48 protein-coding genes and 1 rRNA gene (1 of these 49 only partly in view) are annotated in these 45,535 nt (G+C 57.3%); 13 read left to right on the plus strand and 36 right to left on the minus strand.

Going from position 1 to position 45,535, the window contains the following annotated elements; genetic code table 11:
- From ACQGQ5_RS08160 to ACQGQ5_RS08170, 3 genes are all read left to right on the plus strand, one after another.
- A protein-coding gene (locus tag ACQGQ5_RS08160; protein WP_455736031.1) for a fructose-1,6-bisphosphatase crosses the window boundary here: on the plus strand, positions 1-1,867 show its 3' portion. The gene continues 65 nt to the left of window position 1, outside the view; 1,867 of the gene's 1,932 nt are visible here — the last part of the coding sequence; its start codon lies beyond the left edge, outside the window; its stop codon occupies positions 1,865-1,867.
- Positions 1,868-1,893: 26 nt separating this feature from the next.
- A complete protein-coding gene (gene mutY, locus ACQGQ5_RS08165) occupies positions 1,894-2,979 on the plus strand; it encodes an A/G-specific adenine glycosylase (protein ID WP_455736032.1) in 1,086 nt (361 codons plus the stop codon).
- Positions 2,980-3,268: 289 nt separating this feature from the next.
- Entirely contained in the window at positions 3,269-4,027 is a 759-nt protein-coding gene (locus ACQGQ5_RS08170) for an SDR family NAD(P)-dependent oxidoreductase (protein WP_455736033.1), read from the plus strand.
- 52 nt (positions 4,028-4,079) lie between these two features.
- Here ACQGQ5_RS08170 and ACQGQ5_RS08175 read toward each other — a convergent pair whose 3' ends face one another.
- A complete protein-coding gene (locus ACQGQ5_RS08175; protein WP_455736034.1) occupies positions 4,080-4,910 on the minus strand; it encodes a Cof-type HAD-IIB family hydrolase in 831 nt (276 codons plus the stop codon).
- 264 nt (positions 4,911-5,174) lie between these two features.
- Between ACQGQ5_RS08175 and ACQGQ5_RS08180 the strand changes: the two genes are divergently transcribed.
- The 4 genes from ACQGQ5_RS08180 (at position 5,175) to ACQGQ5_RS08195 (ending at position 9,722) form a co-directional block, all read left to right on the plus strand.
- Positions 5,175-6,683: a sensor histidine kinase gene (locus ACQGQ5_RS08180; RefSeq protein ID WP_455736035.1), complete on the plus strand. Its 1,509-nt coding sequence runs from the start codon at positions 5,175-5,177 to the stop codon at positions 6,681-6,683.
- Positions 6,684-6,688: 5 nt separating this feature from the next.
- On the plus strand, positions 6,689-7,393 hold the full coding sequence (locus ACQGQ5_RS08185) for a response regulator (protein ID WP_455736036.1): 705 nt from the start codon (positions 6,689-6,691) through the stop codon (positions 7,391-7,393).
- Between the two features lie 183 nt (positions 7,394-7,576).
- Positions 7,577-8,530 carry an L-lactate dehydrogenase gene (locus tag ACQGQ5_RS08190; protein WP_455736037.1) on the plus strand — a complete coding sequence of 318 codons (954 nt, stop codon included), beginning with the start codon at positions 7,577-7,579 and terminating at the stop codon, positions 8,528-8,530.
- 19 nt (positions 8,531-8,549) lie between these two features.
- The gene (locus tag ACQGQ5_RS08195) at positions 8,550-9,722 is read left to right on the plus strand and encodes an NAD(P)-dependent malic enzyme (RefSeq protein WP_455736038.1); all 1,173 of its coding nucleotides are present in this window, start codon (positions 8,550-8,552) and stop codon (positions 9,720-9,722) included.
- 875 nt (positions 9,723-10,597) lie between these two features.
- Here ACQGQ5_RS08195 and ACQGQ5_RS08200 read toward each other — a convergent pair.
- Both ACQGQ5_RS08200 and ACQGQ5_RS08205 read right to left on the minus strand, forming a co-directional pair.
- Positions 10,598-12,295: a phospho-sugar mutase gene (locus ACQGQ5_RS08200; RefSeq protein WP_455736039.1), complete on the minus strand. Its 1,698-nt coding sequence runs from the start codon at positions 12,293-12,295 to the stop codon at positions 10,598-10,600.
- A 153-nt stretch (positions 12,296-12,448) separates the two neighbouring features.
- Positions 12,449-12,913 (minus strand): metallophosphoesterase family protein, encoded by a 465-nt coding sequence (locus ACQGQ5_RS08205; protein ID WP_455736040.1) that lies wholly within the window; start codon positions 12,911-12,913, stop codon positions 12,449-12,451.
- 82 nt (positions 12,914-12,995) lie between these two features.
- Here ACQGQ5_RS08205 and ACQGQ5_RS08210 point away from each other — a divergent pair, with 82 nt between their 5' ends.
- The 3 genes from ACQGQ5_RS08210 to ACQGQ5_RS08220 are packed head-to-tail and all read left to right on the plus strand — an operon-like array spanning position 12,996 to position 13,929.
- Complete coding sequence (locus ACQGQ5_RS08210; protein ID WP_455736041.1) at positions 12,996-13,166, plus strand: hypothetical protein; 171 nt, start codon at positions 12,996-12,998, stop codon at positions 13,164-13,166.
- On the plus strand, positions 13,167-13,532 hold the full coding sequence (locus tag ACQGQ5_RS08215; protein ID WP_455736042.1) for a hypothetical protein: 366 nt from the start codon (positions 13,167-13,169) through the stop codon (positions 13,530-13,532).
- A 10-nt stretch (positions 13,533-13,542) separates the two neighbouring features.
- Positions 13,543-13,929, plus strand: a complete 387-nt coding sequence (locus ACQGQ5_RS08220; RefSeq protein ID WP_455736043.1) for a hypothetical protein — start codon at positions 13,543-13,545, stop codon at positions 13,927-13,929.
- Between the two features lie 3 nt (positions 13,930-13,932).
- Here ACQGQ5_RS08220 and ACQGQ5_RS08225 read toward each other — a convergent pair whose 3' ends face one another.
- From ACQGQ5_RS08225 to ACQGQ5_RS08295, 15 genes are all read right to left on the minus strand, one after another.
- Complete coding sequence (locus ACQGQ5_RS08225; protein WP_455736044.1) at positions 13,933-14,826, minus strand: hypothetical protein; 894 nt, start codon at positions 14,824-14,826, stop codon at positions 13,933-13,935.
- 18 nt (positions 14,827-14,844) lie between these two features.
- Positions 14,845-16,089: a glutamate-5-semialdehyde dehydrogenase gene (locus ACQGQ5_RS08230; RefSeq protein ID WP_455736045.1), complete on the minus strand. Its 1,245-nt coding sequence runs from the start codon at positions 16,087-16,089 to the stop codon at positions 14,845-14,847.
- A 19-nt stretch (positions 16,090-16,108) separates the two neighbouring features.
- Positions 16,109-16,909, minus strand: coding sequence for a glutamate 5-kinase (gene proB / locus ACQGQ5_RS08235; protein ID WP_455736046.1), 801 nt, complete (start codon positions 16,907-16,909; stop codon positions 16,109-16,111).
- Between the two features lie 1,474 nt (positions 16,910-18,383).
- Positions 18,384-20,630, minus strand: coding sequence for a polyribonucleotide nucleotidyltransferase (locus ACQGQ5_RS08240; RefSeq protein ID WP_455736047.1), 2,247 nt, complete (start codon positions 20,628-20,630; stop codon positions 18,384-18,386).
- A gap of 175 nt (positions 20,631-20,805) precedes the next feature.
- Entirely contained in the window at positions 20,806-21,069 is a 264-nt protein-coding gene (gene rpsO / locus ACQGQ5_RS08245; RefSeq protein ID WP_455736048.1) for a 30S ribosomal protein S15, read from the minus strand.
- A gap of 140 nt (positions 21,070-21,209) precedes the next feature.
- Positions 21,210-22,151 (minus strand): riboflavin biosynthesis protein RibF, encoded by a 942-nt coding sequence (gene ribF / locus ACQGQ5_RS08250; RefSeq protein WP_455736049.1) that lies wholly within the window; start codon positions 22,149-22,151, stop codon positions 21,210-21,212.
- Positions 22,152-22,204: 53 nt separating this feature from the next.
- Complete coding sequence (gene truB, locus ACQGQ5_RS08255) at positions 22,205-23,119, minus strand: tRNA pseudouridine(55) synthase TruB (protein WP_455736050.1); 915 nt, start codon at positions 23,117-23,119, stop codon at positions 22,205-22,207.
- 27 nt (positions 23,120-23,146) lie between these two features.
- Positions 23,147-24,091 carry a DHH family phosphoesterase gene (locus ACQGQ5_RS08260; RefSeq protein ID WP_455736051.1) on the minus strand — a complete coding sequence of 315 codons (945 nt, stop codon included), beginning with the start codon at positions 24,089-24,091 and terminating at the stop codon, positions 23,147-23,149.
- Positions 24,088-24,438 carry a 30S ribosome-binding factor RbfA gene (gene rbfA, locus ACQGQ5_RS08265; RefSeq protein WP_455736052.1) on the minus strand — a complete coding sequence of 117 codons (351 nt, stop codon included), beginning with the start codon at positions 24,436-24,438 and terminating at the stop codon, positions 24,088-24,090. Before rbfA ends, ACQGQ5_RS08260 begins: the two co-directional genes overlap by 4 nt.
- Before the next feature lie 30 nt (positions 24,439-24,468).
- Positions 24,469-26,973, minus strand: a complete 2,505-nt coding sequence (infB, locus tag ACQGQ5_RS08270; protein ID WP_455736053.1) for a translation initiation factor IF-2 — start codon at positions 26,971-26,973, stop codon at positions 24,469-24,471.
- 18 nt (positions 26,974-26,991) lie between these two features.
- Entirely contained in the window at positions 26,992-27,312 is a 321-nt protein-coding gene (locus ACQGQ5_RS08275) for a L7Ae/L30e/S12e/Gadd45 family ribosomal protein (RefSeq protein ID WP_455736054.1), read from the minus strand.
- Positions 27,305-27,574, minus strand: coding sequence for an RNase P modulator RnpM (gene rnpM, locus ACQGQ5_RS08280; protein ID WP_455736055.1), 270 nt, complete (start codon positions 27,572-27,574; stop codon positions 27,305-27,307). The genes ACQGQ5_RS08275 and rnpM overlap by 8 nt, the downstream gene beginning before the upstream one ends.
- Positions 27,575-27,601: 27 nt before the next feature.
- A complete protein-coding gene (nusA, locus tag ACQGQ5_RS08285; RefSeq protein WP_455736056.1) occupies positions 27,602-28,660 on the minus strand; it encodes a transcription termination factor NusA in 1,059 nt (352 codons plus the stop codon).
- A complete protein-coding gene (locus ACQGQ5_RS08290) occupies positions 28,657-29,157 on the minus strand; it encodes a ribosome maturation factor RimP (protein ID WP_455736057.1) in 501 nt (166 codons plus the stop codon). Before ACQGQ5_RS08290 ends, nusA begins: the two co-directional genes overlap by 4 nt.
- A 123-nt stretch (positions 29,158-29,280) precedes the next feature.
- A complete protein-coding gene (locus ACQGQ5_RS08295) occupies positions 29,281-29,817 on the minus strand; it encodes a stage V sporulation T C-terminal domain-containing protein (RefSeq protein WP_275714623.1) in 537 nt (178 codons plus the stop codon).
- A gap of 225 nt (positions 29,818-30,042) precedes the next feature.
- Here ACQGQ5_RS08295 and ACQGQ5_RS08300 point away from each other — a divergent pair, with 225 nt between their 5' ends.
- Positions 30,043-30,495: a hypothetical protein gene (locus tag ACQGQ5_RS08300; RefSeq protein ID WP_455736058.1), complete on the plus strand. Its 453-nt coding sequence runs from the start codon at positions 30,043-30,045 to the stop codon at positions 30,493-30,495.
- A gap of 84 nt (positions 30,496-30,579) precedes the next feature.
- On the opposite strand, the gene ACQGQ5_RS08305 is transcribed toward ACQGQ5_RS08300, so the two are convergent.
- The 11 genes from ACQGQ5_RS08305 to rplM all read right to left on the minus strand — a co-directional run bounded on the left by ACQGQ5_RS08305 (position 30,580) and on the right by rplM (position 39,051).
- Positions 30,580-31,170 (minus strand): Rnf-Nqr domain containing protein, encoded by a 591-nt coding sequence (locus ACQGQ5_RS08305; RefSeq protein ID WP_455736059.1) that lies wholly within the window; start codon positions 31,168-31,170, stop codon positions 30,580-30,582.
- Entirely contained in the window at positions 31,167-31,814 is a 648-nt protein-coding gene (locus ACQGQ5_RS08310; RefSeq protein ID WP_455736060.1) for an Rnf-Nqr domain containing protein, read from the minus strand. The genes ACQGQ5_RS08305 and ACQGQ5_RS08310 overlap by 4 nt, the downstream gene beginning before the upstream one ends.
- Entirely contained in the window at positions 31,804-32,781 is a 978-nt protein-coding gene (locus ACQGQ5_RS08315) for an RnfABCDGE type electron transport complex subunit D (RefSeq protein WP_455736061.1), read from the minus strand. The genes ACQGQ5_RS08310 and ACQGQ5_RS08315 overlap by 11 nt, the downstream gene beginning before the upstream one ends.
- A complete protein-coding gene (locus tag ACQGQ5_RS08320; protein ID WP_455736062.1) occupies positions 32,778-33,806 on the minus strand; it encodes a 4Fe-4S dicluster domain-containing protein in 1,029 nt (342 codons plus the stop codon). The genes ACQGQ5_RS08315 and ACQGQ5_RS08320 overlap by 4 nt, the downstream gene beginning before the upstream one ends.
- A 16-nt stretch (positions 33,807-33,822) precedes the next feature.
- A complete protein-coding gene (gene rpe, locus ACQGQ5_RS08325; RefSeq protein WP_455736063.1) occupies positions 33,823-34,467 on the minus strand; it encodes a ribulose-phosphate 3-epimerase in 645 nt (214 codons plus the stop codon).
- A gap of 219 nt (positions 34,468-34,686) precedes the next feature.
- Positions 34,687-34,980, minus strand: coding sequence for a hypothetical protein (locus tag ACQGQ5_RS08330; RefSeq protein WP_455736064.1), 294 nt, complete (start codon positions 34,978-34,980; stop codon positions 34,687-34,689).
- Between the two features lie 62 nt (positions 34,981-35,042).
- Complete coding sequence (locus ACQGQ5_RS08335) at positions 35,043-35,345, minus strand: hypothetical protein (RefSeq protein WP_455736065.1); 303 nt, start codon at positions 35,343-35,345, stop codon at positions 35,043-35,045.
- A gap of 158 nt (positions 35,346-35,503) precedes the next feature.
- Positions 35,504-36,724, minus strand: coding sequence for a ubiquitin-like domain-containing protein (locus tag ACQGQ5_RS08340; protein ID WP_455736066.1), 1,221 nt, complete (start codon positions 36,722-36,724; stop codon positions 35,504-35,506).
- Between the two features lie 626 nt (positions 36,725-37,350).
- Entirely contained in the window at positions 37,351-37,998 is a 648-nt protein-coding gene (locus ACQGQ5_RS08345; protein WP_455736067.1) for a pentapeptide repeat-containing protein, read from the minus strand.
- A 207-nt stretch (positions 37,999-38,205) separates the two neighbouring features.
- Positions 38,206-38,607, minus strand: coding sequence for a 30S ribosomal protein S9 (rpsI, locus tag ACQGQ5_RS08350; RefSeq protein WP_455736068.1), 402 nt, complete (start codon positions 38,605-38,607; stop codon positions 38,206-38,208).
- Positions 38,608-38,622: 15 nt separating this feature from the next.
- Positions 38,623-39,051, minus strand: a complete 429-nt coding sequence (rplM, locus tag ACQGQ5_RS08355) for a 50S ribosomal protein L13 (protein ID WP_455736069.1) — start codon at positions 39,049-39,051, stop codon at positions 38,623-38,625.
- 349 nt (positions 39,052-39,400) lie between these two features.
- Between rplM and ACQGQ5_RS08360 the strand changes: the two genes are divergently transcribed.
- Positions 39,401-39,949, plus strand: coding sequence for a biotin transporter BioY (locus ACQGQ5_RS08360; protein ID WP_455736070.1), 549 nt, complete (start codon positions 39,401-39,403; stop codon positions 39,947-39,949).
- 146 nt (positions 39,950-40,095) lie between these two features.
- Here the strand turns inward: ACQGQ5_RS08360 and ACQGQ5_RS08365 are convergent, their stop codons facing one another.
- Together ACQGQ5_RS08365 and ACQGQ5_RS08370 are read right to left on the minus strand one after the other, a co-directional pair.
- Positions 40,096-40,323 (minus strand): helix-turn-helix domain-containing protein, encoded by a 228-nt coding sequence (locus ACQGQ5_RS08365; RefSeq protein WP_455736071.1) that lies wholly within the window; start codon positions 40,321-40,323, stop codon positions 40,096-40,098.
- Positions 40,324-40,332: 9 nt separating this feature from the next.
- Positions 40,333-40,560: a helix-turn-helix transcriptional regulator gene (locus tag ACQGQ5_RS08370; RefSeq protein WP_455736072.1), complete on the minus strand. Its 228-nt coding sequence runs from the start codon at positions 40,558-40,560 to the stop codon at positions 40,333-40,335.
- A 90-nt stretch (positions 40,561-40,650) separates the two neighbouring features.
- Here ACQGQ5_RS08370 and ACQGQ5_RS08375 point away from each other — a divergent pair, with 90 nt between their 5' ends.
- The gene (locus tag ACQGQ5_RS08375) at positions 40,651-40,812 is read left to right on the plus strand and encodes a hypothetical protein (protein ID WP_455736073.1); all 162 of its coding nucleotides are present in this window, start codon (positions 40,651-40,653) and stop codon (positions 40,810-40,812) included.
- Between the two features lie 44 nt (positions 40,813-40,856).
- Here ACQGQ5_RS08375 and aroF read toward each other — a convergent pair whose 3' ends face one another.
- The 5 genes from aroF to ACQGQ5_RS08400 form a co-directional block, all read right to left on the minus strand.
- Entirely contained in the window at positions 40,857-41,873 is a 1,017-nt protein-coding gene (aroF, locus tag ACQGQ5_RS08380) for a 3-deoxy-7-phosphoheptulonate synthase (protein WP_455736074.1), read from the minus strand.
- Positions 41,874-42,038: 165 nt separating this feature from the next.
- Positions 42,039-42,155 (minus strand): 5S ribosomal RNA (rrf, locus tag ACQGQ5_RS08385).
- A gap of 170 nt (positions 42,156-42,325) precedes the next feature.
- Positions 42,326-43,942, minus strand: coding sequence for a putative ABC exporter domain-containing protein (locus ACQGQ5_RS08390; RefSeq protein WP_455736075.1), 1,617 nt, complete (start codon positions 43,940-43,942; stop codon positions 42,326-42,328).
- Positions 43,939-44,658, minus strand: coding sequence for an ABC transporter ATP-binding protein (locus tag ACQGQ5_RS08395; RefSeq protein WP_455736076.1), 720 nt, complete (start codon positions 44,656-44,658; stop codon positions 43,939-43,941). The genes ACQGQ5_RS08390 and ACQGQ5_RS08395 overlap by 4 nt, the downstream gene beginning before the upstream one ends.
- A gap of 40 nt (positions 44,659-44,698) precedes the next feature.
- Positions 44,699-45,118 (minus strand): hypothetical protein, encoded by a 420-nt coding sequence (locus ACQGQ5_RS08400; protein WP_455736077.1) that lies wholly within the window; start codon positions 45,116-45,118, stop codon positions 44,699-44,701.
- Positions 45,119-45,535 lie beyond the last annotated feature (417 nt).

Raw genomic sequence — 45,535 nt, forward strand, 5'->3', positions numbered from 1 at the left:
CGAAATTATCAACCTCAGAGCGATTCTAAGCCTGCCGAAAGGCACCGAATATTTTTTCAGCGATCTTCATGGAGAGCATGAAGCTTTCCTGTACCAGTTAAAAAGCGCTTCCGGCGTCGTGCGGAAAAAAGTCGACGAGCTGTTTGAGCAGTCCCTGTCCGAGGGAGAGCGCACGGCGCTCGCCCGGCTGATCTATTACCCGGAAACGGAGTACTGCGCCGCAAAGCAGCGGGAACCGGCGTTTGACGACTGGTGCCGCATCACCATTTACCGTCTGGTAGAGGTCTGCAAGGAGGCGTCTTCAAAATACACCCGTTCCAAGGTCCGCAAAAAGCTGCCTGAAAGCTTCGCCTATATCATCGACGAGCTCCTGCACGCGGACGGCGGCAGCAACAAGCCGCATTACCACAGCGAAATCATCCGCTCCATTGTGTCGACCCGCATGAGCGAGGAATTTATTACCGCGCTGTGCAACCTGATCCAGCAGCTTCTGATCGACAAATTACATATCATCGGCGATATTTTCGACCGCGGCCCGCGCGCCGACGCGATTATGGACGCGCTGATCGACTGCCACGACGTAGACATCCAGTGGGGCAACCACGATATTTCCTGGATGGGCGCCGCCGCCGGGAACTGGGCGTGCATTGCCAACGTAGTGCGGCTGGGCATCAGCTACAACAATTTCGACCTGCTGGAGGACGGCTACGGCATCAACCTGCGCGCGCTGTCCATCTTTGCGGAGCAGACCTACCACGACGACCCGTGCGAGGCCTTCATCCCCCATATCCTGGACGAAAACCAGTACGACCCCGTGGATATCCCGCTGGCGGCGAAAATGCACAAGGCCATGGCGGTCATCCAGTTCAAGGTGGAGGCTCAGCTCATTAAAAAGCATCCGGAATATCATATGGACGGCCGGATCCTTCTGGATAAAATCGACTTCGAGAAAGGGACGGTCACGCTCGGCGGCAAAGAATACCCCCTGCGCGACAAGCTCTTCCCCACGGTCGACCCCAAACATCCGCTGGAGCTGACCCACGCGGAAACCGAACTGATGAAGACCATCGCGTCCTCGTTCAGCCACAGCGAGCGGCTGGAAAAGCACATCCGTTTCCTGTATTCCCACGGCAGCATGTACCTGCGCATCAATTCCAACCTGCTGTACCACGGGTGCATCCCGCTCCGGGAGGACGGCAGCCTTGACTGCGTCCCCCTTTACGGCCGCGACCATTCCGGACGCGAATATCTGGAATTCCTCGACGGTATGGTGCGCACCGCCTATTTCGCTCCGTCCGGTTCCCCGGAGCGCGAAAACGCGCGCGACCTGATGTGGTACCTGTGGAGCGGGGCAAGGTCCCCCCTGTTCGGAAAATCGAAGATGGCCACGTTCGAGCGGTATTTTATCGACGCCCCCGAAACGCACCGGGAGAAAATGAATCCCTACTATACGCATATCGAGCACCGCTCCACCTGTGAAATGCTGTTAAGGGAATTCGGCCTCGACCCGTCCTCGTCGCACATCATCAACGGCCACGTCCCCGTAAAAGCGGGAGAAGAGCCGGTCAAGGGCGAAGGCCTTCTGTTTATGATCGACGGCGGCATCTCCAAGTCCTATCAGTCCCAGACCGGGATCGGGGGCTACACCTTCATTGCGAATTCCCGCTATCTGGCGCTGGCGGAGCACAAGCCGCTGAAATCCGGCTGCAGCGTGTGCGAGACCTCCCCGAAGGTCATGGTGGTGGAGGCGATCAAGCGGCGCGTCACCGTGGCGGACACCGACAACGGCGCCGAGCTCCGCCGCCAGGTCGAAGAGCTGACCGCGCTGCTGCAGGCTTACCGCAGCGGCACCATCAAGGAAAAATAAAACGATAAGGAAATTGAAAACGATTCATGGATCATCAACTGCAGAAAATCGTACAGCCGCTGCTCTCGTGGTACGACGCGAACGCGCGCGTTCTGCCGTGGCGCGACAACCCCACGCCCTACCGGGTCTGGGTTTCGGAAATCATGCTCCAGCAGACGCGGGTGGAGGCGGTAAAGCCCTACTTTGAACACTTTACTTCGGAGCTTCCCACCGTCGCCGCGCTTGCCGCCGCCCCGGAAGGGCAGCTTATGAAGCTGTGGGAGGGCCTGGGCTACTACAGCCGCGCCCGCAACCTGCAAAAGGCGGCGCGCGCCGTTGTGGAGCGGTACGGCGGCGTTTTGCCCGAGCAGCCGGAGGAGCTTCTGCTCCTGCCCGGAATCGGGGAGTACACCGCGGGCGCCGTCGCGTCCATTGCCTACGGCAAACCGGCCCCGGCGGTGGACGGCAACGTTTTGCGCGTTCTGTCGCGCGTGACCGCCAGCAGGGAACCCGTCGGCGACCTTTCCGTCAAGCGGGGGTTCGCCGAACGGCTGCGGGAAATTTATCCCGCCGGGCGCGCCGGCGCTTTTACCCAGTCGCTGATGGAGCTGGGCGCGATCGTCTGCGTGCCCAACGCCGCGCCGAAATGCGGGGAATGCCCCCTGTCCGCCCTCTGCGCGGCGCACGCGCGGGGCATTGAGCAGGAGCTTCCGGTGAAGGCGGAAAAAAAGAAGCGGACCGTTGAGGAAAAAACCGTCTTTCTGATTCTCTGCGGGGAAAAAGCCGCGCTGCGCAGGCGGCCGGAAAAGGGCCTTCTGGCAGGGCTCTGGGAATTCCCCAACACCCCCGGCAGACTTTCTCCGCGGCAGGCGGCGGATTGGCTGAAAGCTTTGGGCGTTTCTCCCGTAAAAACAGAACGCCTCCCCCCGTCGAAGCATATTTTCACGCACAGGGAGTGGCACATGGCAAATTACCTCGTTACCGTAGAAAGCACCGCCGTGGGCGGTGCCGCGCCGGAAAGCGCCGCGCCGGGCGGCGGCCTCGTCTGGGCGGACCGCGAAGAACTGGCCCAAACCTATGCGCTGCCCACCGCCTTTCAGGGCTGCCTGCGGCAGTTTCTTTCCCGAAGCTGAAAAGCCCCGGAAAACGGAAAAGGCCGTCAATCCGGACGGCTCCGGTCTGACGGTCTTCCTATTCGTAAGTTGTACTGCGTAAAAAATATCCGATAACGGTTGTAGTATAGCACAATTATTTTGAATTAACAATGAATAAATTGTGAACATTTCGACTTTTTCTTCGTATTTTGCAAATTACAGCAATTTTACACGTTCTTTCCCCTTCGGCGGGGGAAGAACGCAGTTCTGCTGCAGGGATCAACTGGGAATGCCGTAATCGTATTTGGTGTTAAAAAAGGAGAATCAAATGAAAGCTTTGATCACCGGGGCCAGTTCCGGCATGGGCCGGGACATGGCAAAAATTCTGAGCGACAGGGGCTGCGGCCTGATTCTGGCCGCCCGCCGGAGGGACCGGCTGGAACAGCTCGCATCCTCACTGAAAACCCCCGTGCGGATTATCTGCGCGGACCTTTCCGTGGAGTCGGAGTGCCTGGCGCTTTACGAACAGGTCAGGAGCGAAAACATCGATATCCTGATCAACAACGCCGGGCTGGGCGTTTTCGGCGCGTTCGACGAAACCGACCTGAAAAAGGAGCTGCGGATGATCGACACCAATATCCGAGCGGTGCATATCCTGACCAAGCTCTTCCTCAGGGATTTCAAGGCGAAAGACGCGGGCTACATCATGAACGTCGCCTCTTCCGCCGCGTTTCAGCCGGGCCCGCTGCTTTCCTCCTATTACGCCTCCAAGGCGTATGTCCTGCGCCTGACGGAGGCCGTTTACGAGGAGCTGCGCCGCAGCGGCAGCCGCGTGCATATCTGCGCGCTCTGCCCCGGGCCGGTCCGCACGGAATTCGATTCGGTGGCCGACGTGAAATTCAGCGTAAACGGGCTGGAAAGCCGGTATGTCGCGGAATACGCCATCCGGAAGATGTTTGCGGGAAAGCTCGTGATCGTCCCCGGCACGCTGATGAAATGCACCCGTTTCTTCGGCAGATTCCTTCCCGAAAAACCGATGCTCAGAATCGCCTACCATATGCAGAAGCGGAAAACCGGCGAAAAATAAACGGCACCCCCGGCGCCTTCGTACAAAACGGAGCGCCGGGGGCTTTTTTCGTTCAGTGGATATCCAGCAGCTTTTCAATCGCGTGCGCCACGCCGTCCTCTTCATTGGTCAGCGTCACGTAATCGGCGATTTGGCGGACGGATGCGTGGCCGTTGCCCATCGCCACGCCGCAGCCGGCGAACTCCAGCATCTGCAGGTCGTTGCGCTCGTCGCCGAAGGCCATGACCTGCTCCGGGGAAACCGCAAGCAGCGCGCACAGGTGGCTCAGCGCGTCGCCCTTGCTGGTGGAGGCGGCGTTGATTTCCAGATTGCTCCCGAAGGAAGCCGTAATGGCGTATTCCTCCTTCTGCGTCAGCTTTTCCACCAGCTCCCGGCGGACGTCCTCCTCCATGTAGGGAATATTGATCTTTTCAAGGAGCCAGCCGTTTTTCTTTAAGAACCCGGGAAGGTCTTCCACAAAAGTCTGATATTTCAGGATCATGTCCCGCATGGCCGGCGGGTAATCGCGAAAGGTGGAAAGAAGCTCGTAGTGCTTTTGATCGATGTAGGAACCCCCTTCCGCGTAAGCTTCCACCATCACGTGATAGGGCATCAGAAAATCAATGATCCATTCGCTTTCCTCCGCCGTCATCCGGTTCGTGTAAATCACGCTGTCCTTTTCCAGATCCACCGCGGAGGCGCCGTTGGACGTAATGGCGTACCGAATGGAGCCGACATCAAGCATTTCCTTCGGAATCATCTGACGCATGCGGCCCGTAGCCGGCACAAGCTCGATTCCCCGCGCGGCGGCGGCCCTCAGTATCCGAACGGTTTTGGGTGACATGGTCTTATCCGTTTTCAGAACGGTTCCGTCCATGTCGAGTGCGATCAGTTTGATGTCCAAATTGATTTCCTCCTCAGGTTTTTGTGTTTGGTTCTATTATAACATGCTTAACCGCTCCGGGGGAAGCTCCCGCCGTTTTATTCCTGAAAAGTCCAATTTTTGTGCCAATACACCAATTAAATCCGGTTTTATTGCGAAAATTTTTATTTATTTAGTCTTTTATTTTCACGATAGTGTATGTTATAATGTACTTGTATACCGTAATTTTTTAATAAATTTATTAAAATCGGGAAGTGATTTATAATTAGAAATAAGAGTAGGAGTTTGGTCCGTTCCTCCCCAGTTTCCTCCGTCAGCTTTTTGAAGGACGCTTTAAAAAGCATCTTCATTCTGGGTGCCGCCACTTCTGTTTCTTTTCTGATTGTAAAGTTATCCGGCAGTTACGACCATTTGGCAGTTGTGTATGTTCTTGCGGTTGTGCTGGTTTCAAGATTCACCGCGGGCTATCTGTGGGGAATCCTTGCGGCAATCACCGGTGTGATCGGCACAAACTACTATTTCACCTATCCTTACCACGCATTTAACTTTACCATCTCCGGCTATCCTGTCACCTTTATCAGCATGCTTGCCGTTTCCATTGTCACAAGCGCGATGACGGTCCGGATCAAGGAGCAGGCGCGGCTTTCCGAACAGCGGGAAAAACGGACGGAAAACCTTTATGAATTCAGCAAAAAACTGGTTGCGGCGGGCGATTCCGGCCAGGTCGTGGCCCTCACGCTGGAATATCTGTGCAGATATACCCGTCAAAGCGTGATTTTCTACCTGACGGACCCGCTTTCCTCGCAGGGGACCGTGAAAAGCACCTGCGACCGCCACCGGATTCTGCTGGATTCCAAGGAAGAAAGGTCCGCGGCGCATCAGGCTTTTGCGGCCAATGTGAAAACGTCCACGAGGGACTGCCTGTATCTGCCCCTGTCCTCTCAGGAAAAAATCCTGGGGGTGGCCGGCCTTGTTTATGAAAACAAAGAAAAACCGGAACCCGGTGTGCTTACCTTCTTCGACCTTCTGCTTTCCCAGGCCGCGCTGGCGCTGGAACACCGGCAGCTGGCCGAAAAGCAGCAGCGCATCATGATGGAAGCGGAAAAAGAAACCATGCGCACCAACCTTTTGCGCGCGGTGTCGCACGATCTAAGAACGCCGCTCACCAGCATCCTCGGCGCCAGCGCGGCCATTGCCGAAAACAGGGACCTCATCGATCCGGCCGCCCACGACAAGCTGATTTCCGACATTCACGAGGAGGCCGAATGGCTGATCCGGATTGTGGAAAATCTGCTGACAGTCACGCGCATCAGCCAGAAGCCGGCGACCCTGAAGAAATACCCGGAGGCTGCGGAGGAAATCGTAGCTGAAGCCGTAGGGCGCATCCGGCGCCGGTACCCCGGGGCGGAGATCCATGTTTCCGTCCCCTCTGAATTCCTGATGGTTCCCATGGACGCCACCCTGATTGAACAGGTCATTATCAACCTGCTTGAAAATTCCATCCGGCACGCGGGAAAAGCGCTCCCCATCAGGCTGGAAGTGTTCGTCGAGGGGGACCAGGCTGTTTTCCGTGTCAGCGACAGGGGAAAGGGAATCCCCGCGGAAGAGCTTTCCCGCCTTTTTACGGGAACTTCTCCCGCAAAAAACAAAAGCAGCGATTCCTCAAGGGGAAACGGCATCGGTCTGACGATATGCATGTCCATTGTGAAAGCGCACGGGGGAAAAATGACCGCCGAAAACCGGAAAGACGGCGGAGCGGCGTTTACCTTTCTGCTGCCGTTGGGGGGGAGCTGAGTCCGATGATTAACAAAGCGACCGTTCTGATTGTGGAGGACGAAGCGCCAATCTGCAATTTTATCTCCACGATCCTGACCGCAAACGATTACCGTACCCTGAAAGCGGAAACCGGCGCCTGCGCCATTTCCATGATCTCTTCCCACTGCCCCGACGTGGTCCTTCTGGACCTGGGGCTGCCGGACATAGACGGCCTTGAGGTTTTGAAAGCGGTCAGAAACTGGTCGGGTATTCCGATCATCGTTGTCTCCGCCCGCGGAAACGAAACGGAAAAGGTCGAAGCGCTTGACCTTGGCGCGGACGACTATATTACCAAACCCTTTGGCACATCCGAACTGCTGGCGCGCATCCGCACCGCTATCCGACACAGCATCAAAATGGAAACCGGCGAAGATTTCCCCGGCGGCCTGTTCACGAAAGGCGGCCTGACCATTGACTTTGACAAGCATATGGTCACCGTGGACGAAACGGACGTCCACCTGACGCAGATCGAGTTCAAAATCGTCGCTCTGCTGGCCAAGCATGCGGGCAGCGTGCTGACCTACGCTTTCATCATCAACCAGGTCTGGGGGCATTTCGCGCAGAGCGACCGGCAGATCCTGCGCGTAAACATGGCAAACATCCGCCGCAAAATCGAACAGAATCCCGCCGAGCCCAAGTACATACTGACGGAAGTCGGCGTCGGCTACCGCATGAGCGACGAGCCATAGCACAGCAAAAACGGTTCTTTCCCATTTTTCCAGGGGGTTTTATAAACTTTATCGTTATTTTTTTAACACTCGGCTTGAATTTTCGTCTCTAAGAGAAATTAGCAATGATTTCCTGCCTGTTTGAAGTCGTGAGTATAAACGCCCCATTTTGTAAATTCTAATATTATATTTGGAGGGATTGTCATGAAAAAAGGGAATAAGATCAGCATCCTCGGCGCAGGAAACGTAGGCGCCACAATCGCATATACGCTCACTCTGGACGGAATGGCGTCCGAGATCGTTCTGGTGGACATCAACCAGAACAAAGCGAAGGGCGAGGCCATGGACATTATCCAGGGGACCGCGCTGTGCCCGCCGGTAAACATCTACGCCGGCGATTACCCGGAAATCAGGGATTCCGACATCGTCATCGTGACCCTGGGCTGCGCGCGCAAACCCGGACAGTCCAGAATCGACCTTGCGCAGGGCAACGTCAACATCATCAAGAGCGTCATGCCACAGGCCGTGCGTTATGCGCCGGACGCGATTTATGTCGTTGTCAGCAACCCGGTGGACATCATCACCTACACGATCCTGAAAACAACGGGCCTTCCGGAATCGCACGTTTTCGGCTCCGGTACGCTGCTTGATTCCAGCCGTCTGCGCGAGAGCCTTGCGCGTACGCTCGGAATCAGCCCGAAAAATATCCATGCCTATATGTTCGGCGAGCACGGCGATTCTTCCATGGTGCCGTGGTCCCTCACCAGCGTCGGCGGCATCCCGCTGAAAACCTATCTCAACAGCATGAGCGACAAGAACCCCGATTTCAAGGAGCTGGACCTTGCGGCGATTGAAACCGATGTCCACACCTCCGGCGCGCAGGTCATCAGCCTGAAGGGCGCGACCTACTACGCGATCGCCCTTTCCGCGCGCCGTATCTGCGAGTGCATCCTCCGCGACACGAACACCGTCACCACTCTTTCCGGCATGATCCACGGCGCCTACGGCATTGACGACGTCTGCCTCAGCCTTCCGTTTGTCCTTGACTGCCACGGCATCAGCAGCATGAAGGCGCCCGAGCTGACCGCCGAGGAGCAGGAAAAACTGCTTGCCAGCGCCAATGTTCTGAAGAGTACCATCGCTTCTCTCGATATCTAATTTGAAAGGATGTATATAAATGGATTACGCAAAGGAATCGCTCAGACTTCACCGCGAATGGAAAGGCAAGATTGAGGTCGTCTGCCGCGCGCCGCTGAACACGCGCGACGATCTGTCGCTCGCTTACACCCCCGGCGTTGCCCAGCCCTGCCTTGAAATTCAAAAGGATGTCAACCAAAGTTACGAACTGACCCGCCGCTCCAACCTTGTGGCGGTTGTCACCGACGGCACCGCGGTGCTCGGGCTCGGCGACATCGGCCCGGAAGCGGGCATGCCGGTCATGGAGGGCAAATGCGCCCTGTTTAAGGCTTTCGGCGACGTGGACGCGATTCCTCTCTGCGTCCGTTCCAAGGAAGTGGACGACATCGTCAACACCGTCCGTCTGCTCGCGGGCAGCTTCGGCGGCGTCAATCTGGAGGATATCTCCGCTCCCCGCTGTTTTGAAATCGAAAGAAAATTGAAAGAGTGCTGCGATATTCCGATTTTCCACGACGACCAGCACGGCACCGCGGTCGTCACCCTTGCCGCCATGCTCAACGCGCTGAAGCTCACCGGAAAGAAGCTTGACGAAATCCGGGTCGTCACCAGCGGCGCGGGCGCGGCGGGGATCGCCATCATCAAGCTGCTGATCGCGCTCGGCCTGAAGGACGTCATCATGTGCGACCGCAGCGGCGCCATTTATGAGGGCCGCGAGGGTCTCAACGCCGAAAAGAAGGAAATGGCCGCGATCACCAACCGCAGCAAGCGCAGCGGCAGCCTTGCGGACGTGCTCAAGGGCGCGGATGTGTTCATCGGCGTTTCCGCTCCGGGCTGCGTGACCCAGGAAATGGTCAGGAGCATGAACAAAGACCCCATCCTGTTCCCCATGGCGAACCCGACGCCGGAAATCATGCCCGACCTGGCTCTTGAAGCGGGCGCCGCGGTGGTCGGTACCGGCCGCAGCGATTTCCCGAACCAGATCAACAACGTTCTGGCTTTCCCCGGCATTTTCCGCGGAGCGCTGGACGTCCGCGCAAGCGATATCAACGATGAGATGAAGATCGCCGCGGCTTACGCGATCGCAGGCTTCGTCACCGACGATAAGCTTTCCGCGGAGTACATCATCCCGAGCGCGCTCGACCGCAGCGTGGCCGCCGCTGTTTCGAAGGCCGTCGCGGAAGCCGCCCGTAAAACCGGCGTGGCAAGAATCTGATATCTGTTCGCCAAAAGCCCTTTCTCTTTTCAGAGAAAGGGCTTTTTTGAGGTTTGGGCCGAAGATTTGCTCGTCCTGCTGACTCCAAATCCCCTCTGCCTCCCTCTTTGAGGGAGGTGTCGCGCCCGGCGCGACGGAGGGAGTCTCGGAGCACTCCACTCCCGATTTAACGTAAGTCAATTGGAAGCGTCGCCGTAGGCGCATGCCGACCGCATGATCCGCGCCCGGCGCGACGGAAGGAGTCTCCGCCTGCTACATTAGAGCATCGCCGCAAGTAGGAGCTGAACATTAGCTTTGCCCTCAGGCCGGGCGGGCCCCTGCTTTCGCTCTTGTCCGAAAGTAGGCAAAGGACGCGCAGGGGGATTTTTAATTCCCGGCGGGAGGGTCCCATAAAATCCCCCTGCACCCCCGGGTTATCCCCAAAGTACCTTTGTGTGGCACGATACTGCTATGGTCTTCATTGACGGAGGTACGGAAAAGCGGGGGGACTCCCTCAAAGAGGGAGCCGAATCCCCTGCCTCCCTCTTAGAGGGATTTGTTTCGGGGTCCTCTAAAACCGATTCAACATACAACTGCTGACCGCATGGTCCGCGCCCGGCGCGACGGAAGGAGTTTCACTCATGACTGCCGACCGCATGGTCTGGAGGGAGTCTGACAGATACGGCATTTTTACGTCAAAAAAGAGGTTAAGGAAAAAATCCTTAACCTCTCAACCTATACAGACCTTACCGCCCACATGGACAGTATGCAAGATGCATGGCGCTAATTCCAATATATCGCGCAAACCACGATTGTTCGTACTGTATACTATTCTTAGTATATCCTAAAATTTTGATTTTGTCAACCTTTTTTCTCGTTTATTTAAAATTTATTTTTTAACCGATTCCCAAAGCGCCGGGCGCCGTATCCTTCAGTTTCTCCACCAGCGCCGTCGATTTTTCCTTATCCGCGCCCATAGCCGAAATGTAAATCTTGATTTTCGGTTCCGTCCCGCTGGGGCGCACCGTCAGCTTGCTCCCGTTTTCCAGCCGGTACTCCAGCACGTTGGATTTCGGCAGCAAAATATCGCTCATGGTGCCGCCGTCACACCGCTTTGAGGTTTTGTAGTCGCTCCAGCCGGCGACCCCGCATCCGACGATCTCCTTCGGCGCGTTTGCGCGCAGGTTCTCCATGATGCAGTCCATCCGGATCATCCCGTCCTCGCCCTCAAAGCCGAAGCTGACCTGGCTGTTTTCGTAGTAGCCGTATTTCTGATAAAGCGCGTCCATCGCGTCCACAAGGGTCATGCCCTTTTTACGGTAATCGTAAGCCATCTGGCAGATCAGCATACTGGCGTCCACAGCGTCCTTGTCGCGGACATACCCGCCGGAAAGATAGCCGTAGCTCTCCTCAAAACCGAAGATATAGCGGTCGGCTTCCCCGTTCTCCTCCAGAAGGGCGATCTGGTCGCCGATGTATTTGAACCCGGTCAGCACGTGCCGCAGCTCGATTCCGTAGTCCTTTGCGACAGCCGCCGTCATGTCGGTGCTGACAATGGTGGTCACCGCCACGGGATTTTTCGGCATGGTACCGTTCTGCAGGCGGCCGCGGGCGATAAAGTCGAGCAGAAGCACGCCCACCTCGTTGCCGCTCATCAGGATGAACTTGCCGTGCTGGTTGACGGCGATCCCGCAGCGGTCGCAGTCCGGATCGGTGGCAAGCAGCAGGTCCGGCTGTACCTTCTCGCAAAGGTCAAGCCCCTTCTGCAGCGCCTCTTTGATTTCCGGGTTCGGAAACGGGCAGGTGGCAAAGGTGCCGTCCGGGAATTCCTGCTCCGGCACGACGGCAACGTCCTTCACGCCGATTTTGTCCAGGATCCGGGTGACACAGACGCGCCCCGTCCCGTTCAGCGGCGTGTAGACCACCTTCAGCCCCTCGCATTTTTCCGTAAAGACCCGCTGTTTCATCACTTCTTCCAGGAAGGAATCGATCACTTCGTCCGGAATATAGCTGACGGTTCCCGCTTTTACGGCGTCGTCAAAATTTACGCGCTTTACGTCGTCGAAAATATCAAGGCTGTTGATCTCACTTAAAACCTCGTCCGCCATTTCAAGGGCGATCTGGCAGCCGTCGCTGCCGTAAGCCTTGTACCCGTTATATTTTGCGGGGTTGTGGCTGGCGGTAATGCAGATGCCCGCGTCACAGTGCAGATAACGCACCGCGTAAGAAAGCGTGGGCGTCGGGGAAAGCCACGGATAAATATGCGCCTGAATCCCGTTCGCGGCCAGCACCGCGGCGCTTTCGCGCGCGAAAACATCCGATTTGATGCGGCTGTCGTACGCGATCGCCACGGACGGCGACTTTCCGTGCTTGTTCAGATAATTGGCAAGGCCCTGCGTCGCCTTGCGGACGGTATAAACATTCATCCGGTTGGTGCCCGCGCCGATCACGCCGCGCAGGCCGCCGGTGCCGAATTCCAGATTGCGGTAGAAACGGTCGTTGATCTCTTCGGGCTGATTCTGAATTTTTTCCAGTTCTTCGGTCAAGTCCGGGTCGTCCAGCTTCGTATTGAGCCATCTTTCATATTCCGTCATGAAAAACATTCCTTTCCAAAATATAGAACTCCATCGCCTGTCTTTGCGGCAGCCCCCTTGGGGGTGCGCCGGAGGGAGCCGCTCCCGGCGGGCCCGGGGATTTCAGAGTTTTTAATTCCCATTAAGATTACCATTTGTTCCGAAAAGTGTCAATCAGATTTTCACGATATTTGTGACGACGCCGTTCTTCGTAATATCGAGGATTCCGTAAGTGCCCCGGCTCCCGTTCAGGCTGCCGGGATTCATGATATACAGCCCGTCCTCGTAATCCGTCATCGCGTAATGGGTGTGGCCGAACAAAAGGATGTCCGCCTTGCGGCTCCGCGCCGCCTCAGTTGCCGTATACAATCCGTATTTAACATTATAGGTATAACCATGAGTATAGAAAATATGCTTGCCGGAAAGGGTGATGTCCCCGTCCACCGGCAGCGTGGAACCCCAGTCGCAGTTCCCGCGCACCAGAAGAAACATTTTTTCAGGGAAGCTGCTCTGGATTTCCTGTGCTTCCTCCGCCCCGTCCCCCAGGTGGATGACCACCTCGGCGGCGGGCTGTTTTAAAATTGCCTCGCGCAGGGCGTACGCGTCCCTGTGCGTGTCTGAAACCACTAAAATCCGCATTTTAAAAAACCTCCGAATGGCGGCGGCTTTCCGCCGTCATATATGAAACTCCCGCATCATACAATGATAGCGGGGTGATTGTATGCCAAACAACGATGCACAAAAACAGCTGCTGGAAAGCCTGATCAACCAGCTTAGTCCGACGGACCGCAAGAAGCTGCAGGATGTGCTTGCCGACAAAACCGCTACGGAAAAAATACTCAGCACACCACAGGCTCAGGAACTTTTAAAGAAATTTTCGGGAGGAAAATAAATGGACGATCTTGCCGCTATGCTCAGTGAGCTGTTAAAGAGTCCGGGTGCCATGGATAAGCTCAAGGGGCTTGCCAACGGCCTGTTGGGCGGCGCGGCGGCGGAGCCGGCGGCAGACGGCGACGCTCCCCCACCGGAGCCGCCCGACGGCGGTTCTCCGCTCGGGATCGACGCCGATGCTCTGCAAATGATGACAAAAATCGCGCCGCTGCTTTCCAGCTTCCGTCAGGAAGACGACAGCACAAGGTTTCTGCACGCCCTGCGGCCCCTTCTCAGCGAGGAGCGTCAAAAAAAGCTTGATGAGGCCATCAAGCTTTTGCAGTTGATGCGGCTCCTTCCTCTTTTCAAAAGCAGCGGAATATTCTGAGGTGTAAATCATGGCTGATAATTATCCTTATGATTTTCAGCGCCTGCAGCAGGACGCGATCCGCAGGGCGCGGGAAATGCAGGCGAGGGCCCGGGTCCCCGCCCCGCCGCTGAACCAAAGCGCGCCCGGTCCGCCGGCCGCGCCCGCTGCGCAGCCTTCCCCGGCCCCGCAGCAGCACAGCGCCCCTACTCCGGCCCCGCAGCATGTTCCCGCGCCGGAAGCCGGGCAGCAGCGCGAACGCGAGCCGTCCTACGGCCCGCTTACCCCCGTCAAGGATATTTTCGACAGCCTGATGAGCGACAGCGAGCGCACGCTGCTTCTGGTGCTGATTCTTCTGCTGACGGAGGAAAAGGCCGACATCGGGCTGGTTTTCGCGCTGATGTATCTGGTTCTGTGACCGTCAGCCCTCCGGGGCCTGGATGGCGTAAATATATTCCTGCCCGGTAGAGGGGTCGGTTTTCAGCACGTAATCCATATATTTGGTGGGGGTAGGAGCGGCGACGGCACTGGTCGTCTGTGTGCGCCACGTATCGCTGGGCGAAACGTAGCCGACATGCAGAACGGTACTGTCGCCCTGTTTTTTCGCGCTCTCCGTATAGGGCAGAAAGCTGCTGTCCGAAGAGTACAGCGCCACGTGGAACTGGTTTTCCTCCGAATTGTACTCAAAGAAGGTTTCCTCTGCGGGCGTTTTCGGCTGAAGCTGACAGTCCGGGCCGAACAGCGCGCGGCAGGAGTCCACCACGTCGCCGAGCGGGACCAGGATTCTGCCCGTGTCGTCGTAGCTGTTGTAATTGGTCCCGTTGTTTTCCGTGATGGTTTTCCACAGGGAAGCGTTCAGGACAAACTCCTCGTCGGCCTTATCGGGGGACGCGAAGGGCTTCGGGTCCTGCATCACGACGGTGGTGAGGAAGGAATCGTAGACGCGCAGCTTGCTGTCGTCGGTCGCCGCGAAATAGATGCTTTTCCCGATGGCGGCGGCAATGAACCCGACGCCGACCAGCGCGAGGATCAGCACCAGCGCGCCGACCGCCACTCCGTAGCGGCGCCGCCTGCGCCGTACCGTCCCGGCGGGTCTTTCCGGCACCTCCGGTTCTTCCGGCTCCGGCTCCAGCCCGTCGTCCCATTTGGTCAAAAGCTCCTCGCCCTCGTCCTGCTGCTCCTCCGGCAGGAAATCGTCGATTTCAATATCCTGCGGCGGCTCCGCGGTCTCCGGCTGTTCCGCCGGTTTGTCGCCGTACACGCCGCGGTAGTCGGCCGAGAACCCCTCTATCTTCCTTCGCTGTTTTTTACTCATTTAAAAATACTCCGTATTCTATCTTATTTGGCCGCTGCCGCTGATAATAAACTTCGTAGACGTCAGTTCATTCGCGCCCATCGGCCCGCGCGCGTGCAGCTTCTGCGTGGAAATGCCGATTTCCGCGCCCAGCCCGAATTCGCCCCCGTCGGTAAAACGGGTGGAAGCGTTGACGTACACCGCCGCGGAATCCACCTGCTCCGTGAATTTCTGCGCGTTTTCATAGCTTTTTGTCACGATCGCCTCGCTGTGGCCGCTGGAATACCGCGCGATATGCTCAATCGCCTCGTCGATGCCGCCTACCACCTTGACCGCGAGGATATAATCCAGATATTCGGTCGCCCAGTCCTCTTCCACCGCGGGAATCACGCCGGGGCCGAGGATCTCCCTCGTCCGCCCGCAGCCGCGGATTTCCACGTTCTTCCCGTCGAGCCGCGCCTTGATGGCCGGCAGCGCCTTTTCGGCGATGTCCCGGTGGACAAGCACGGTCTCGATCGCGTTGCAGACGGACGGGCGCGAGGTCTTTGCGTTATCAATAATATTCGCCGCCATATCGATATCGGCGGAATCGTCCACATAGACGTGGCAGTTGCCCGAGCCGGTCTCGATCACCGGCACGCGGGAATTCCGGACCACGGACTGAATCAGCCCCCGGCCCCCGCGCGGGATCAGCACGTCGATCATTCCGGTAAGCTGCATCATTTCCACAGAGGACGCGCGGCTGGTGTCCCGTACCAGCTGGATGCTGTCTTTCGGCAGCCCGGCTTCCTCTGTTGCGGCGCGCATGATTTCGGCAATGCGGGTGTTGGAGCGGATGGCTTCCTTGCCGCCGCGCAGAATGACCGCGTTCCCCGCCTTCAGGCAGAGCGCCGCGGCGTCCGCCGTGACGTTGGGCCTTGCTTCGTAAATAATGCCGATGACGCCGAGCGGCACGCGCACCTGCTCAATTTTCAGGCCGTTGGGCCGCACGCCGCCGCCCACCACCGTCCCGATCGGATCGGTCTGCGCCGCTACGCCGCGGATTCCCTCCGCCATCCCCCTGATCCTGGCGGGGTTCAGCGTCAGCCGGTCCAGCAGGGATTCGCTCATGCCGTTTTCCCGGGCGGCTTTCAGATCCTTTTCGTTTTCGGAAAGGATTTCGTTTTCCCCGTTTTCAATCGCCGCCGCCATCGCGGAAAGCGCGGTGTTTTTCTTCGCGCCCGCCGAGGCAAGAACGCGGGCGGCTTCCTTCGCGTTTTTCCCCATTTGTTCTAAAACGGTCATGATATCACCCCTTCTTATCTTACTGCTTTTTCGTGCCGAAAAGTGTCCCTATTTGTACACCGTCGAAAAGCCGGTACAGCGTCCTCGGGTCCGCGCCGCTCATCACGCAGCAGGGGATGCCCGCCTCGTTCGCGATCGCGGCCGCGCTCACCTTGGTGCTCATTCCGCCCGTCCCGCGGTTGGAGCCGGTCCCGCCCGCCAGCGCGCGGACCTCGTCCGTGACCTGCGCCACATAGGGGATGCGCTTTGCTTCGGGGTCCACGCGGGGATTCGCGTCGTACAGGCCGTCGATGTCCGTCAGGATGACCAGCAGGTCCGCGTCCACCAGAGCGGCGACCGTTGCGGACAGGGTGTCGTTGTCGCCGAAATTGCTGCCCAGCAGCTCGTCGATGGCGACGGAGTCGTTTTCGTTGACGACCGGGATAATTCTCATTTTGATCAGTTCGCTAAAGGTGTTCTGGGTATTTTGCTTGTTGTGCTCGTTCGCGACCACGTCCCCGGTCAGCAGCACCTGCGCGACCGTCTGGTTGTACTCGCCGAACAGCTTATCGTACATGAACATCAGCTCGCACTGGCCCACCGCGGCGATCGCCTGTCTTTTCTCCGTTTCCGGCGGCCGTTCCGGCAGCCCGAGCTTTCCGACGCCGACGCCGATCGCCCCGGAAGTGACAAGGACGATTTCCCTGCCCGCGCTCTGAAGATCGGTCAGCACCTTGCACAGCGTTTCCATCCTGCGCAGGTTCAGTTTCCCGTTTTCGTAAGTAAGGGTGGAGGTACCCACCTTCACGACGATTCTTTTTGCCTGTGTTACAGCCGACATGTTTCATTCTCCTAAAAATTTTATACCTTAAATTATACCATAATCCGCTTGGATTTTGAAGAAATATCTTTTAAACAAACGGAAAATTCCGCAAACCCCGGCGCTTTTTCGGGCAAAAGCGGCGCGGCCCGATCCATTCCCTTATTTTTTCCTATTTTTCCATTATCTATTGCACAAATGAAAAAAACGCGCTATAATCGATTCGTAAGGCACGAATAAAAAGTGCAAAGCAGGCGGAAGGTACGGGAATACCAACCGCCCTGCATACGGAGCACACTCTCCATACACAGCTGAATACTCAGCGCTTTGCGGTTACTATTATACCGCCTGTTCTCCATTTTGTACAGGGGGTATCTTGGGTCCGCGGCACTTTGGCGACGTTGTATATGGAAATTTTTCCTGTACGGCGTTTTTTTGTGCCTTGCCGCAGGAAGGCCGGCGGCGAGAGTCCCCCATTTTGGCTTTTCCCGCCGGTCCTTTTTGTGTTAAATTTTTAATTCCTTGAAAACTTCTTTTTTCGGCCCCGTTTTTGAGGGGCCGCCACTTGGTGGAGGAGTTTAACATATGCTTGGCCGGGCGGAGGCCGTCCCTCCCCCCGGACCATGCGGTCGGCAGGCGCCTGCGGCGATGTTCTTATCTAAGATGAGAGTAGTCTGACTCCCCCAGTCAGGCTCCGCCTGCCAGCCCCCTCGAGGAGGGGGCCAAATCCTGCCTTCCCGTACCCCGTCAATGAAAACCACAGCAGTATCGTGCCACACAAAGGCACTTTGGGGATACCCCGGGGGTGCAGGGGGATTTTATGGAACCCTCCCGCCGGGAATTAAAAATCCCCCTGCGCGTACTTTGCCTACTTTCGTACAAGATCGAAAGTAGGGGCCCGCCCGGCCTGAGGGCAGACCATGCGGTCGGCAAGCGCCTACGGCGATGCTTCCAATCAGTTTACGTTCAATCGAAGTCTGATGCTCCGAAACTCCCTTCGACGCGCCGGGCGCGCCACCTCCCTCACGGAGGGGGGCAGGGGGGTCGCTCTCTTTAGGCTCCCTCTTTGAGGGAGTTGGCAGGCGAAGCCTGACTGAGGGAGTCCGATATAGGGTCCCTGACTGAAAGATTACAACCCGGCCCCCATTTTTGAAGGGGCCGCCACTTGGTGGAGGAGTTTAACATATGCTTGGCCGGGCGGAGGCCGTCCCTCCCCCCGGACCATGCGGTCGGCAAGCGCCTACGGCGATGCTTCCAATCAGTTTACGTTCAATCGAAGTCTGATGCTCCGAAACTCCCTTCGACGCGCCGGGCGCGCCACCTCCCTCACAGAGGGAGGCAGGGGTTCGGCCCTCTCCCCGAGGGGGCTGCCGCGAAGCGGCTGGGGGAGTCCCTCATTCCCCCCGGAACCAGGCGGAAAAATTTCCTCTGCAAATAAAAAACTCCCGGAATTGTCCTCCGGGAGTTCTCTTTTATAAAATGAAGTTGATTCCGCTTAGTCCTTCGGTTCGCGCGGCTTGTTGGTGTTCGCGATAAAGCCGTTGCTTGCACGGGGACGGTCGTCACGGCGGTCATCACGGCGGCGGTCGTCGCGGCGCGGCGCGGGACGGCGGGGAGAATCGGAAATCTCGTTTTCCGGGGTAAGGCCCTCCACCTCGATCAGAGCGTCGCGGCGGGAAAGGTTCAGCCGGCCCTTGTCGTCTATTTCCAGCACCTTGACCATGATTTCGTCGCCGACGTTGACGACGTCGGTCACCTTCTCGGTGCGCTTGACGTCCAGACGGGAAATATGCACAAGGCCCTCTTTGCCCGGCGCAATTTCCACAAACGCGCCGAAGTCCATCAGACGGGTCACCTTGCCGTTGTAAATCGCGCCCGGCTCGGGGTCGTTCACGATCGTATCGATAATGGTCATTGCGCGCTGGCAGTTTTCGGCGTCGATACCGGAAACGAACACGTGTCCGTCCTCTTCCACATCGACCTTCACGTCGCACTCGGCGCAGATCTTCTGGATCACCTTGCCGCCGCTGCCGATCACCTCGCGGATCTTTTCAACCGGAATCAGGGTGGACAGCATTTTCGGGGCGTACTTGGAAAGCTCCTTGCGCGGCTCCGGAATCGCCTTGAGGATGACCTCGTCAAGGATATAATCCCTTGCGCGGTGGGTTTTCTCCAGCGCTTCCCTGACCATTTCGGGGGTAAGGCCGTCGATCTTCAGGTCCATCTGAATAGCGGTAATGCCTTCGTGCGTACCGGCAACCTTAAAGTCCATGTCGCCGAAGAAGTCCTCAAGCCCCTGAATATCGACCATGGTCATCCAGCGGTCGCCCTCGGTGATAAGCCCGCAGGAAATACCGGCGACAGGCGCCTTGATCGGCACGCCGGCGGCCATCAGGGCCAGCGTGGAGCCGCAGATGGAAGCCTGGGAGGTGGAGCCGTTGGAGGACAGCACCTCGGAAACAAGGCGGTAGGCGTACGGGAACTCCTCAACGGACGGGATGACCGGCACGAGCGCCCTTTCGGCAAGCGCGCCGTGGCCGATTTCGCGGCGGCCCGGGCCGCGGCTCGGTTTTGTCTCGCCTACGGAGTAGGACGGGAAATTATACTGGTGGATATAGCGTTTGCTTGTTTCCTCGTCAATGCCGTCCAGCATCTGGCTGTCGCTGACGGGACCGAGGGTGGCGACGGTCAGAACCTGGGTCTGCCCTCTGGTAAACATGCCGGAGCCGTGTACGCGCGGCAGAAGGTCGACCTCCGCGGCGAGCGGGCGCATGTCGTCCATTCCTCTGCCGTCCACGCGTTTCTTCTCGTCGAGCAGCCAGCGGCGGACGACATATTTCTGCGTTTTGTACATGCACTCGTCGATCTTGGCCGCCTGATCGGGGTAAATCTCGTCGAATTTCTCATGTACCATTTCATAAACCGGCTTCAGCCTTGCGTCGCGCACGGTCTTGTCGTCGGTGTCCAGCGCGGCCTTGACCTCGTCCATCGCAAATTCTTTGACGGCGCTGAGCATTTCCTCGTCCGGCTCGTTGCTGGGATAGGAAAATTTCTCTTTGCCGATTTCGGCCTGAATCCCCTTGATAAACGTAATGATCTTCTGGTTGGCCTCGTGCCCGGCCATAATGCCGTTGTACATCACTTCGTCGCTGACGATGTCCGCGCCCGCCTCGATCATGGCGATGCGGGAATCGGTGGAGGCGACGGTGACGGCCATTTTGGAAACCTTGCGCTGCTCCGAGGTCGGGTTGATCACGTACTGCCCGTCCACATAGCCGACGGAAACGCCGGAGATCGGACCCTTCCACGGGATATCGGAAACGCTGAGCGCAATGGAGGTACCCACCATGGCGGCGATTTCCGGCGCGCAGTCGTGGTCGACCGACATCACCGTGGCGACGACGGAAACGTCGTTGCGCATATCCTTCGGGAACAGCGGGCGGATCGGGCGGTCGATCACGCGGGAGGTCAGCACCGCCCTTTCGCTCGGGCGGCCCTCGCGCTTAATGTAGGAGCCCGGAATCCGGCCGACGGAATAGAGCTTTTCCTCAAAATCGACAGAAAGCGGGAAGAAATCCACGCCCTCGCGGGGTTTTGCGGACGCGGTCGCCGCAACGTGGACGACGGTCTCGCCGTAGCGGACCAGGCATTCGCCGTTCGCAAGCTGTCCCATTTTCCCGGTCTCGATCACCAGCGGGCGTCCGGCAAAGTCCGTCTCGTAAACCTTAAAATTTTCAAACATATTGTTCCTCCATTTTTATTTGATACGGGAGGTAACAGGTTTAGCAATAAAACCAGCATCCGGAGCCCGGCTGTTCGTTTCACTGCTAAGTCCCGCGTCTTCCCATAAAATTTACGGTTGTTCACAAAAAGCCTAAAGGCAGGCGGTTTGCACCGCCTGCCCGAACAAACTGTAATTACTTGCGGATACCAAGCTTGGCAATAATCGTACGATAGCGCTCAATATCAACTTTCTGCAAATAGTTGAGCAGGCTCCTTCTTGAGCCGACCATCTTCAGCAGACCGCGGCGGGAATGGTGATCCTTCTGATGGGTCTTCAGGTGCTCTGTCAGGTCGTTGATCCTCTTGGTGAGAACCGCGATCTGAACCTCCGCGGAACCCGTGTCGCCCTCATGCGTGGCGTACTCTTTAATAATCGCTGTTTTTTCTTCTTTTAACATAGTGTTTCCACCCTTTCATCAATTAACCCTCAGTCACAGAAAAAGGCCGGTGAATTCCCCAAAGGGGCTTACTCCTGAATCCGGGAAAGGGGCATAACGTTGTATTATTATAACATGCCGGTTTTGGTTTGTAAATCATTTTATGACGCGTCGGAGGAAAAACCGCCGTTTTTCCGGAAATATTCCCTGGCCTGCTCCCCGTTTTTCAGTATTTCCGCTTTCAGCTCGTCCAATCCGGCAAATTTGCGCTCCGGGCGGAGGAACCGGATCAGGTCCACCCGCACGGTCTCGCCGTAGATGTCGGGCCCGTGGTAGTCGGTCAGCCAGGTTTCCGCCAGGACGGCGGGCGATCCCACCGTCGGCTTGATCCCCACATTGGTAACGCCGCAGTACCGCTCCCCGCCGAAAAACACTCTGGAAATATAAACGCCGAAACGCGGAAGGACAAAGTCCTTCGGCACCGCCTGGTTCAGCGTGGGGGTGCCCAGCACCCGCCCGAGCCGCCGCCCGTGCAGGACCGGCAGGACGTACCCGTAGGGCCGGCCCAGCAGCCTTGCCGCCTCGTCCACGTCGCCGTTCGCGATCACGGAGCGGATGCGCGTGGAGCTGACGGGCTCGCCGTCCAGCAGGACGGCGTGGGTCACGGCGGTTTCCATGCCCCGCTCCCCGCAGAGGCGGGAAAGCAGCTTGCTGTCCCCTTTTCCGCCGCGCCCGAACGTGAAGTTGAACCCGCAGCAGACTTTTTTCGCTCGGCAGACCCTTTGCAGGATCTGGCCGACGAATTCCTCCGCTGACAAATCCTTCACCGCCGAAAAATTCAGAATGTACATCTGTTCCACGCCGAATTCCTCCAGCAGGCGGATTTTCTGCTCCTGCGTAATGATCTCCCCGCCCGCGCTTCCGCCCAGATCGGTGAGCGGGTTGTGCGCGAAGGTGAGCACCGTTGGGACAAGGCCCTTCTTCTTCGCCTCCACCGCTGTGGAAATCACTTTTTTGTGACCGATATGCAAACCGTCAAAGCTGCCCAGCGCAACGGCGGAATCGCCGAAAGCGGGCGTCAAATCGTAGTAAACGTTCATCATGCATTCTTCTCCAGTATCAAGACTTGCAAAATCCGCGGTCCTTTCCGCCAAAATCAGTTCCCTTCCTCATAGAAAAGCCGAAGCACGGAAAGCTCCGCTTTCTCCCTGTCGACGGTCCCCAGCCCCAGAAAGCTTCCTTCGGGGGAGAGCACGCGCAGAAAGGCGCCGTCCGTTCCGTCCCCCGGCAGCCCCGGAAGGCGTTCCAGACTGAGCGCGCCGCCGTTGCAGAACCGCCGCGCCTGCGCGCCCGTCACCCGCAGCGCGGGGCGGCCGGAAAACAGGCTTTCGGTCGGCCGGACCATCCGCTCCAGCGTCCCCTGTTCGGAAAGCCGCTTCGCCTCGTCCAGCGAAACCGCGTCCTTCAGCGAAAATCCGGCGGCCCGCGTCCTCCTCAGCGAGGACATCACACCGAACGTCCCCAGCCTTTCGCCGATATCCGCGCAGAGAGTCCGTATATAGGTTCCCGCGGAGCAGCGCACGGTCAGCGCGCCGCTCTGCGTGTTTTCGTCAAATTCATTCAGAATCAGCTCATAAATCGTAACCGGGCGCTTGTCGCGCTCCACCTCTATCCCCTGCCGCGCAAGGGTGTAAAGCCGCTGTCCGTTTTTCTGCACCGCAGAGTACATCGGCGGAATCTGCCAGATATTTCCGCGGAAATAAGGCAGTACGGCTTCTATTTGGGCCTTTTGGACCCTTTCGCCGCATTCCTGCAGCTTTTTGCCGGTAATATCCTGTGTGTCGGTGCGGTACCCAAGCTGAAAACCGGCGCGGTACTCCTTGTCCGTGTCGTCCAGAAGCGAAGCCGCCCGCGTCGCTTTTCCCAAAAGCAGGGGCAGAACCCCGGTGGCCATCGGGTCAAGGGTGCCGGTGTGGCCGATTTTCTTCTGTCCGCAGAGGCGGCGCATCACCGCCACCACGTCAAACGAGGTGAAGTCCTGCGGCTTGTCTATTACGATGACCCCGTTCATGGCTTCCCTCCCGCCGTCTCCGTGTTTTTAAAGATGCCTGCCGATCTCCGCGAGCATCTGCGCCTCGGCTTCCTCCAGGGTGGTGTTAAAGGTGCATCCCGCCGCTCCCGCGTGTCCGCCGCCGCCGAAAACGGCGCAGATTTCGGAAGCGTTCTGCGGCGGCTGGGCCCGCAGGGAAATCTTGTACCCGCCGTCCGCCTTTTCGCGGATGGTCACGCCGATGGCCACGCCCTCGATGGCGCGGGGGATGGAGGCCAGCCCCTCGATGTCGCCCTCCGTCGCGCCGGTGCTTGCGATCATCTCGTTGGTAATTTTAATGACCGCGACGCGGTTGTCGTAAAAATAGCGGATCGTATCCATGACGCGGCGCTCCATATCGATGCGCGCGCGGCTTTTCGTGTCGAACATCACGCGGTTGATCCGATGCCCGTCGGCGCCTTTTTCAACAAGGTCCGCGGCAATACGGTAGGTGGCCGGGGTCACGTTGATGTATTTGAAGCAGCCGGTGTCCGTCGTGATGCCCGTGTAAAGGCAATCCGCGATCGCGGAATCCATTTCGACGCCCAGCAGATTGAGCAGGTCGAAAATGATTTCGCAGGTGGCGGCCGCTTTCGCGTCCAGGCAGGTGCGCTTCGCGTAATCGGAGTTCGAAGGGTGATGGTCGATGCAGAGGTCGATTTTGTCCCCGTAAAGGCTCTGGTTCGGTTCCCCGATCAGCTGCAGGTCGGCGATATCCACCGCGACGACCGTTTCGGGGGAAAACGTCTCCTCTTCCACGCCGCTGAAAAGGTACCGGTATTTCGGCACGATCTCGTCGGAACAGCGGATCATGGCGTGTTTGCCCATTTTCTGCAGTCCCCGGCAAAGCGCCGTGGCGGCGCCCAGGGTGTCGCCGTCCGGATACTGGTGGCTTAAAATAAGGATACGGTCGGCTTCCCGCAGAAAATCGGCCGCCTCGCTTCGGGTTATCATTTTTTATCACCCCTTAAATCGTTGAGCATCCGCGAAATATTCGCGCTGTACTCGATGGAGTCGGTCGCTTTGAAGGTAAGCTCCGGCACATGCCTGAGCTCAAGCCGCGCGCCAAGCTCGTGACGGATAAAGCCGGACGCCGATTTCAGGCCGGTAACGGCCTGCTTCGCCCGCTCCATCCCCTCCATTGCGCTGACAAAAACCGTACAGTAAGACAAATCGCTCGTGACGTCCACCCGGACAATACTGATCAGCCCCTGTACCCGCGGGTCTTTCAGCTCGCGGAAGATTGCCGTCAGCTCCCTTTTGATATCCTCGGTCGTCCGTCCCATTCTGTGGCTGGCCATTTTCTACCTCCGTATCTTACCCTTTCGGGATCAGTCCCTGTATTCCTCCATCACAAAGGCTTCCAGAACGTCCCCTTCCTTGATGTCGTTGAAGCGCTCCAGACCGATGCCGCAGTCGTAGCCCTCGGCGACCTCTTTCACGTCGTCCTTGAAACGGCGCAGGGAAGCGATCTTATCCTCCGTGATGACAATTCCGTCGCGCACGACGCGAATCTGTGCGGCGCGGGTGATTTTGCCCGTCGTAACATGGGCGCCCGCGATGGTACCCACATTGGTGATTTTATAGACCTCGCGGCACTCGGCCTTGCCCAGGGGCAGTTCGCGGAATTTCGGCGCGAGCATCCCCTTCAGGGCGGACTCGATTTCGTCGATACAGTCGTAGATGATGCGGTACAGGCGCATATCCACGCCGTCGCGCTTGGCGTTTTCCTCGGCGACCGGGTCGGGCCGCACGTTAAAGCCGACGATAATGGCGTTGGAAGCGGAAGCGAGCATGACGTCGGATTCGCTGATCGCGCCCACGCCGCCGTGAATGACGTTGACGCGGACTTCCTCGTTGCTCAGCTTCTCCAGCGACTGGCGGACCGCTTCCACGGAGCCCTGCACATCGGCCTTCACAATGATCTGCAGCTCCTTCATGTCGCCCTGCTTCATCTGGTCGAACAGATTGTCAAGGGTGACCTTGGTGCGGGAGTTGAACCGCTCTTCCTTCAGCTCGGTGCGGCGCTGCTCCACCAGCTCCCTCGCGAGGCGCTCGTCGGACACGGCGTTGAAGATATCGCCGCCGGTCGGCACGTCGTCAAGGCCGGTGATCTCCACCGGGACGCTCGGGCCCGCCTGCTCGATCTTCTGCCCGTCCGCGTCCGTCATGGCGCGCACGCGGCCCACGGTGGTGCCGGCGACAAGGATATCGCCGGTGCGGAGGGTCCCGTTCTGGACCAGCATGGTCGCGATCGGGCCGCGGCCCTTGTCCAGCCTTGCCTCAATGACGGTACCCTTGGCGGCGCGGTCCGGATTGGCCTTCAGTTCCTTCATGTCCGCCGTCAGGATGATCATTTCCAGAAGGTCCTTGATGCCGGTCTTCTTCACGGCGGAAACCGGGATGCACGGCGTGTCGCCGCCCCATTCCTCCGGAACAAGGTCGTACTCCGTCAGCTGTTCCATGACATGCTGCGGGTTCGCGCCCGGCTTATCCATTTTGTTGATCGCGACGATAATGGAAACGTCCGCGGCCTTGGCGTGGTGGATCGCCTCCACGGTCTGCGGCATGATGCCGTCGTCCGCGGCGACCACCAGAACGGCGATATCCGTTACCTGCGCACCTCTGGCGCGCATGGTGGTAAACGCGGCGTGGCCCGGGGTGTCCAGGAAGGTAACGTCGCGCTCGCCCAGCTTTACCTGGTACGCGCCGATGTGCTGGGTGATGCCGCCGGCCTCGGAGGCGGTGACGTTCGCGTGGCGGATGGCGTCCAGAAGGGACGTCTTGCCGTGGTCGACGTGGCCCATGACAACCACGACCGGCGCGCGCGGCACAAGGTTGTCGTCCTTGTCCTCGCTGTCGTCGATGATCTGTTCCTCAATGGTGACGACGACTTCCTTTTCGACCTTCGCGTGGAATTCCATCGCGGCGAGGGAAGCGGTGTCGAAGTCGACGGTGTCGTTGACGGCTGCAAACACGCCCAGAGCCATCAGCTTCTTGATGACCTCGGCAGCGGTGGCCTTCAGGCGGAGCGCCAGCTCGCCGACCGTAATTTCCTCCGGAACCTGGATGGTGATCGGCTTCGCCTTGCGCTCCAGCGCGATGCGGCGCAGACGCTCGGCCTCCGTCTCCTTGCGGGAATTCCTCGGCCTGCCGCGGTACTGGGAGCTGCGCTGGGTCAGCTTCTGCTTCTGCACGGTGTTGGCCGTGTTGATTTTTTCGGAAGCGAGGCGGTCGTATTTTTCGTTGTATTTGTCAAGCTCCACATGGGACGCTCTCGTGTCTACGATCCTGCCCTCGGTGCGTTTGATCGCGTTGCCGGAGTCGCCGCCGGACGGCTGCGGCCTTCTCTGCATGGTGCTCTGCTGCGGTCTGGGCGCCGCGGGAGCCTTGTGCTGCTGCGGGGGCCTGGGGCCGACCGGCGTGATCTTGCCCGGCTTTACGGCCTTGCGCGCGGGCGGAGCGGAGGCCGTCGCGCCCTGAGCGGGATGCGCCGGGGCCGCGGGCCGCTGCTGCTGCGCGCCCTGCGCGGGGCGCGGGGCACGGGCCTGCTGTACGGGCGGACGGGGCGCGGGCTTCTGCGGCTGGATGATGACATCCGGCCTTTCCGGCTCCACCACGGTCTCTTTCCGGTCCGCCTGAGCGAAATACGTGTCGAGGTTTTCGCTGCTGTTCTTCTGCGTAAACGTCTCAAAAACGAGGTCGAGTTCGCCTTCGTTGAGAGCCGTCATATGTTTTTTGGTTTCTCCGGTATACTTCTCCAAAGCGTCAATGACGTCCTTATTCGGGACGTTCAAATCCTTTGCCACCTCATGGACCCTGTATTTCATCATCATATATCAAATTCCTCCTCATTACTCTGTACCGGCCGCCTGTGCCCGGGAAAGCGCAAGCAGCTTTTTAGCGAACCCTGCGTCATTCACCGCTACAACTCCGGTTCGCTTTCCAAGAGCCATGCTGATTTCGTCCATTCCCGCCCCGCAGGTGACCACCGCGGTTCCTGCTTCCCCGGCCGCCTGGCGGACGCCTCCGGCGGTTCGGGGGGAAAGGTCCGCCGCCAGCAGTACCAGCGCGGCGCTTCCCCTTCTCAGCGATTCGATCGCCGCGTCATTGCCGAGCGAAAGCCTTCCGGCCCGGCGGGCAATGCCGAGAAGATGTAAGATTTTTTCATTCATTCCGGCTGATTTCCTCCTCCATACGGTCAAATACCTCGTCGGGGATTTTGCAGGAGAAGGCTTTTTCAAATCTTCTCGCCTTTCGCGCCGCTTTCAGGCAGTCTATGCTCCTGCACACATATGCGCCGCGCCCCGGCCTGCGTCCTGTCAAATCAAGAGAAATTTCCTGTTCGGGCGATTTTACCACCCGCACAAGCTCTTTTTTCGGTTTCATCTCTCCGCACCCCGAGCACATCCGCATCGGTACTTTTTTTTCATGCATCCCATACACCGCCTGTTCCAAAAGAATTTACTTCTGCTCTTCCTCGCCGAAGAAGCCGCTTTCCGGCTTGATGTCTATCTTCCAGCCGGTCAGCTTGGCGGCAAGGCGGGCGTTCTGCCCCTTGTTGCCGATCGCGAGGGAAAGCTGGCCGTCCGGCACGGTCACGCGGCACGCGTGGGAGCCGTCCTGTGCCGGGGTGACGGAAAGGACGTCCGCGGGCGACAGCGCGGAGGCGATAAACTGCGCCGGGTCCTCGCTGTACTCCACAATGTCGATCTTTTCGCCGCCCAGCTCGTTTACGATATTGGAAACGCGCGCGCCGCGGGAGCCGATGCAGGCGCCGACGGCGTCAACGTCCGGGTTATGGCTCAGGACCGCGATTTTTGTGCGGGACCCCGCTTCGCGGGAAACCGCCTTTATCTCCACCGTGCCGTCGTAAATTTCGGGCACCTCGGTTTCAAACAATCTTTTGACCAGGTCGGGGTGGACACGGCTGATCATGGCGCGCGGGCCTTTCTCGGTTTCCTTGACGTCGACCACGTACACCTTGATGTGGCTGCCCTCCGTCAGCTTTTCGTCGCCGACCTGCTCGCTTTTGGGCAGAACGGCCTCGGCCTTGCCGATCAGAAGCGTCGCCGCGCCCGTGCGGGGGTCTACCCGCTCCACCAAAGCGCTGACCAGCTCCTGATGCTTGCTCTGGAACTCCTGCAGCATCTGGCCGCGCTCGCCGTCGCGGATGCCCTGCCGGATGATGTTGCGGGCGGTCTGCGCCGCGATGCGTCCGAATTCCTTGGTGTTCAGCTGAACGCCGACCACTTCGCCGACGCCTGTTTTCGGGTCGATTTTGCGCGCGTCCTCCAACAGGATCTCTTTTCCCTGGTCGCTTATGTCCTCAACGACGGTCTTGTGCAGATAAACTTCGAACGTCCCTTTTGCCGAATCCATGTTTATCACACAGTCCTCGTTGCCGTAGCTGTTTTTGCAGGCCGTGACAATCGCCTTTTTGATCCTGTCGAGCATAAAGTCGACCGGGATCCCCCTTTCCTTTTCCAACAGAGCAAGGGCCTCGAAAACTTCGCTGTTCATTCCTCAATACCTCCAACAATATCATCATCCACCAGCCGCACCGACGAGGCATCCCTGGCGGCGAGTGAAATCGTTACTCCTTCCTCCGTCTGAAGGACCATGGTATTCTCCCCGTAATCTTCCAGTACGGCGGTCAGCTCGCGCCGCCCGTCCTCCAGGGGGCGGATCAGCTTCACGCGCACCACGGAACCCAGAAACGCCTGAAAATGCTCCCCTCGCACAAGCTCCCGGTCGATTCCCGGGGAGGAGACCTCCAGGCAGTACGACTGGTCGATCGGGTCGAGTTCGTCAAGCGGGCCGTTGATCGCGCGGCTCATTTTTTCACAGTCCTCGATGCCCACGCCGCCCTCTTTGTCAATAAAAATCCTCAGAAACCAGTCGGCTCCCTCTTTCAGGAAGCGGACGTCCCAGACGGAAAGCCCCAGCCCGGCCGCGATCGGCGCGGCAAGCTTCCATACCGCCTCAACGGTATTTCCGTTCTTTTTCTTATAAGCCAACCCTGTTCACCTCATAATACAAACAAAAGAGCGGGTCGCCCCACTCTTTCATCCTTCATAATATTACTTATTTATAATATCACAACAAAACAACGAATGCAAGGGGAAAAGTGAATAATACGCTTATTCCTCCATCTGTTTTCCCAGGAAGGACGCCGCGACCTGCGCGAGCTTGGTTTCGCTTTCCGTGGGAACCTCGTCGCCGTCGTTTCCGAGCAGGACCACCGCTCCGGTCACGTCGCTGGAAGCGATGATGGGATAAACGACTTCCGCCGTCCTGTCCACGCCCTCCACGGGCCGGAACGCGGATTTTCCCTTGCTGATAAAGTTCGTGCGGCTCTGCATGCATTCCTCAAGCTCGGGGGTCACGCGGCGCTCCAGGAATTCCTTGCGCGAAACGCCGGCCGCCGCGACGACATGGTCGCGGTCACAGATAATGGCGGGCGCGTTGATCGCTTTGCTCAGCACATCCGCGTACTGTCCGGCGAAGGTGGACAGCTCGCCCACCGGCGAGTATTTCTTAAAAATGACCCCTCCCTGCGTATCGGTAAAAATTTCAAGCGCGTCGCCCTCGCGTATGCGAAGCGTGCGGCGGATCTCCTTTGGGATGACAACGCGGCCTAAATCATCAATTCTTCTGACTATTCCTGTGGCTTTCAATTTTATTACCTCCTGTGCGGTGTTGTCTGTGCTTATTATCCGCAGGAATCTCTTTGCTATGCAGGATTTGACAAGGATGATTTTGGGAAAATTTTTTCTTTTTGCTCCCGAGGGCCGCGCGGTCCGTGTTTATGTTTTGGGGAAATGCGGTAATACTTGTAAAAGGAAGGAACCCGTACTATAATAATTCATATTAAGTTTTCCCGAATAAATGGAGGTTTTACATTGAAAAAGCTGATAAAATTATGCGCCGCGGTCCTTGCGGCGGCGGCCCTGTTCGCGTTCGCGGGCTGTTCGGCGCGCACGCCGGTTACGGCGGACGAATTTAAAAAGCAGGCGGAAGCGGCCGGGTTTACGGTGACGGACTCCTCCGCCGGCGCAAACGCGGAAAAATACCTGAGCGCGGTCAAAAGCGAGACCGGCACGGAGCTGGCGTTTCTTTCCTTCTCCTCGGAAAGCGCCGCGACGGAGATGTACACGAACCTTAAGTCGAGCATTACCTCCGGCACGGACGGCGACGCGAAGAACATCGACTCCTCCTCCTATAATAAATACACCCTTGTAAACGGCGAGCTGAACCATATTCTGGTGCGGATGAATAAAACCGTTGTGTACGGCAAGGCGACCACAACCTATAAAAACCAGATCGACGATTTTTTCAGCGCGATCAAATACTGAACCTGCTTTCCATAAGGCTCCCCTGACAGACGCGGACGCGGCGCTTGTCAGGGGAGCCTTTCTGATGTGTTGAACCCAACGGATCTAAAACAGTTTTCCGCCGGTAAAGCCCGCGAAGGCCATGGACAGGATCCCGACGTAGATCAGCACGGCGGGCAGCCCGCTGAACGCTTTGGGCATGTCCGGATTCCTGCAGATTTCCGGCGTATGGGAAAAGACGAGGGCGGCCAGAAAGAACGCCGCGCCCGTGCCGAGGGCAAAGCCGACGGCGTCCGGCAAAGCGAGCTTCAGGCTTTTCAGCACGTACGGCATGGAGAGCACGACCGTATTCATTGCCGCCGGGGCCAGAATCTGCCCGTATTTCCTGTAAAACCGCGCGGAAAAGGTTTTCAGGACAGCCGCCGCGATCAGATAGGCCGCCGCGCTGCAAAAAGCCAGCAGGGCCGGCCGCAGGACAATCAGCGTCTGGCTGCCCGCAAGCAGCGGGCCGAGAAAATAAGCCGCAGCCATGGAAATCAGCGTAAAGACCGTCACGAAGGCGGAATACATTCCGAGCATTTTCGGCCTGCGCCCCGCGCGGAGCACGCGGCTGAACCCGATGCCCCCGGCAAACAGGATATTTTCCGTGCTGACCGCCAGAAGCGCGGTCAAAAGCATCCGTACAAAGGTGTTCATATGCGGGGCACCTTCCTTCTGCCGGCTTTTTTACCGCGCTTTTCATTTACCCACTGGACGAACGCGGCGAAAAACCCCAGCAGGATGAAGCCGAAAAACGGCAGGGAAACGCCCGCGTCGGCGGTGCCGTACACCCCCATGTTGGTGTGCCACAGGCTGCCCTTGAGCCAGAGCTCCCGGACAGCGGCGCTCAGGCAGATAACCGCGGCGAAGCCGGCGGAGCACCCCAGAGCGTCCGCAGCCACCGCCCAGCCGATATGGGTGGGCGCGTAATCGTTCGCGCGGGAAAGGAGCATGGAGTTGCCGATCATCAGAGCGGCGAACATACCCAGGGCGGTCACCGATCCGGGGAGCAGCTTTTCCGTCAGCCACGCGGCGGGCAGATACAGAACCGCGGAAACCGTCAGGACCAGCCCCGGACGGATCCACAGGGGCATCATTTCCCCCACCAGGCAGAGCAAAAGGGACAGCGGCAGGGTCAGGAACAGGAACAGGAGGGACAGCTCAACGGCGTTCCTCATATTGTAGCCGCCCGCAACAACGGGGTAAAGCCCGAGCGCGCCGACCAGAACGGGATTTTTGAAAAACGCCCCGTTCAAAAAGATCGTGCCCGTTTCGCGCAGCAGGGTTTTCTTATTCGTCATACGGTTCCTCCCCCAGTCTCAGCGCCCCCAGCAGCAGAGAATCAATCTGCGGGGCGGCGGCGTTGGCAATGATGACGGCGAAGACGGCCCCCTGTTCAAACGCGCCGAAGCGCCGGAACATCATCACCAGAAAACCGGCAAAGGCGCCGTAAAAAATACGTCCCGGTATCCTGTGCGGGGCGGTCACCGGGTCGGTGACCATGAACACGGAACAGAAAAGCAGGGATCCCGACATCAGTTCGTACTTCACAGAGGTCAGCGGGCCGCACGCGATTCTGGGAAAAAGCGCTGCGATCAGCACGGCGGCGGCCAAAAACGAAACCGTGATTTCCCATCTTGCCGTGCGTTTCAGGAACAGGAAAAGCCCGCAGGCGCAGATCACCAGAATTCCGGTCGTTCCCAGCGGGCCGGGAAACACGCCCCACAGCATGTCGAGCGGCAGGATACCCGGCTTCAGCCCGCTTTTTAAAACGGCGGCCGGCGAAGGGGCCAGCACAGCGGTAAAATCCTGATACGGCGGAATCGTCTGAGCGGCCGCCGTATCGAAATAGGAAAACATCTCCTTCGGCCAGCACAGCACGGCGAAGGCGACGCCGGACGCCGCCGGATTAAACGGCGTATGCCCGATGGAGCCGAACGGCATCTTCGCGGCCAGAATCGCAAAGGCGGCCGCCGCACAGGGCAGCCACAGGGGAGCGTTGAGCGGCATCAGCATGGTGATCATCATCCCCGTGACAAGGGAGGACCCGTCGGAAAGGCTGATGCTCTTTGTCTGGATCAGACTGAACGCAATCTCACAGACCGCACAAGCCAGCATGGTCACGCCCGCCATCACGAGCGGGCGCGGCCCGTAGTGCACCACGGGCAGAACGAGCAGCATGGCAAGCGCGAACAGCACGTCGCGCATCATGGAAGCTACGGAGGCTTCGCTTTTTACAAAAGGGGCTCTCGCTTCATGCAGCGTCAATCGAAGTCACCGCTTTTCTTATAGGCCGCCGCCTTCGAAACGGCGGCGGGCAGGTCGATTCCGGAAGGGCAGGCGACGGCGCAGGCCGAGCAGCCGATGCATTTCTGCACGTTCAGCATCCTGACCGGGTCCGGACTGGCGCTTTGTATCTCTCTCAGGACCTTCCACGGCACAATGCCGCGCGGGCACGCCCGCTCGCATTTCTCACAGCCGATACAGGGATAGGTCTTGTTTCTGGGGGGCTTTCGCAGCGCGATCACACAGCGCGTCTCCGCCGTGACCGGCTCGGAGAGGTCGGTGACGGTTTTTCCCGTAACGGAAGAACCGGTAATGACCACCTTCGTCTTTTCGCTCGCCTCACAGGCGTCCAGCAGAAATTTCAGCGGCGTACCGATACGCACCCGCAGATTCCGCCAGTGCTCCACCCCGTCGCCCGCCACCGTCACCACGGTAAAGCTCTGGGGTTCGTTTTCGTCCACGGCGGCGGTCAGCGCCAGGAGCGCCTGCGCGCCGACATACGCGGCGTTTTTTCCGGAGGCGTACAGCTTCCGTTTCAGAAGCACCCGCGCCGGGTACCGTTCCCCCGCTGCGATCAGATCCGCCTGCGGGTTGATCTTCCGGATCAGGCGCGCCTCCCGGGAAGCCGCCACGGCGATTTTGTTCTCCGCCGCGCCGCACGCCCGCGCGGCAAGCACCAGCCCGGCGATCACCGCGTGCGTATTTTCCCGCAGCGCCGCCATGGCGCTTGTCGTACAGGGGTCCTCGTCAAAGCAGCAGGCCACGAGCATATCCGGTTTCAGCCGGCGCAGCCGCCTCAGCTTCTTGTCCAGCGCCGCGCCGTCGAACTCGTCGACGATCCCGGCGGCCTCGGCGGCGGCGATAATCCCGCCGGCGTCAAGCTTCCCTTTCCGCGGCGGAAGCGGCCTCGGCTCCTCAATGCCCTCCGGAACGGGAAGATCCTTTATTTTATGTCTCAGCGAAGCTGATTTTTGCTGCTCCAGCTTTACGCCGCGCTGCAGTATCACGCCGCCACCCCCGTTTCTATTTTTGCCCGGCCGCCGCTTTCAGATCCCTGATCGCCTGTGCGGCATCCTCCGCCTTGAAGACGCTTGTCCCCGCCACGCACACATCCGCGCCCGCCTGTGCGGCCGTCCGGATGGTGGAGGGATTGATTCCGCCGTCCACCTGGATCAGCAGCTCCGGCCTGCGGGCTTTCAGGACCCGGATCTTCTCCATCATGTCCTCCATAAAGCTCTGGCCGCCGAACCCCGGCTCCACCGTCATGACAAGCACCATGTACAGCTTGTCCAGATACGGGAACAGCGCCTGTGCGGGCGTGCCGGGCTTCACGGACAGCGCCGGCTTCGCGCCGCCCGCGCGGATGGCTTCCAGCGTTTTTTCCGTGTCGGACTGCGATTCTATATGAAAAGTAATGATATCCGCTCCGGCGTCTAAAAAATCAGGGACATACCGGAGCGGTTCATCGATCATCAGATGCACGTCAAAAGGTTTCTCCGTAAATCCGCGCACGGCCCTGATCACCGGCGCACCGAAAGTCAGGTTTGGCACAAAATGCCCATCCATTACATCCAGATGGATCCAGTCCGCGCCGCAGAGGTCCATTCTCCTTACTTCATTTCCAAGCTGTGAAAAATCCGAGGAAAGCACCGAAGGTGCTATTAGCATATTGATTCCTCCATTGCTTTTTCCTTTATTCTACCCTAAATAAATTGTTTTTTCAACGTTTCAGAACCGGTTCCCTCAAACTTTATAGTGCCTGCCGGGAACGGATTCCCGGCAGACGATCTATAATAAAGCGGTTTCAATATTTTCCCCGCACTCTATTGTATGCATGAATTCGCATTTTGGCAGTAAAAAAGCTCCGCGTCCGCGAAGCTTTTTCCGCTATTTCCCATCGTGGCCGGAGGGGTCGTCCCCCGGGGCGTCTTCCCCGCTTTTCCTGCTTTCCCTGTAGTAGACCACACAGGCAAGCACCAGCGCCGCCGCGGTAAGCCCGCGCAGCACCCAGCCCCAGGCCCCGGCAAACGGGTTGACCGCGAGGGCGGCGTCCGCAAACCACCATCCGCCCAGAAGGAGAAAGAACGCGCCCAGCGCGTAAAAAACACGGTTTTCCCGGCCCATCCGGAAAATCAGGATCAAACCGGCGGCAACCCACATCGCCGCATATACGTAAGGCAAATCAACCGCTCCCCGCTGTTATGATATTTTATCATAATATGAATCGGGGCTTCTGTCAATCGCTACGCGCAGGTTTTCTCGGCCCCGCGCAGCCTGCCCTGCGCACGCTGGGGATGCCTGTGCACCCGGCGGCGGCGCACGGCGGCCTCCCGCCTGAGCTGCAAAAAGCAGCAGAAGGCCACGACGGCCTGCAGAACAAACTGGACGGTCTGGAACAGCCGGTTCCCCTCACCGGAGAGAAGAGAGAGCAGCCCCATCGCCGCGGTCATCCCCAGCAGCGCGCGGCCGGACTGCGTCCGCGGCCTGAATTTTCTGGCCATGACACCCGCCGCCAGCAGCATGATCGTTCCCGTTAAAAGATTCATCGTTTTACCCTCCCGGCCCCAAAACCGTTCATATGTTCTATTTGTTGTCCTTATAATAACACATATGTTCTATTGAATGCAAGCTTTCTTTTTCAAAAAGTTTTGCGCGGGGACATCCGCGGGACAGCAAAAAGGAGCGGGTTGCCCCGCTCCCTGTATTACAGAACATAAATATTCATCCTGCGGTTTCCGAACTGCCGGCACTGCCCGACCGTGTTGAAGTACAGGTCTGCGACAATGCGCCCGTCCATTACCCCGCCGCCGGTATCCGCCGCAATGGCGTAGCCGTAAACGACCTTGCCGTCCGGGGAGCAGATATAAAGCCTGCTGCCGTAGGGGATGATCTTCGGATTGACCGCGACCAGACCGAACGCCGCCGCCCGCCCGGTCGAGGTCCTTCCCCCGCCGGTGTAGCCGGTGCATTTTCCGGTAACATATTTCTTATAGGAAATGGTCTTTCCGTTCTGGTCAGTGACCGTTCCGTCGCCGTTGATCACGGCGGCGCCCGCCGCCTTTTTCTTTGTTCCGACCACGGTCACCTGATCGACCGGCTGTTCCACCACGGTGGTGCTGACGACCTCGCTGGCGGCAACCTTTCCTTCCACCAGCTTCTGGCGGGTAACCACGGACTGGCTGCCGGCTTTGCCGGAAGTCTTGACCTTGATCTGCCCCTTATAAAGACTGGCGCTGTTTTCGTTTTTGTTCTTGAACGCGACCGGCTGGATGCTGGTAACCTCCTTATAGGTCACCCTTGAGACGGAAATTTCCATTCCTTCGCTGACCGGGGCGTTCCTCTCCACATTGACAAGGTCCTCCGCGCCGAGGGAAACCCCGGCTTCGTCAAGCGCCTGGGCGACGGTGCCTTCGCCGACGAGCACGGATTTCGTCTGCCCGTCCGCGGTCATGCTGACGGTAAAGTTTCTTCTTACCCGGATATCCGTTTCCGGCGTGACCTTTTCAGCCGGTTTCGGAGTAACCACATCGCTTGCTTTCAGCGTTACCGCCGCCGCGGACAGCGCCTTTGCCACCGTATCGCCGTAGTGCAGCGTAACGGTTTTTACATCGCCGTCCGCGCTGACATCCGCCTGAAACGCGGTTCTCACAGTAATGAGGATTTTCCCGTCCGGGGTCGGTTCGGGACTGCGTTCAACAATATCGTTTTCGCCGGGCTTGACGTCTGCCGCGGCAAGAATTTCATCTGTCCCATCCCTGTACAGCTGTACGGATCTTTTTTCTCCGTTATAATCGACCACCGCGTTGCGCGTTACCGCCGCCACTGTGATAACGGAACTGACTGTAATCACAAGCATCATGGCCAGAGCAACCACTCTTTTCATCGAGTTTTGCAGCCCGACCGTATTTCGTGTGAAAAATTGCATTTGTCCACCCTTTTCCCTGCTTCGGCGGGGTAAATACGGGCCTTGCCCACCACCTTGCCGAGCGTCAGTTTTTAGAGCATCTATCTAATGGCGTAATTATATTCACCTAATGCATAATTGTCAAATTATCATTGGTCGCAAATTTGTAGATATTGCACAAAGCCTTTTCAGCGAATATTCGAAAATTTCACCTTAATTTTCTGTGTCCGCACAAATATTCCTTTTCTTGCGCTGCCAAAGAAACTCTTTTCTGTGCAAAATGCAAGAAAATCAAAGTTACAAACTTGTTACAAATATTACAGCGTTGTTTACACTGTAGAGGATTGGGGTTTTTCGCCGTTTTTCCGGACGATCGGTTAAAATCAGCGGCTCTGCGCCTGCGTTTTTGCTGTTTTGAACACTGTATCAAAATCCGTCATTTTTGATACGATTCCGCTTTTCCGCCGAAAAGCGGCCCAAGCCTGAAAAAACCGGTTTTCGTTCCTTTTCGCTGCCTGAATCCGGCGCCGGAAAGCGCAGCGCAGCCACACTATATATAGTATATGAAGGCTGTCCAAAAAGAGCGCGAACTTCGCCGGAAAAACGCTATATATAATGAAAGGGGCTCCGGTCATCCGGAGCTCCTTTTACCGTACGATCAATCCTAAGTATCTCGACAGGCCGCAGGCCTGTTCCGCAGTGACGACCGCCCCCCGCAGCTCCGGCCCGGAGAGCAGGATCCCCGCGATTTCACAGGTTGTAAAATCGATCCCTTTGAGCGGTGCGTGAAGAAATTCCGACCGGGTCAGATCGCATTTCTGAAACCCGGCCGACTTGAAGGCGCACAGCTGAAAGCTCGCGTTTGAAAAATCGCTTTCCTCAAAGCGGCACCCCTTCATTTTCGCCGAGGATAAATTTCCATAGGTGCAGATGCATTTTTCCATGGCGACGCTTTCAAAAGAGGATTCTGAAAAATTGACGCCCAGCATCCTGCAATTTTCAAACCGTACCCTGCGCAGCAGGCACCTGGAAAAGTCGGCGTTGGAAAGATCGCAGCCGCTGAAAACAGCATCCGCAAAATACAGGCCGCCAAACCCGCTTTCAGCCAGGCGGCAGTTCTCGAAAAAGCAGCCCAGAATGTCGGCGCCGCAGGCCGCCGTGCCGTTTTGCGCCGCGTTCCGGAAACGGTAACCCTTCACGTCCCTCTCTTCCTCCTGTGCCTGCCGAACGGCTTCCTCCAGGGTCTCCGATTCCGTCAGCTGCTCCGGAAGCTTCGGTTCTTCCGTTTTTATCATTTCGTTTTCTTCCCTCCTGTGAATTTTTTATTCCGGAGATATTCATTCCCTCCGTTCCCCGGGCGGCCGGCCCGTTCAGCGCCGTCATCCGTAATAACAGGAAAGCCCCCGCAGACAAACCGCGGGGACCTTTGATTCGACGGAGCGCACCCCCCTGAAACAGGGAAAACCCGCACGGTGTATCCCGTGCGGGTAAAATTGAAAAAATTATCTCTTTGAGAACTGGGGTGCGCGGCGGGCTGCTTTGAGGCCGTACTTCTTGCGCTCCTTCATTCTCGGGTCGCGGGTCAGGAATCCGGCCTTCTTCAGCGTGGAACGCAGATTCTCGGAATCATACTGGAGCAGCGCTCTGGCGATGCCGTGGCGGATTGCGCCGGCCTGGCCGGTTACGCCGCCGCCGGCTACGCGGCAAACAACGTCGAATTTCTCATTTGTATTGGTAAGAACCAACGGCTGGCGGACGATCAGCTTGAGGGTGTCAAGTCCGAAATAATCGTCGATGCTTCTGTCGTTGATGGTCACTTTACCGGTGCCCTGGTAAACTCTTACGCGGGCAACGGAGCTTTTTCTTCTGCCGGTTCCATAAAAATATGGTGCTTTCTCGTACATATTAATCCTCCTCCCTTACAGTTCCCAAGCCTGCGGCTTTTGAGCGGCGTGAATGTGTTCCGCGCCCTCAAACAGACGAAGTCTGGCCATGGCGGCACGGCCGATCGTGGTGCTGGGGATCATGCCTTTTACGGCAAGCTCCATCGCCTTGCAGGGCTTTTCACTCATAAGGGTGTCGTATCTGACAGCCTTTAAATGTCCGATATAACCGGTGTGGTGATAATAATATTTCTTTTCCAGTTTCTTTCCGGTCAGCACGGCGTCTTTGCAGTTGATGATGATCACATGGTCGCCGCAGTCAACGTGCGGGGCAAAGGTTACTTTGTGTTTTCCGCGGAGCAGGACGGCGGCCTGTTTGGCGACGCGGCCCAGCGGTTTGCCTGCTGCGTCGAGCACATACCACTTGCGCTCAACTTCGCCGGCCTTCGGCATATAGGTGGACATAGCTTATACCTCCTGAATTTTTATCTGAAAATATCACAAAACCCCGCCCTTTTGGCAGGGCTGCCTTTCTTAAAAAAGCGCACCGGAAAACGGCGCAAAGGAATTGCATGTATGATACTACCACAGGAAGGCCGCCGTGTCAAGAGCAAAATGCGATTATTTTAATTTAGTTGATGGTTTCCTCCTGTTTTCACCTGTTTTTGGCCTGTTCCTCCTTGTCACTCCCCCGCCATTTCACTTTTCAGGTGCGCTTTCGCCTATATTGTCAACCATATAATTAAATTTCAGGTTGACAATACAACAAATTCTGCCTATACTGAAAACAAATGAATTGATACGGGAGATGCTTATGAAAACAAAGCAGCTGACTTTGACCGCGTTGTTTACCGCGCTTACCATCCTGTTCGCGCAGCTGATCCTTCCGCTGTCCTTCACGCCGGTTCCGCTTTCGCTTTCCCTTGTGCCGGTCTATCTTTCGGGCGCGATTCTGCCGAAGCGGTACGCCGTATACTCCCAGCTGGTCTATCTTCTGATCGGCGCCGTCGGCCTGCCGGTATTCGCCGGGTTCAAAGGCGGGCCGGGCGTGCTTTTCGGGCCGACGGGCGGATTCCTCATCGCCTATCCGCTGATGGCCTTTCTGACCGCGTGGATTCTGGAGCTCCTGAAGAAAAAGACGCTTGCCTCCTGCGTCCCGGCCATGCTCGCCGCCCTTGCCGTGTGCTACCTGTGCGGCTCCCTGTTCTACGTGTTCGCAGGGCACGTCAGCTGGCTCAAATCCCTCTCCGCCACGGTTTTCCCGTTCATTCCTTTCGACCTGATCAAGGTCTCCGCTTCTGTTTTACTTACCCCGGCGATCAACAAATCGTTGACAAAAGCAAATCTAATACAACTTGTATAAACAGTTTGGACCTGCCGGTCCAGGACGCGCCTACGGGACCATGCGGTCGGCAAGCGCCTACGGCGACGCTCTCATGAGAGCAAGGAAACAATACGCAAACTCCTTCCGGCGCGGACCCTCCCGGCCCGCGAGCAGAATAAGACCAGTTATAAAGCCCTTTTCTTCGGATAGGGCTTTTTTTCATCGGTAAGGCCCAAAAGATAATCCACGCTTGTGCGATAGTAATTTGCGATCGCGATCAGAATTCCGGTTGGAATATCGTTTTCGCCTGTTTCATATTTTGAGTAGCCGGTCTGCGACATCCCCAGTATTTGAGCAAATTGTGTTTGCGACAAATCATGGTCTGTTCTTAATTCACGAATTCTTCTGTACATATAAATTCCTTATTTCCCTTTTCTGGGATAAGGTTCGATTTTTTCCGTCAGGCCCAAAAGATAGTCCACGCTGGTTTGGTATATTTCAGACAATTTAATCAGTATTTCGGGGGACATCGCGTTGATTCCGTTCTCATAGGCGGAATAAGTCCTCCGATTGATAAAGAGCAAATCGGCAACATGCTGCTGTGTCCAGTCCCGGTCTTCTCTCAACTCTCTAATTTTATTATAAATCAATATTCTCACCCCAACCTGATTATAAATGCCAGAATTTCTGCCATTGACTTTTGGCAGAAATTCTGGCAAAATAAGATTGAGGTGATAAAAATGGAACCTTATCGGGAAATGTATTATCTCTTATTTAACCGTATAACCGACGTTGTCCGCGATTTGCAGGACGCCCAGAAAGCAGCGGAAGCCCTTTTTCTGGAAAAGGAACCGGAGTCTCCGATTTCCGCGCTGCGGATTTATCCGAAGCATAAAGATTAACTTATCATAAAAAAGAGACCGAATCACTCGGCCTCTTAAAACTGCTATTGCATTTCTCTTCCTATGACCTGCGCGAGCGCGCCCACCTTCTGAAACAGGGCTGCGTAAGCCTCCGGGGTGAGCTGCTGCGCGGCGTCGCTCATCGCGGCCTTGGGGTTGGGATGCACTTCTATAATCAGCCCGTCGGCGCCCGCAGCGATTCCCGCGAGCGACAGGGACGTAATATACTTTGATTTTCCCGCCGCGTGGGACGGGTCGATAATAATCGGCAGGCTGCTGCGCTCCTTGACCACCGACACGGCGGAAACGTCCAGCGTATTGCGCGTCGCGGTCTCAAAGGTGCGGATGCCGCGCTCGCAAAGCACGACGTTGTAGTTGCCCTCGCTCATAATGTACTCCGCGGCGTCCAGCCATTCCTCCACGGTCGAGGAAATTCCGCGCTTGAGCAGCACGGGGATCTTAGAGCGGCCCACTTCGCGCAGCAGACGGAAGTTCTGCATGTTCCGCGCGCCGATCTGCAGCATATCGCAGTATTTTCCCGCGGTGTCGATCTGATCGTGCGCCACGATCTCGCTGACTACCTTCAGCCCGCAGGCGTCCGCGGCTTTCCGCATCAGCTTCAGGCCTTCCTCCTCCAACCCCTGAAACGAATAAGGGGAGGTTCTGGGCTTGTAAGCGCCGCCGCGCAGAAAACGGGCGCCCGCAGCCTTTACGCCAACGGCCGCCTGTGTGATCTGGTCCTCGTTTTCCACCGCGCAGGGGCCGGCCATCATCACCAGCTTCTTCCTGCCGATGACCTCTTCCCCCACCTGTACCACGCGTCCGTCCGGGCACATCTCCCGGCTGGCCAGCTTGTAGGAATGCATGATGGGGACGCATTTTTCAACGCAGTCCATCAGCTCGAAATCAAATCCGCCGAGCTTCGTCTTATCGCCCAGCACGCCGACGATCGTCACCTGGGAACCGGTGGAAAGGTTCGCGCCAAGGCCGTGTTCCTTCAGGGCCTTTACGACCTTGTCCACGTCCTGCTTCGTGGATCCGTTTTTCATTACAATAATCATGATTTCATACCCTTTTTCCGCGTTATGGAAAATCCTTCCGTAATGCGCTTTCATAACTTTATGCTTTAAACTGTTAAAATCATTATACCTTTTTTGGGGGAGAATTGCAAGCCCGGAATCCCCGAGCATAAAAAACAGCCACCCTATTGGGTGACTGCTTTATCATGTTGGCACTTTCCTATTGTCCCGGGCCGTTACCAGCCAAGTATCTTCGGCACCAGTGAGCTTAACTTCCGTGTTCGGGATGGGAACGGGTGGACCCTCACCGTCATCAGCACCAACTTTTCAGTTCTCGTGACGACTTGATAATAATACCACCATCTCCGACAAAATGCAAGTGTTTTTTAAAAATAATTTAATTTTTTGTTACATGGGAGTAAACTCGATCCTATTTTGGGCGGTTTTTCTGGCTCTTATGCACCGAAAGCACGATTTTTAAGGCTTTTACAAGCTTAACTGTTCATTTCGGCGGAACTCAACATATTGCGGCAGGCGGCGAAAATCCCGACGGATACCAGCACATTGCTGATAAAAACCGGCAGCCCCAGCAGCGTCAGGGGGATATTTTCAACAAGGAGATAAAGCGCAAGGCTGATCCCCGCTCCCGGAAGCAGAAGGACAATCAGCATCAGCATATAGGCGAACATCAGCAAGCCCTTATTCACCAGCTGGCCGAATATCCGCTGGGAAAGGATATTTCCCGCGGTAAAAATAAAGCCCATGGAAGCATAGAGCAGCATACAGACGAGCGCGGTAACCGGATTCGCGCGCAGCAGAACGCCGAGCACGGCAAAGATGATCGCGCCGTCCACAACCGGCGTCAGAAGCGTCGTCAGGCTGGCCCAGAACAGCTTTGCGAACGGTTTTTCCGGTACCAGGTAAATATACGGCTTCATCAACTCCAGCGTCCAGTCGCCGGCGGCATTGAAAAAAAACTGAATATAGCTGCTCATACTCAGCGCGATCGCCAGAATGACGCCGCTGGGCATCCCGTCGTCCCCCTCTCCGCCGGTGATCGCCCTGAGCACGAGCGCCAGAATCACATTGATCACCAGCAGCACGATGCTGGTGGTACGGAGGAACGGGATACGGTTTTTGCGTTTCATTTCACGGATATGCTTGAAGAAAAAGACGCTGGCTCCCCAACCGTGCCAGATGCCGGTATCCGTCACCCTACGGGGCTGGGTGTTCAGGCCGCGGATTCCCGCCGACTTTCCGTTTTTCATCGACTGCTTCAATTCAAACGTGCTTTCGGTGGTCTGGAGCACATCCTCATAATAATCCGAATCGCTTTTGGCGAACAGAAGGACGCTCCCCGCAGCCGCTGCCGCGTTCAAAGCCGCGAATACGGCGGCGCGCATGGTGTCCCCGTTCATGATGGCGAACACCATGCCCTTGATCCATCCGACAACCGGCGCGAATTCCAGATACGGCGAGGCCAGCGCGGCGAAAAGCGACTGCTGGCTGGCGCCGTGGAACCAAAAATTGCTCAGGGCAAACGCCGCCATCATCGCGATTTCCGCGTACAGCACCGTTTTAATCCATCCTGTGCGCTCCGGGCGTCCGCTCGAATAGCTGTAAACCAAAAGGGTAATCAGCTGAATGGTGAACACCATCAGCGCGATCCCGGCCACCAGCGCGACCATCTGCCAGACCGTAATCCCGAACAGGTCAATCGCCATTCCGGCGTAAAACATCAGAAAAACCATCATGAAAATGCCGGAGGCCATCTGCTTGACAAGGCCGTAGGCAAGTATTTTTTTAGGGGAAACAGGCGAAACAAACAGGAAATTCACATCGGACATTCTGAAAAACGTAGCCCCGCTTTTCAGCCCGCTCAGCACGCTGGGTACTGTAATCAAAAAGAGGATGACAAAGTAAACCCCGTGCAGGATCCCGATGTCCAGGTAGCCTCCGGGCGCGCGGACTTCCCGTTCCGTTCCGTTTAATAAGTTGAGCCCCAGAATTACCGCCAGAAACAGATACAGAATCAGCCTTGCCGGGTGGTGCAGCAGGTCCATCACGGCGTTTTTGATTTCCTTCCGGACTAAATACAGTATCGCTCTCATCGCGCGTCCCCACCCGTCTGCGCGCCTTCCGTAATGGAAAAGAACAGCTGTTCCAGATCCTCGCCGGTGCTCTCTATTTCCGCGCGGGTGCGGACCGCGGCGATTTTTCCGTCCATCATAATCAGGGCCTTATCCCAAAAGTCCCGCACACTGTCCAGCATGTGCGTGCTGACCAGAACGGCGCAGCCTTTTTCCCGCAGCTCCGTCAGCATGGTTTTCAGCTCCTTGATCGCGTGGGGGTCCAATCCGATCAGGGGCTCGTCCATCAGGACCACCTTTGGCTCCGGGAGCAGCGCGCAGCAGATGCTGAGCTTCTGCTGCATTCCCTTGCTCAGCTCCTTGCCCAGCTTTTTGCGCTTATCGTCCAGCTCCATGCGTTCCAGCAGCGTCCTGGCTTTCTCCTTCCAGTCCTCCACCTTATACGCACGCGCGATAAATTCCAGATGCTCGTAAACAGTCAGCGTTTCGATCGGCGCCGGTATTTCCGGAATATAGCCGAAATTCCGCTTCGCCTCCACGGTTTTATTCGGATATCCGCAAACGGCGATATTCCCGTTAAAGCGCAGCAGCCCCGCGATGCACTTGATCGCCGTTGATTTTCCCGCGCCGTTGGGGCCGATCATCACCGCGATTTCGCCCGGATCCACCCGAAAATTCAAATGGTCGTTCGCCAATGTATTTCTGTATTTCTTTGTTAAGTCTAAAACTTCAAGCATTGCTGTCCTCCAAGCTTCTATTCGCGATTTTATCCGTTCGTTAATAATAAAACGCATTCCCTCCGAAAGAAGAGACGCTCACCACAAAGACCGTGAACACCATAACGGCAAGAATGGTCACGCCCGTCAGCGCAACGGCGATGGTGAGGAAAAGCTTTGCGCGGCGGGCCTGCTCTCCCGCCAGCGGATTTCTATTCTGTTGGGGTTGGTTCGGCGCTCCGCACCGCGGGCAGACCGCGTCATAAAAATAATGCCTGAAACCGCAGTTGGGGCATACGAGATAGTTTCTTGAGGAATTTCGGATACAAAGATAGACAACGCCCGGAATCAGGCCCAAAAATCCGATCAGAAGGCCCCACATCAGCGCGTCCGGATTCGCTTTCGCGCAGGCGTCGCTGTAGGCGGCCAAAGCGAAAAGCACGCGTGCGGCAAGCGCAGGCAGGCTGACAAGTATCATCAAAAAAAAGACTCCAATGCTGACAGATGCCACTGTTATATCCCTCCGTTCATATCGGCGGTTTCCGCCTTTAGCCTGTATTAAAAGACGAATACAATGGTACGGGAAAATTCACAAAAAGTCAACCCCATATGCCCTTTGATCTCCTTGCGGAAATCATTTCCAGACAAATAAGGCTGTCAAAAACGTAAAAAAAAGACCCATCTGAATGATAGGTCTTACATTTTATGCATATTATTACACTGAAATCGGACTTCGCAGCCGGCACGCGCCTCCGGCGATCATAGCGGAAAGCAAATACCTGCGCTGACGTTCCTTTTCAGACACTTTTGTACACTGAAAACTGAATAAAGGGAAGGAAGCAGAAGTTTGAAATAGAGGGTTGCCAAGAAAAATATGGTCAAGCCCTCGGCCTATTAG

It is taken from the genome of Caproiciproducens sp., from assembly GCF_053840905.1.

Bases quoted from the DNA above. Each gene is read 5' to 3' on its own strand.
- mutY (WP_455736032.1), top strand. From the start codon at position 1,894: ATGGATCATCAACTGCAGAAAATCGTACAGCCGCTGCTCTCGTGGTAC.
- ACQGQ5_RS08170 (WP_455736033.1), top strand. From the start codon at position 3,269: ATGAAAGCTTTGATCACCGGGGCCAGTTCCGGCATGGGCCGGGACATG.
- ACQGQ5_RS08185 (WP_455736036.1), top strand. From the start codon at position 6,689: ATGATTAACAAAGCGACCGTTCTGATTGTGGAGGACGAAGCGCCAATC.
- ACQGQ5_RS08190 (WP_455736037.1), top strand. From the start codon at position 7,577: ATGAAAAAAGGGAATAAGATCAGCATCCTCGGCGCAGGAAACGTAGGC.
- ACQGQ5_RS08195 (WP_455736038.1), top strand. From the start codon at position 8,550: ATGGATTACGCAAAGGAATCGCTCAGACTTCACCGCGAATGGAAAGGC.
- ACQGQ5_RS08200 (WP_455736039.1), bottom strand. From the start codon at position 12,295: ATGACGGAATATGAAAGATGGCTCAATACGAAGCTGGACGACCCGGAC.
- ACQGQ5_RS08205 (WP_455736040.1), bottom strand. From the start codon at position 12,913: ATGCGGATTTTAGTGGTTTCAGACACGCACAGGGACGCGTACGCCCTG.
- ACQGQ5_RS08210 (WP_455736041.1), top strand. From the start codon at position 12,996: ATGCCAAACAACGATGCACAAAAACAGCTGCTGGAAAGCCTGATCAAC.
- ACQGQ5_RS08215 (WP_455736042.1), top strand. From the start codon at position 13,167: ATGGACGATCTTGCCGCTATGCTCAGTGAGCTGTTAAAGAGTCCGGGT.
- ACQGQ5_RS08220 (WP_455736043.1), top strand. From the start codon at position 13,543: ATGGCTGATAATTATCCTTATGATTTTCAGCGCCTGCAGCAGGACGCG.
- ACQGQ5_RS08225 (WP_455736044.1), bottom strand. From the start codon at position 14,826: ATGAGTAAAAAACAGCGAAGGAAGATAGAGGGGTTCTCGGCCGACTAC.
- ACQGQ5_RS08230 (WP_455736045.1), bottom strand. From the start codon at position 16,089: ATGACCGTTTTAGAACAAATGGGGAAAAACGCGAAGGAAGCCGCCCGC.
- proB (WP_455736046.1), bottom strand. From the start codon at position 16,909: ATGTCGGCTGTAACACAGGCAAAAAGAATCGTCGTGAAGGTGGGTACC.
- ACQGQ5_RS08240 (WP_455736047.1), bottom strand. From the start codon at position 20,630: ATGTTTGAAAATTTTAAGGTTTACGAGACGGACTTTGCCGGACGCCCG.
- rpsO (WP_455736048.1), bottom strand. From the start codon at position 21,069: ATGTTAAAAGAAGAAAAAACAGCGATTATTAAAGAGTACGCCACGCAT.
- ribF (WP_455736049.1), bottom strand. From the start codon at position 22,151: ATGATGAACGTTTACTACGATTTGACGCCCGCTTTCGGCGATTCCGCC.
- truB (WP_455736050.1), bottom strand. From the start codon at position 23,119: ATGAACGGGGTCATCGTAATAGACAAGCCGCAGGACTTCACCTCGTTT.
- ACQGQ5_RS08260 (WP_455736051.1), bottom strand. From the start codon at position 24,091: ATGATAACCCGAAGCGAGGCGGCCGATTTTCTGCGGGAAGCCGACCGT.
- rbfA (WP_455736052.1), bottom strand. From the start codon at position 24,438: ATGGCCAGCCACAGAATGGGACGGACGACCGAGGATATCAAAAGGGAG.
- infB (WP_455736053.1), bottom strand. From the start codon at position 26,973: ATGATGATGAAATACAGGGTCCATGAGGTGGCAAAGGATTTGAACGTC.
- ACQGQ5_RS08275 (WP_455736054.1), bottom strand. From the start codon at position 27,312: ATGAATGAAAAAATCTTACATCTTCTCGGCATTGCCCGCCGGGCCGGA.
- rnpM (WP_455736055.1), bottom strand. From the start codon at position 27,574: ATGCATGAAAAAAAAGTACCGATGCGGATGTGCTCGGGGTGCGGAGAG.
- nusA (WP_455736056.1), bottom strand. From the start codon at position 28,660: ATGAACAGCGAAGTTTTCGAGGCCCTTGCTCTGTTGGAAAAGGAAAGG.
- ACQGQ5_RS08305 (WP_455736059.1), bottom strand. From the start codon at position 31,170: ATGAACACCTTTGTACGGATGCTTTTGACCGCGCTTCTGGCGGTCAGC.
- ACQGQ5_RS08310 (WP_455736060.1), bottom strand. From the start codon at position 31,814: ATGACGAATAAGAAAACCCTGCTGCGCGAAACGGGCACGATCTTTTTG.
- rpe (WP_455736063.1), bottom strand. From the start codon at position 34,467: ATGCTAATAGCACCTTCGGTGCTTTCCTCGGATTTTTCACAGCTTGGA.
- ACQGQ5_RS08335 (WP_455736065.1), bottom strand. From the start codon at position 35,345: ATGAATCTTTTAACGGGAACGATCATGCTGCTGGCGGCGGGTGTCATG.
- ACQGQ5_RS08340 (WP_455736066.1), bottom strand. From the start codon at position 36,724: ATGCAATTTTTCACACGAAATACGGTCGGGCTGCAAAACTCGATGAAA.
- ACQGQ5_RS08345 (WP_455736067.1), bottom strand. From the start codon at position 37,998: ATGATAAAAACGGAAGAACCGAAGCTTCCGGAGCAGCTGACGGAATCG.
- rpsI (WP_455736068.1), bottom strand. From the start codon at position 38,607: ATGTACGAGAAAGCACCATATTTTTATGGAACCGGCAGAAGAAAAAGC.
- rplM (WP_455736069.1), bottom strand. From the start codon at position 39,051: ATGTCCACCTATATGCCGAAGGCCGGCGAAGTTGAGCGCAAGTGGTAT.
- ACQGQ5_RS08360 (WP_455736070.1), top strand. From the start codon at position 39,401: ATGAAAACAAAGCAGCTGACTTTGACCGCGTTGTTTACCGCGCTTACC.
- ACQGQ5_RS08365 (WP_455736071.1), bottom strand. From the start codon at position 40,323: ATGTACAGAAGAATTCGTGAATTAAGAACAGACCATGATTTGTCGCAA.
- ACQGQ5_RS08375 (WP_455736073.1), top strand. From the start codon at position 40,651: ATGGAACCTTATCGGGAAATGTATTATCTCTTATTTAACCGTATAACC.
- aroF (WP_455736074.1), bottom strand. From the start codon at position 41,873: ATGATTATTGTAATGAAAAACGGATCCACGAAGCAGGACGTGGACAAG.
- ACQGQ5_RS08390 (WP_455736075.1), bottom strand. From the start codon at position 43,942: ATGAGAGCGATACTGTATTTAGTCCGGAAGGAAATCAAAAACGCCGTG.
- ACQGQ5_RS08395 (WP_455736076.1), bottom strand. From the start codon at position 44,658: ATGCTTGAAGTTTTAGACTTAACAAAGAAATACAGAAATACATTGGCG.